Source organism: Pantoea sp. 22096, assembly GCF_052045955.1.
GTDB lineage: Bacteria > Pseudomonadota > Gammaproteobacteria > Enterobacterales > Enterobacteriaceae > Pantoea > Pantoea alfalfae.
In genome coordinates this window covers 114,589-172,259 of the sequence record NZ_JBQEPW010000005.1, presented here as the reverse complement: position 1 = coordinate 172,259, position 57,671 = coordinate 114,589, and the positions used below count along the sequence as shown (strand labels likewise).

Below are 57,671 nucleotides of genomic sequence, written 5' to 3'. Positions count from 1 at the left end.
CAACACTTCAATGACCGGTTATCAAGAAATCCTCACTGATCCTTCCTATTCCCGCCAAATCGTCACTCTCACTTATCCCCATATCGGTAATGTCGGTGCTAATGCCGCCGACGAAGAATCCAGCCAGATTCATGCGCAGGGCCTGGTTATTCGTGACCTGCCGCTGATTGCCAGCAACTTCCGTAGCGAAGAGGGCTTATCTGCTTACCTGCAGCGCAACAACATCGTGGCGATTGCCGATATTGATACCCGCAAGCTGACGCGCCTGCTGCGTGAGAAAGGGGCGCAGAACGGCTGCATCATTGCGGGCGATAATCCGGATGCTGCGCTGGCGCTGCAAAAAGCCCAGGCGTTTCCGGGACTGAAAGGAATGGATCTGGCGAAAGAGGTCTGCACTACGGAGACTTACAGCTGGCAGCAGGGCAGCTGGACGCTGGACGCGGGTCTGCCAGAGCAGGCTACTGCGGAGTCGCTGCCTTATCATGTAGTGGCTTACGATTACGGCGCTAAGCGCAACATCCTGCGCATGCTAGTCGATCGCGGCTGTCGTCTGACCGTGGTTCCGGCACAGACACCTGCCGAAGAGGTTCTGAAGCTGAGTCCTGACGGCATTTTCCTCTCCAACGGTCCCGGTGACCCGGAGCCGTGCGACTACGCGATCAGCGCGATTCAGTCCTTCCTGAAGACAGAGATTCCGGTATTCGGTATCTGCCTGGGGCATCAGCTGCTGGCGCTGGCCAGCGGGGCTAAGACCGTGAAGATGAAGCTCGGCCACCACGGCGGCAACCATCCGGTGAAAGATCTCGAAAAAAACCGCGTGATGATTACCGCGCAGAACCACGGTTTTGCGGTCGATGAGAACAATCTGCCTGCGAACCTGCGTGTCACCCACATTTCGTTGTTCGATAAAACGGTGCAGGGCATTCATCGCACTGATAAGCCTGCATTCAGCTTCCAGGGACACCCGGAAGCCAGCCCGGGTCCGGGTGATGCCGCACCGCTGTTTGACCACTTTATTGAATTGATTGACGCATTCCGTCTGCAAGCGAAGTAATCAGGAGCTAATACATGCCAAAACGTACAGACCTAAAATCCATCCTGATTCTTGGTGCCGGTCCGATTGTGATCGGCCAGGCCTGCGAATTTGACTATTCCGGTGCGCAGGCGTGTAAAGCGCTGCGTGAAGAGGGTTACCGCGTCATTCTGGTAAACTCGAACCCGGCGACGATCATGACCGACCCGGAAATGGCCGATGCGACCTACATTGAGCCGATTCACTGGGAAGTGGTGCGCAAAATCATCGAAAAAGAGCGCCCGGATGCGGTATTGCCAACGATGGGCGGACAGACAGCGCTGAACTGTGCGCTGGAGCTGGAGCGTCATGGCGTGCTGGAAGAGTTTGGCGTCACGATGATTGGCGCGACGGCTGATGCGATCGACAAAGCGGAAGATCGTCGTCGCTTCGACGTGGCGATGAAAAGCATCGGTCTGGATACCGCGCGCTCCGGCATTGCGCACACCATGGAAGAAGCGCTGGCCGTGGCAGAAGATGTTGGCTTCCCGTGCATTATCCGTCCCTCATTTACTATGGGCGGAACCGGTGGCGGCATCGCCTACAACCGCGAAGAGTTTGAAGAGATTTGCGAACGTGGTCTCGACCTCTCACCAACCAATGAGCTGCTGATTGATGAGTCGCTGATTGGCTGGAAAGAGTATGAGATGGAAGTAGTGCGCGATAAAAACGACAACTGCATCATCGTCTGCTCAATTGAAAACTTCGATGCGATGGGGATCCACACCGGTGACTCCATCACGGTGGCGCCTGCCCAGACGCTGACCGACAAAGAGTATCAGATCATGCGTAACGCCTCGCTGGCGGTACTGCGTGAAATCGGTGTTGAGACCGGTGGCTCCAACGTGCAGTTCTCGGTTAACCCGAAAGATGGCCGCCTGATTGTCATTGAGATGAACCCACGCGTGTCGCGCTCTTCGGCGCTGGCGTCAAAAGCGACTGGCTTCCCGATTGCTAAAGTGGCGGCCAAACTGGCAGTCGGCTACACCCTCGACGAGCTGATGAACGATATCACTGGCGGTTTAACACCAGCCTCGTTTGAACCGTCAATCGACTACGTCGTCACCAAGATCCCGCGTTTCAACTTTGAGAAATTTGCCGGTGCCAACGATCGCCTGACCACGCAGATGAAATCGGTGGGTGAAGTGATGGCGATTGGCCGTACTTTCCAGGAGTCCATGCAGAAAGCGCTGCGCGGCCTGGAAGTCGGCGCTAACGGTTTTGACCCGAAAGTGCACCTTGATGACCCGGAAGCGTTAACCCGCATCCGCCGCGAGCTGAAAGATGCCGGTTCAGACCGCATCTGGTACATCGCTGATGCATTCCGTGCCGGTATGTCAGTAGATGGCGTGTTCAATCTGACCAACATTGACCGCTGGTTCCTGGTGCAGATTGAAGAGCTGGTACGGCTGGAAGATCAGGTGGCAAGCGAAGGGGTGAATAGCCTGGATGCCACGTTCCTGCGTACTCTGAAGCGTAAAGGCTTTGCCGATGCGCGGCTGGCGACGCTGGCAGGTGTGGCTGAGAGCGAAATCCGCAAGCTGCGTCAGCAGTTTAACCTGCATCCGGTTTATAAGCGGGTGGATACCTGTGCCGCCGAGTTCGCGACGAATACGGCCTATATGTACTCCACCTATGAGGAGGAGTGCGAAGCCAACCCGAGTCCGGATCGTGAAAAAATCATGATTCTGGGGGGGGGGCCAAACCGTATCGGTCAGGGTATCGAATTCGACTACTGCTGCGTTCATGCCGCTCTGGCGCTGCGTGAAGATGGTTACCAGACCATTATGGTGAACTGTAACCCGGAAACGGTCTCGACCGATTACGACACCTCTGACCGCCTCTACTTTGAGCCGGTCACGCTGGAAGATGTGCTGGAGATTGTGCGCATCGAGCAGCCAAAAGGCGTCATCGTACAGTATGGCGGTCAGACCCCGCTGAAACTGGCGCGTGCGCTGGAAGCCGCAGGCGTACCGGTTATCGGCACCAGCCCGGATTCTATTGACCGTGCGGAAGACCGTGAACGTTTCCAGCAGGCGGTTGATCGCCTGAAACTGAAGCAACCAGCTAACGCCACGGTAGCGACGCTGGAGCAGGCAGTCGAGAAAGCGGCTGGCCTGGGTTATCCGCTGGTGGTGCGTCCTTCTTATGTACTGGGTGGCCGTGCCATGGAGATCGTCTACGACGAGATCGACCTCAGACGTTACTTCCAGACGGCAGTCTCGGTTTCCAATGATGCGCCGGTACTGCTGGATCGCTTCCTGGATGATGCTGTCGAAGTGGATGTGGATGCGATTTGCGACGGTGAGCGGGTGCTGATTGGCGGCATTATGGAACACATTGAGCAGGCTGGTGTTCACTCCGGTGACTCCGCCTGTTCACTGCCGGCCTACACGCTGAATCAGGAGATTCAGAATGTGATGCGCCAGCAGGTTGAGAAACTGGCGTTTGAGCTGAACGTTCGTGGCCTGATGAACGTTCAGTTCGCGGTGAAAGACAACGAAGTCTATCTGATCGAAGTGAACCCACGTGCGGCGCGTACCGTTCCGTTCGTTTCTAAAGCGACCGGTGTACCGCTGGCGAAAGTGGCTGCGCGCGTGATGGCAGGTAAAACACTGGCAGAGCAGGGCGTGACGGAAGAGGTGATCCCGCCTTACTACTCGGTCAAAGAAGTGGTGCTGCCGTTCAACAAGTTCCAGGGCGTTGACCCGATTCTGGGTCCAGAAATGCGCTCAACTGGTGAAGTCATGGGTGTGGGCCGCACGTTCGCTGAGGCGTTCTCCAAAGCGATGCTGGGTGCCCAGAGCAATATGAAGAAGTCAGGCCGTGCGCTGCTGTCTGTGCGTGAAGGCGACAAGAAACGTATCGTCGACCTGGCCGCGAAGCTGCAGAAGTTTGGTTTCGAACTGGATGCGACTCACGGCACCGCGGTGGTGCTGGGCGAAGCGGGCATCAACCCGCGCCTGGTCAACAAGGTGCATGAAGGACGTCCGCACATTCAGGACCGCCTGAAGAATGGCGAGTATAGCTACATCGTCAATACAACGGCGGGTCGTCAGGCGATTGAAGATTCGAAGCTGATTCGCCGCAGCGCACTGCAGTATAAAGTGCATTACGACACCACGCTGAACGGCGGCTTCGCCACCGCGATGGCGCTGAATGCAGACCCGACGGAACAGGTTATCTCCGTTCAGGAAATGCATGCCCAGATAAAGGCGATGTAAGGTAATGTAATGTGAAAAACGGCTCCTTCGGGAGCCGTTTTTTTTGCCACTTCTCTAGCGATAATCCGAAATTGAGGTCCAGGAAGAGTCTGGAGTTTGCGTTAAAGTAACTGATTTGGCTTAATTTTTTAGCTATAGGTGCGAATAACGCCGGTTCGCACAAATTTATAAGATAAACACTTCCTGTGCGGATTTTTCGCCAGTACTATGCCTGCCGCTCATCACTGGAGCGTATCAGGACATAAATAAAAAATGAAAATGCGTACTTTTTCTCTGAGTGCAGTGGCTGCACTGATGGCTATTCTTCCTTTCGCCAGCCAGGCGGAAATTACCCTGTTGAAACAGGATCCGCAGGCGGGCGATCCACTTAGCCGCCTTACGCTGAATGTTGGCGGCAGCATCCGTGCTCAGGTCAATCATCAGACCGGCGTGGATGACAAATCCTACAAGCGCGACGGTTTCGATGGTGGCACCCGTTTCCGTTTTGGCGCTGACTATTACCTGTTTGATGACGTGAGCTGGATCAGCTACTACGAGCTGGGTGTTAACGTTCCGGCGGTGTTCAGCTGGGATCGTCACTATGCCGATGGTGCCAATAACACCACGCGTCGCCAGCTCTACACCGGTCTGAAAAGTAAAACCTGGGGTCAGCTTACCTTTGGTCAGCAGAACAGCGTCTATTATGACACCGTGGGCGCCAAAACGGATATCTGGGATTACGACATGATCGGCCAGGCACCGGGCAACGGAATCAACGGCGACTATGATGGATCTTACCGTTCACGTAAGCAGCTGAAGTACAAAAACAGCTTCGGCGACGCGGATATCTACGCTTCTTATCTGTTCGAAGATAACGAGTATCTGCCAGGCAACGGCCTGCGCTATAAGCGCAAAGGCGGCGGCTCACTGGGCGTGGATTACCACATCACTGAGGATCTGAGCTGGGGCACGGCGTGGAACTACACTCGCGCGGCGATGCGTAATCCGAACAACGGCGACAGCCGCGATTACGACCAGAACATCTACGGCACCGCACTGAGCTGGACACCAGGCAACTGGACGCTGTCAGCCGGTGGCGGCTGGTATCAGAACTTCATGACCACCAAACGCAAAGATGTGCATGACTACTTTGCTGGCGATGCGTGGGGCATTGAATATTTCGCCGGTTACAAGATCCCGGTGGCGCAGTACGGTCTGAAAGCCATCCAGCCTTATGTCATGGGTGACCGCATCGAGTATGCGACTGGCCGTGATTACCAGCGCATCGACAACGGTCTGGGTGTGACGCTGTTCCTCGACTACGGTTTCCGTGTTGATTACGAACATGTCTTTACCTCCAGCACCGATAACCTGGGTGATATGAATCTGGTGCGTCTGCGCTACGACTTCTGATAACCCTGACGGCTCCTGCGGGAGCCGTTTTCTTTTGCGCACGCTTTTTGTGCCAGCCTGAGGCCAGTCGCTGGCGCGCTGCGGCAAACTGACGCGATTACGCGGTGAAAAACGCTGCACAGGCCGCGAAAAACGGCATCATGAAAAGCTTTACGCAAATAGACCTTTCCCCCTATCGACGAAAGTTTCACCTTTACGTATCATGGCGCCAATTTTTTTCAGTGAGTGGTTAACATGATTAGTCTTATCGCGGCATTAGCAGCAGATCGCATTATTGGAATGGAGAACGCCATGCCGTGGGACCTGCCTGCAGATCTGGCGTGGTTCAAGTGCAATACGCTGAAGAAACCGGTGATTATGGGGCGATTGACCTTTGAATCCATTGGCCGTCCGTTACCTGGACGACTGAACATTGTTGTCAGCAGTAAGCCAGGCACCACAGAAGGCGTGACCTGGGTTACGTCGCTGGATGAGGCGTTACAGGCAGCCGGAGACGCTGAGGAGATCATGGTGATTGGCGGTGGCCGCGTCTATGAGCAGATGCTGAAGCGTGCCGATCGTCTTTATCTGACGCACATTGATGCGGAAGTAGAAGGTGATACGCAGTTCCCGGATTACGAGCCGGACGAATGGCAGTCCACTTTCAGCGAATTCCACGACGCTGATGAGCAGAACTCTCACAGCTACTGTTTTGAGATCCTCGACCGTCGCCGTTAATCCTCTTTCCGCCTGGCTGTAACCTGGCTGTCATCTCTGTTCATTAGCATTGCTTCTTTTCTGGGATCGTCATAAAGGAAGCAATCAATAATGAAAACCGAACTCTCCGCATTAAGCACTGACCGCCTTCGTGATCCACATCGTCGTAAATTTCTTGCCGGTTCCGGCGCGATAGGGCTGACCGGCTTTCTCAGCGGCAGCCTCACGCTTTCAGGAAACGTACTGGCGCAGACAAAGCCTGCCGGCAGCCCACTGCTGGGCTTTCAGGCGATTGCCGCATCTACGGCCGATGAGGTTGTGGTCGCACCGGGCTATCGTGCTGACGTGCTGATCTCCTGGGGTGATCCGCTGGTGAATGGCGCGGTCGCGTTTGACCCGCACGGCAACAATAGCGCAGAAGATCAGGAAAAGCAGTTCGGTGACAACAACGATGGGATGAGCTTCTTCGCGATTAATGACCAGCGTGGCGTGATGGCGATTAACAATGAATACGTGAACGAGCCGACGCTATTTGCCCACGGCGGCAGTAAAGCGACCAGCCTGGAAGATGTCAAAAAGTCGCAGGCGGCGCACGGTATCTCCATCGTTGAAGTCAAACGGGGTGAGGACAATCGCTGGCAGGTGGTACGTCCTTCTGACTATAACCGCCGCATTACCGCCAATACCCCGATGCGCTTCTCCGGTCCGGCCGCAGGGGATAAAGCGCTGCAGACTGCGGCCGATCCGCAGGGAATGAATGTCCTGGGCACCTTTGGTAACTGCGCCAACGGCAAAACGCCGTGGGGCACCTATCTCACCTGTGAAGAGAACTACGATACCTACTTTGGTACCCATCAGGCCGACTTTACCCCGACCCCACAGCAGAAGCGCTATACCCTGAATGCCGCCGAGCCGGAGCGCAACTGGTCTGACTTTGATCCCCGCTTCGATATCGCTAAGAATCCCAACGAATTCAACCGTCACGGCTGGATCGTCGAAATCGATCCTTTCGATCCTCACTCCGTGCCGGTAAAGCGGACCGCGCTGGGCCGCTTTAAGCACGAGAATGCCGCCGTGACGGTCGCGAAAACCGGCCAGCTGGTGGTTTATATGGGCGACGACGAGCGCGGCGAATATATCTATAAATATGTCTCCGACGACAAGGTCATCCCGGATGATGCTAAAGCCAATCACGGACTGCTGGATAAGGGCACGCTCTATGTGGCGCAGTTCAACGGTGATGCGCAGGGCACACCGCTGAAAGGCACCGGGCGCTGGCTGGCGCTGAAGTGGGGCGAAAATGGACTCACTGCTGAAAAGGGATTCAATAGCCAGGCAGATGTTTTGATCAATGCGCGTGCGGCGGCCGATGTCGTTAACGCCACGCGGATGGACCGGCCCGAGTGGATTGCCGTTAACCCACACGATGGTCGTGCCTACTGCACGCTGACCAACAACAACAAGCGCGGGAATGAAGGCATGCCGGTCAATGCAGCGAATCCGCGGCCAAAAAATATTTACGGTCAGATTATCCGCTGGGATGAGAAGGGCGATGCTACTGCACAGACCTTTGAGTGGGATATCTATGCCTTGTGCGGCAACCCGATAGCACATCCTGAAGGGGTTTATCGCGGCACACCTAACATCACGGCGGAGAACACCTTCAACAGCCCGGATGGCCTGGGATTTGATGCGCAGGGGCGCTTGTGGATCCTGACCGACGGCAAGTACAGTAACAAAGAGGATTATCAGGGGCAGGGGAATAATCAGATGCTGGTGGGAGATCCTGACAGTGGAGAGATCCGCCGGTTTATGGTCGGCCCCAAATCGTGCGAGCTTACCGGTATTACCTTCACGCCCGACTACAAAACGCTGTTCGTGAATGTGCAGCATCCCGGTGAAGAGGGTGACTCACACTTTCCCAATAACAGCCCGCGTCCACGTTCGTCGGTGATCATGATCACCCGCGAAGATGGCGGCATTATCGGTGCATAAAACAGGATGCTGGCCTGACTGACCAGCATCGCCGTTATAACGCAGGCGGTGCGAGACTGTCGCTGGAGGCCAGCGCTTGTTCGCGATTGGAAGGCTGCACGACATAACGCTGATCTTCCCAGTGCAGCAGGGTCAGCGTTCCGCCCCAGCAGCAGCCGGTATCCAGACCGATAATGCCGTCTGGTGTCCCTTTGCCTTCCAGTGATGCCCAGTGACCAAACACGATGGTGTAGTCACGTGCAACCGGCCCCTCGATGTTAAACCAGGGTTTCAGCGGCGGAAGGGCGGATTCAGGGGCATCTTTGCAGATCATGTCCAGCTGACCGTTGGGGAAGCAGTAACGCATGCGCGTCAGGGCGTTGGTGCTAAAGCGCAGACGCGCCAGGCCGGTCAAATCCTCACTCCAGTTGTTCGGCATATCGCCATACATGGCATCCAGGAACAGCGGATAACTGTCGCTGGCGAGAACCGCTTCCACTTCACGCGCACACTTTTTCGCGGTTTCGATATCCCACTGCGGTGTGATACCGGCGTGGCCCATCACCAGTTTTTTCTCTTCATCAACCTGTAATAGCGGCTGACGACGTAGCCAGTTGATCAGCTCATCTGCATCGTCCGCTTCGAGCAGGGGGGTCAGGCGATCTTTAGGCTTGTTACGGCTGATCCCGGCGTAAACCGCCAGCAGATGCAAATCGTGATTGCCCAGCACCAGACGTACCGCGTCACCCAGCGATTTCACGTAGCGCAGGACGTCAAGGGAGCCTGGACCGCGTGCCACCAGGTCGCCGGTCAGCCACAGCGTATCCTGCTCAGGATTGAAATCGACCTGTTGCAGCAACGCACGTAATTCATCGTAGCAACCGTGAACATCGCCAATCAGGTATGTGCTCATAACGTTTTATCCATCAGGAAGGTGCCCGATTTAACGGGCAAAAAGCGTGTAAATCAATGAATGTGGGTCTGAATGGCGAGGCGGAACACCGGGATCTCGACGTGGAAGGTATCACCCTGTTCGTCGACCATCACGTAATGTCCCTGCATGGTGCCCATCGGCGTTTCGATCACCGCACCGCTGGTGTACTGAAATTCATTACCAGGCGCAATACATGGCTGTTCACCGACCACGCCTTCACCCTGAACCTCCGTTTCGCGGCCGTTACCATTGGTAATCAGCCAGTAACGTCCCAGCAGTTGCACAGCGGAACGGCCCAGATTGCGTATCGTAATGGTATAGGCGAAGACGTAGCGATCGTCATCCGGTGAGGATTGTGAGGCGACGTACTGGCTTTGCACATGGACGGAGACGCGGGCCGTTTCACTCATGACTTACTCCTGCGATTTTCCCTGATGATTGGCCAGCCAGTTCGCCAGCTGACAATATTGCGCGACGGAGACGTTCTCGGCACGCAGGGTTGGATCTATGGATAACTCTTCCAGCGCACCGGCAGCCACCATGTGGCTCAGGCTGTTGCGCAGCGTTTTACGTCGCTGGCCGAACGCTTCAGTGGTAATGCGGCTCAGAATACGCACATCGCTGACCGGATATGGTGGCTCGGCATACGGCACCAGACGCACCACGGCAGAGTCTACTTTCGGTGGCGGTGTAAAAGAGTGCGGAGGCACTTCCAGCACCGGAATGACCTGGCAGTAATATTGCGCCATCACCGTCAGACGACCGTAGGTCTTACTACCCGGACCGGCGACCAGACGATTGACCACTTCTTTCTGCAGCATGAAGTGCATATCTTTGATCGAACCAGTATAGCTGAAAAGGTGGAACATCAGCGGGGTCGAAATATTGTACGGCAGGTTACCAAATACCCGCAGCGGCTGGCCTCTCTCCTGCGCCAGCGCGGCGAAGTCGAAGGTCATGGCATCCTGCTGGAAGATAGTCAGTTTAGGGCCAAGGAACGGATGCGTTTCCAGACGCGCAGCGAGGTCGCGGTCCAGCTCTATCACCGTTAATTTATCGAGGCGTTCGCCGACCGGTTCGGTCAGGGCACCCAGGCCCGGACCGATCTCTACCAGCGCTTCATCGCGCTGTGGATGGATGGCGGAGACAATGCTGTCGATAATGTACTGATCGTTCAGGAAGTTCTGCCCGAAACGTTTACGGGCATAGTGCCCCTGATGGACGCGATTATTCATTACTGCTCTTGATCATAGTGATGGCGAGGTTAAGCGCCGTGATGAAGCTGCCCGGTTCAGCCTGACCCAGACCGGCGAGTTCAAGCGCAGTGCCATGGTCAACTGAAGTCCGGATAAAGGGCAGGCCCAGGGTGATATTCACCGCCCGGCCAAACCCCTGGAATTTGAGTACCGGCAGGCCCTGGTCGTGATACATCGCCAGCACCGCATCGGCATATTGCAGATATTTAGGCTGAAAAAGGGTATCCGCAGGCAGCGGGCCGGTCAGGTTAATGCCCTGCTGACGCAGTTCATTGAGTGCCGGCGTGATGGTCTCGATCTCTTCCCGACCCATGTGGCCGCTTTCGCCCGCATGAGGATTAAGACCACAGACGTAAATATGCGGCTCGGCAATGGCAAACTTCTGCTGCAGATCACGATGCAGAATCGTAATCACTTCATGCAGACAGTCGCGGGTTACCGCAGCGGGGACATCTTTCAGCGGCAGATGGGTAGTTGCCAGTGCGACGCGCAGCTCTTCTGTCGCCAGCATCATCACGACACGATGGCCGCCCGCGCGATCGGCGAAGAATTCGGTATGGCCGGTAAAGGCGATGCCGGCATCATTGATGACGCCTTTGTGCACCGGGCCGGTAATCAGGGCAGTGAACTCACCATCGAGACAACCGTCACAGGCGCGCGCCAGGGTGGCCAGCACATAGTCGCTGTTGGCGACGCAAAGCTCGCCGGGCGTGACTGGCGCTGCCGTTTCGATGGGCAGGATAGTCAGCGTACCCGCCTGCTGCGGCAATGCTGCCATGCCAGGCTGATAGGGACGCAGGGTCAGCGGCAAACCGAGTTGTGCCGCACGCTGCTGCAACAGGGCAGGTGAGGCGCAGACTACCAGTTCAACCGGCCACGACTGCTGGGCCAGCTGAACAGTAAGATCGGGACCAATCCCGGCAGGTTCGCCGGGGGTGATCACTACACGGGCATTACTGCGCATTGCCATCCAGAATCTTCACGTAGGCACTGGCGCGTTGTTCCTGCATCCAGGTCTGTGCTTCTTCTGCGAACTTACGGTTAAACAGCATACGGTAAGCACGCTCTTTCTGGGCTGCATCGGTTTTATCCACCTGACGGGTATCCAGCAACTGAATCAGATGCCAGCCGAAAGAGGAGTGAACTGGCTGACTCGTCTGACCTTTTTTCAGGCGCAGCAGTGCGTCACGAAACGCCGGATCAAAGACTTCCGGAGAGGTCCAGCCGAGATCGCCGCCCTGGTTCGCCGAACCCGGGTCATCAGAGTACTGTTTGGCCGCCGCGGCGAAAGTGGTTTTGCCACTGCGGATGTCAGCCGCGATCTGTTCCAGCTGCGCGCGTGCCTGTTCATCTGTGAGAATCGGCGATGGCTTCAGCAGAATGTGACGCGAATGCACTTCGGTGACAGAGACATTTTTGCTCTCGCCACGCAGGTCATTCACTTTCAGGATATGGAAGCCGACACCTGAGCGAACGGGTCCGACGATATCGCCTTTTTTCGCGGTCGCCAGCGCCTGCGCAAACAGGGTTGGTAACTCTTCGATTTTGCCCCAGCCCATGTTGCCGCCTTTCAGCGCCTGAGAGTCAGCAGAGTAGGTTACGGCCATCTTGCCGAAGTCCGCGCCATTTTTCAGTTCGCCAACCAGCTGTTTCGCCAGTGTTTCCTGCTCATCAACCTGCTGCTGCGTCGGGTTTTCCGGCAGCGGCAGCAGAATATGGCTGACGTTCAGTTCTGTCCCCTGACTGTTCTGAGAACCGATCTGGTTAGCCAGCGTATCGACTTCCTGCGGCAGAATGGTGACGCGACGACGCACTTCGTTATTGCGCACTTCAGCAATGGTCATCTCTTTACGGATCTGAGAACGATAAACGCTGTAATTCATGCCGTCATAAGCCAGACGACTGCGCAACTGATCAAGGCTCATCCTGTTCTGCGCAGCGATGTTCTGAATCGCCTGGTCCAGTTGCTCGTCGCTGATCTGGATCCCCGCTTTTTCACCCATCTGCAGAATGATGTTGTCCATGATCTGACGTTCCAGAATCTGATGGCGCAACGTTTTATCATCCGGCAACTGCTGACCTGCCTGCTGGGCCTGAGATTTAACCGTGCCCATCATGCCGTCCACGTCACTCTCAAGAACCACGCCGTTATTGACCACGGCTGCAACTTTATCAACGACTTGTGGTGCTGCGAACGCGGTGTTAGCACTGATTGCCACACCAAGAATCAGCATTCTCCAGTTCTTCATACTTTATCCATTGTTGGTTCCGCACTGCGGGATTGCCTGTCAAACATCACAACATCAGAAAGCGGGCTGGTAAGGGATAATGCCCTGACGCAGCATATCGTTGGTGCCTAAGCCATAGTTAGAACTCAGACCACGCAGCTCAATGTTGAATGAGATTTGGTTGTCATATTTACTGTCGTTGTTTTCCCAGCCGTTAATTTTGCGTTCGTAACCGACCCGGATCGCGTAACAGCATGAACTGTATTGCAGTCCAACCAGCTGCGACGCCGGACGCGTGTTGCGAGTATCGTAGTAGTAAGCGCCTACCACGGACCATGCATCCGCAATCGGCCAGCTGGCCGTAGTGCCCACCTGTGAAATCCCGTTTTTAAAGATAGGATTTGTCACCAGCGCACTGTTGTTCAGCGCCGTTGCCACATATTCCGGGCTGCTGTAACGGTAGCTCAGTTGCACCATACGGTCGGCATCACGACGGTATTCCAGTACGGTATTGCCCTGGGAGACGTTGTCGAGTTTGGTGTCATATTGCAGCCCACCTCTGACGCCCCAGCGATCGCTGATTTTCCAGTATGTATCACCAGCCCAAATCAGGCTGCCGGTATCATCTTCTTTACTGGTTTGATTCACACCAGTACGAGAAGGGGTAAACGAGTAGATTTGACCCACAGAAACGTTAAAACGTTCAACCAGATCGGTATCATAAATACGCGAGGTGACACCGGTAGCCACTTCATTGGCTGACGCGATGCGATCCAGCCCGCTATAAGTACGGTCGCGGAACAGACCGGTGTAGTCGGTTTGCAGCAATGTTGAGTCGTAGGGATAGATATTGCTTTGATTGCGGTACGGGATATAGAGGTACTGTACGCGCGGTTCCAGCGTCTGGGTATAGCCCGCAGCCGAGTTCATATCGCGGTCAAACACCAGCCGTCCATCCACTTTAAACTGCGGCAGGGTACGGTTGACCGACTCATCCAGCTCGCCGCTCTGATCACCCCTGAGGCCATTGGCCGCATTATTATAGTAATCAACGTCAGTCTGCTGATAGTGGGTCGCCAGGAACTTCGCTTCGGTATCCAGACTGGCCCAGCCGTTTGACAGCGGCAGGTTCAGCGTCGGCTCAATGTGCAAACGGGTTGCTTCAGGGTAGTGATCGCTGACGTTGGTAAATTTCACCGCCTGAGCATAGATCCGGCCATCAAACGGGCCAATATCGTTCTGATAGAGATTAACGTCCAGCTGCGGCATCGCGCGGTAAACGTTATCGCTGCTGCTATTGCCGAATACCTGGAAATCTTTAGTGGAGAGCGTCGCGTCCCAGTTAGTGTCGGCATAGCCTATGCTGAATTTCTGCGTGGCGTAGTTATCAGTCGAGCTGTAGTACTTCGAGTCGAGATCATTGAAGTAATATTTGTCGCTGACCTTAGTGTAGTCCGCGTTGAAACGCCAGTGCTGGTCATAAACACCCGCATGACGCCAGTAGAACAGCCAGCGATCGGAGCTGTCATCGTCGGCGATGCCGCGCAGCGCTTTGTCGTTGTCATACTGTTTATCGGAGCCGAGGTAGTCAAATTCCATCAGACCGGCACCCAGCGTGGTCAGATAACGGAATTCATTTTCAAACTTCATGCCGCGCTTACTGATGTAGTGCGGCGTGATGGTCGCATCGGCCTGCGGCGCGATGTTCCAGTAATAGGGCAGAATGAACTCGAAGCCATTATTGCTGCCATATTTTGCGTTCGGGATCAGGAAACCGGACCGGCGACGATCGCCAATCGGTAACTGCAGATAGGGGCTGTAGAACACCGGAACGGAACCGAGCTTAAAGCGGGCGTTCCAGATCTCCGCCACTTCCTCTTCGCGATCCTGGATCACTTCTGAACCCACTACGCTCCAGCTGTTGGAGCCAGGCAGACAGGACGTAAATGTACCGTTTTCCAGGATGGTATAGCGGTTATCGCCGCGCAGCTTCATCTGGTCTGCAGTCCCGCGTCCCTGACGATCCACCATCTGGTATTGGCCATTCCAGACGTTGGTATCTTTGCTGTTGAGGTTTGACCAGGCTTTCGGACCTTTCAGGATGACCTGATTGTCATCGTAGTGCACATTACCCAGGGCATCGACGGTACGCACTGGCGCGGTCTGGCCTTCCTGCTGACGCTGATGAAGCTGAACTTCATCCGCCTGCATACGGCTGTTGCCCTGCTCAATGTTTACATTGCCGGTGAAGACCGCATCATCGGGATAGTTCCCTTTCGCGGCATCAGAGTGAATGGTGACAGGCAGCTGGTTCGTATTACCGTTCACCAGCGGGCGGTTATAACTCGGCACGCCTAACATACACTGCGACATCAAATCGTCGGCAAAGGCTTGCTGGCTAATGGCTGCGCCGATCAGTGTGGCCAGCAGGGTAGGTATATGTTTTTTCATACGCGGTATCGAGAATTCCATGAAAACTGGCATCATGCCGACAATCGGGTCAGAGACTAACTTACTGCCCGGCGTTGTGCCAGTGTTAATCCTGGTCTGTCAGCGTTGCCGTTAGGCGCTGAGATAAATGACAGGTATGATAATGCAATTTTCAGCCGCAAGCATGGCGAATTGAGGAGTTTATGCGCTACTGGGGAAAAGTTATGGGTCTGGCGGTGGGATTACTTTCCGGCGCAGGCTTTTGGGGTATTGTGATTGGCTTGATCATTGGCCATATGATTGACAAAGTACGCGGTGCGCAAGGCAAGGCTTACTTCTCAAATAATCAGACCCGACAGACGCTGTTTTTCAGCACCACCTTTCAGGTGATGGGCCATCTGACCAAGTCAAAAGGGCGCGTCACGGAAGCGGATATTCAGATTGCTTCGCTGCTAATGGAACGGATGCAGCTGCATGGTGACTCCCGCAGTGCAGCCCAGCGCGCGTTCCGCGAAGGCAAGCAGGCGGATTACCCGTTACGCAGTAAATTGCGTGAACTGCGCAGCGCCTGTTTTGGCCGGTTCGATCTGATCCGGATGTTCCTGGAGATCCAGATTCAGGCCGCCTTTGCCGACGGCTCACTGCATCCCAACGAGCGTCAGGTGCTCTATGTGATTGCTGAAGAGCTGGGCATTTCGCGTGTCCAGTTCGATCAGTTTCTGCGCATGATGGAGGGTGGCCAGCAGTTTGGCGGTGGTCAGCGCAGTTCGGGCGGTTTCCAGCAGGCGCAACGCGGCCCAACGCTGGAAGATGCCTGTAGCGTGCTAGGTGTGAAGAGCAGCGATGACGCCACCACGATTAAACGCGCGTACCGTAAACTCATGAGCGAGCATCATCCTGACAAGCTGGTGGCGAAAGGGCTGCCGCCAGAGATGATGGAGATGGCGAAGCAGAAAGCGCAGGAAATTCAGGCAGCGTACGATCTGATTCGCAAAGAGAAAGGCTTTAAGTAATCACTATGTCTCCTGGCCTCTTCTGCAACAGAGGAGGCCACGGTGACAGGCAGTAGATTTCAAAAATCGGCGGGCTGGCGAAACGTCATGGCATTACCAAATGCCGGATGGGTAATGGTCAGTGACTCTGCATGCAGCAGCAAACGGGCTGCCATCGCTTTAGCCTCCGGATGCGCATAGAAGTTATCCCCCAGAATCGGATGGCCCAGCGCCAGCATATGCACCCGCAGCTGGTGTGAACGGCCGGTAATCGGCTTCAGCAACAGGCGCGCACAGTTATCCGCACGATATTCCAGCACCTGATACTCCGTCTGCGCGGCTTTGCCGGTCTCGAAGCAAACCATCTGCTTTGGACGATTTGGCCAGTCACAAATCAGCGGCAGATCAACCAGTCCTTCTTCCTTCTCCGGATGCCCCCAGATGCAGGCCACGTAGGTTTTGGAAGGCTCGCGCTCACGGAACTGGCGCTTCAGCTCGCGTTCAGCCGCTTTGGTCAGCGCCACCACCATTACGCCGCTGGTCGCCATATCGAGCCGGTGAACGGATTCTGCTTGCGGGAAATCACGCTGTATCCGCGTCATCACGCTATCTTTGTGCTCATCCAGACGACCGGGTACCGAGAGCAGACCGCTGGGTTTGTTCACGACCATGATGTGTGCATCCTGATAAAGGATGTGCAGCCAGGGTTCACGCGGTGGGTTGTAAGGTTCCATGGGGCTTTCCAAAAATAAGGGGCCAGTGGCCCCTGAGCTTACTGGTGCGTCACCACAATCAGGCGCAGCGCGTCGAGACGCCAGTTAGCCTGATCGAGACTTTCCAGCACCTGTTCGCGATTGCTTTCCAGTGCCTCGACTTCATCGTCGCGGATGTTCGGGTTGACGGCTTTCAGCGCGTTAAGACGCGAAAGCTCGGCACCCAGCTTCTCGTTCGCTTCAGCACGTGCCGCATCGATCACCGCGCGCGCTTCGCTGACCACACTCTCTTCGGCCTGCGTCAGAATCGCATGCACATCCTGCTGCACCGCATTCACCAGTTTACTGGCGGTATGACGGTTAACGGCATTCAGCTGACGGTTAAAGCTTTCGAACTCCACTTTTCCCGCCAGGTTGGTGCCTTTGGTATCCATCAGCAGACGGATTGGCGTCGGTGGCAGGAAACGGGTCAGTTGCAGATGCTTCGGTGCCTGCGCTTCAACGACATAGATCAGCTCAACCAGCAGGGTCCCCACCGGCAGCGCCTTGTTCTTAAGCAGTGACAGTGCGCTGCTGCCGGTATCACCTGACAGGATCAGATCCAGTCCGTTACGAATCAGCGGGTGTTCCCAGGTAATAAACTGGGTATCCTCGCGCGACAGCGCCTGATCGCGGTTAAAGGTGATGGTGCAGCCATCTTCCGGCAAACCAGGGAAATCAGGCACCAGCATGTGGTCGGAAGGGGTCAGCACAATCAGATTATCGCTGCGATCTTCCTGATTGATGCCGACGATATCAAAGAGGTTGAGCGCGAAGTTCACCAGGCCGGTGTCGTTATCCTGCTCGCTGATGGCATTGGCCAGCAACTGCGCCGATTCACCCCCGTTAGAGTTCAGCTCCAGCAGGCGATCACGACCCTGTTCCAGCTGCGATTTCAGCGTGTCGTGCTGTTTACGGCAGTCAGTGATAAACGCATCGAAGCCTTCATTGTTTTCCGGCGCGGCCAGATAGCCGATCAGCTGTGAATGAACGCTGTCATAGATGGTGCGGCCGGTCGGGCAGGTGTGTTCAAACGCGTCCAGTCCTTCGTGGTACCAGCGCAGCAGCACCGCCTGTGCGGTCTGCTCCAGCCACGGTACCAGAACCTGAATGTCGTGCGCCTGACCGATACGATCCAGACGACCGATACGCTGTTCCAGCAGGTCCGGGTTAAACGGCAGGTCGAACATCACCAGACGGCTGGCAAACTGGAAGTTGCGGCCCTCTGAACCGATCTCAGAGCAAAGCAGCACCTGAGCGCCGTTCTCTTCTGAGGCAAACCAGGCCGCGGCGCGGTCGCGCTCAATGATCGACAGCCCCTCGTGGAACACCGCGGCGCGGATACCTTCGCGCTCGCGCAGTACCTGCTCCAGCTGCAGCGCGGTGGCCGCTTTGGCACAGATCACCAGCACCTTCTCTTTACGGTTAGTGGTGAGATAGCCCATCAGCCATTCCACGCGCGGATCGAAGTTCCACCAGGTGCCGCTGTCACCTTCAAATTCCTGATAAATCTGTTCCGGGTAGAGCAGGTCACGCGCCCGCTCTTCTGCGCTTTTGCGCGCGCCCATGATGCCGGAAACTTTAATCGCCGTCTGATACTGCGCTGGCAGCGGCAGGCGGATCTGATGCAGTTCGCGTTTCGGGAAGCCTTTAACCCCATTACGGGTGTTTCGGAACAGTACGCGACTGGTGCCGTGGCGGTCCATCAGCATGGATATCAGCTCCTGACGCGCTTCCAGCTTGCCGTCACGATCGCTGTTGGCGACCTGTAGCAGCGGCTCAATGTCCTGCTCGCCGACCAGATCGTTGATTCGGTTCATCTCCTCCTGGGAGATTGCTTTGTCTGCCAGCAGTGCTGTGACAGCATCGGCAATCGGGCGGAAATGCTGCTGCTCTTCAACAAAGGCGGCAAAGTCATGGAAACGGTCCGGGTCGAGCAGGCGCAGACGGGCGAAGTGGCTCTCCATACCCAGCTGTTCTGGTGTTGCAGTCAGCAGCAGAACGCCAGCAGTTTTCTCCGCCAGCTTTTCGATAACCTGATATTCGCGGCTTGGCTCGCCTTCTGACCAGGCCAGATGGTGCGCTTCATCCACCACCAGCAGATCCCATTCGGCATCGGCCAGCATCTCAAGGCGCTGTTTGTTACGGCGCACAAAGTCCAGCGAGCAGATAATCAGCTGCTCCGTTTCAAACGGGTTGTCACTGTCGTGCTGCGCTTCGGTATAGCGATCGTCATCAAACAGCGCAAAGCGCAGGTTGAAGCGGCGCAGCATTTCGACCAGCCACTGGTGCTGTAAGGTTTCAGGCACCACGATCAGGACACGCTCAGCACGACCCGCCAGCAGCTGCTGCTGGATGATCATCCCGGCTTCAATGGTTTTACCCAGGCCAACTTCATCGGCCAGCAGCACGCGCGGCGCATGGCGGCGACCCACATCATGGGCGATATGCAACTGGTGAGGGATCAGGTTGGTGCGCATACCGCGTAAGCCGCTGATAGGCAGACGATATTGCTCGCTCTGGTATTTACGGGCGCGGAAGCGGAGGGCGAAACGATCCATCCGGTCAAGCTGGCCGGCAAACAGGCGATCCTGCGGCTTACTGAACACCAGCTTGCTGTCGAGCATGACTTCGCGCAGCATCACGTCGCTTTCTTCGGTGTCCAGCCGGGTACCGATATAGGTCATCAGGTCATTTTCGTTGCGTACTTCATCGACGCGCATCTGCCAGCCTTCGTGACTGGTGATGGTATCACCCGGATTAAAGATGACGCGGGTAACCGGCGAATCGTTGCGGGCGTAGAGGCGGTTTTCCCCCGTGGCCGGAAACAGCAGGGTAATCATGCGGGTATCGATCGCCACCACGGTGCCCAGTCCCAGTTCACTTTCCGTATCACTAATCCAGCGCTGACCTAATGTAAAAACCATATTTTTTTGCTCAAATTTTAACGTTTTTAGAGGTGTTCCCAAAGCTCAGGCAATAGCGCTACCGCCAGACAAACGAGATCTGGAGCGGGAGTAAGAGCGGTGAGTTTCAGGAAGGGCGCTATGGTACTGGATGGCAGGGCGTTCGTCACCTGTCAAAAAAGCCCCAGTTGCCCTGTAATCAGTGTAGCAAAATCCCCTTCAACAAAGGGCAGAATCCCCTCTGCGATCGGCTGAAGTTGCTTCGTCACGTAGTGGTCATAGTCCAGTGGCGTGCGGCGCGCTTCCAGTGGTTCCGGACCTGCCGTCGCCATAACGTAACGAATACGGCCTCCCTTCTGGTACTGCAATGGCCGGTTTAATTTACGATTCTGCTCATCGGCCAGCCGGGCGGCACGCACATGCGGGGGCACGTTTCGTTCATATTCATTCAGCGGCCGCCGCAGACGCTTTTTGTAGATCAGCTGATCGTCGAGTTCACCGGCCAGCAACTGCGCTACGGTCGTGCGGATGTAGTCCTGCCACGGCTCACGGTGAAAAATGCGATGGTAGAGCTGCTGCTGAAACTGTTTGGCCAGCGGCGTCCAGTCGGTTCGTACCGATTCCAGCCCCTTGAAGACCATGCGCTCACCGGCAGCGTCACGAATCAGTCCGGCGTAGCGTTTCTTGCTGCCCTGTTCCGCGCCGCGAATGGTTGGCATCAGGAAGCGGCAGAAGTGGCTTTCATACTCCAGTTCCAGTGCGCTGGTCAGCCCCTGGGTTTGCTGCAGGTGGGCTCGCCACCAGGCATTCACTTTCTGCACCAGCTGCTGACCAATCGCGGCGGCCTGCTCTTCGCTGTGGGCGGACTTCAGCCAGACAAACGTGGAGTCGGTGTCGCCATAGATAACGTCGTAGCCTTCCGCCTCAATCAGTGCGCGGGTCTGCTGCATGATGGCGTGACCGCGCAGGGTAATTGAGGAGGCGAGACGCGGATCAAAGAAGCGGCAGGCGCTGGTGCCCAGCACGCCGTAAAAGGCATTCATGATGATCTTCAGTGCCTGAGACAGCGGCTGGTTGTTCTGCTTTTTCGCCGCTTCACGACCCAGCCAGATCTGCTCAACAATCGCGGGCAGACAGTGGGTATGCCGTGAGAAACGCGCTTCGCGGAAACCTTCGACTGAATCGGCATCATCAGGATGGGCCAGTCCCTCTACCAGACCCACCGGGTCGATCAGGAAGGTGCGGATAATCGACGGATAGAGGCTTTTGTAATCCAGCACCAGCACCGAGTCATACAGGCCGGGGCGCGAATCCATCACATAGCCGCCCGGACTCGCTTCCGGGGCGACATCACCCATGTTCGGGGCGACAAATCCGGCGCGATGCATCCGCGGAATATAAAGATGACCAAAGGCCGCCACCGAACCGCCGTGGCGATCGACCGCAAGGCCATTCACCGCCGCGCGTTCCAGCAGAAACGGCATAATCGCGGTTTTGTGAAAAATGCGCGTCACCAGCTCGCAGTCTTTCAGGTTATAGCGTGCCAGCGCCGGTTTATCGTTGGCAAAGCGCCAGTTGATCTCCTCCATTCGCTGCCAGGGATTATCAATCGCTTTCCCTTCACCCAGCAGCTGTTGCGACACCGACTCCAGGCTGAACGACGGGAAATCCCAGAACGCCGATTTCAGTGCGTCGATGCCATCGATAATTAACCGACCGCTGGCCTGAGCGAAAAAAACGCCGGGCTTGAAGCCATGTTCACGCCACTCCAGCGCGGCCTGCTGGCGGCCAAGACGCAACGGAATACCATAGCGATCGGCATGCTTTTGCAGCACCCGCAGGTCAAACTGCACCACGTTCCAGCCAATCAACACGTCCGGGTCATGCTCTGCAAACCACTGGTTTAGTGCTTCAAGCAGTTGCGGGCGGCTGTCGAGATAGATCAGCTCAAAATCCAGCATGCTGGCATCACCGTTTGGCGGGCCGAGCATAAAGACCTGGCGCTGACCGCACCCCTCCAGCCCGATGCAGTAAAGCTCGCCGTGCTGCGTGGTTTCAATGTCCAGCGAGACCCATTTCAGCGGCGGGCGATAGTCGGGATGAGGTTTGAGCCGCGCATTAATCATGCTGTCGCCGTGCTGCTCGCCGTCAAACCAGACCGGGGCGGTAATAAAACGCTCCATCAGGTAGCGCTCCGGCGGACGGATATCCGCCTCATAGACCGGAATGCCCTGTTCACGCAGCCGTTTTTCGATGCGCTGTAGCTGACGATTCTGCGGGCAATAGAGACCAAAAACCGGACGGCGGCGGAAATCTTTCAGCGCTAGCGACTGAATCCGAAACTGACGTTCATCTTTAAGTAATTCGCTGACCTGCGCCTGAAATTCTTCAGGAATAAACGCGACAGACTCCTGCACCGGCAGCACCACGCGCTGCGCGCCGGCATCGGTGGCAAGCCAGAGGATAATTTCGCTGCCATGCGGGCTGTCGCGCCAGTGGCGGGTGAGCAGAAAACCTGCGCGGGGCATATTCAGATGGTCTCCGGACTCAGCAATTCAGGGGTGAGAAAACCGCTTAAGTATACCATGGATATTTATACAGTTCCCGTTACTGAGTTTTGTCAACATTGTCCTACAATTCTTGCCTTGACGCTGTGTGGCTGGCTCTGGACAATCCAGCCTTCTGCTTTTACTAAGGATGATTATGGAAGCCTGGATTCAACAACTGATTACGCAGTCTCTGGAGTGGGCGCTGTTTGCCGTTGCGCTGGTGACATTTCTGGAGTCGCTGGCGCTGGTCGGGCTGTTGCTGCCAGGTACGGTAATGATGGCCAGTCTGGGCGCGCTGGTCGGCAGTGGCGAACTTGGCCTTTACCCTGCCTGGGCTGCGGGCTTTGCCGGCTGTCTGATTGGTGATTGGGTCTCTTACGGCATCGGCTGGAAATTCCAGGGGCCGCTGCATCGCTGGAAGTATCTGCAAAAATATAAAGGCCTGCTGGATAAAACCGAGCACGCCCTGCATCAGCACAGCATGTTTACGATTCTGGTCGGTCGATTTGTAGGCCCTACGCGTCCGCTGATCCCGCTGGCGGCCGGTATGCTGGAGCTGCCGGTGCGTAAATTTCTGCCGCCAAACATTATTGGCTGCATTCTCTGGCCGCCGCTCTATCTGCTGCCCGGTATTCTGGCGGGGGTAGCGATCGATGTGCCCAAAGCCGCGCAGGGGAGCAGCTTTAAATGGCTGTTACTCGGCGCAGCACTGCTGATCTGGCTGGGTGGCTGGTTATGCTGGCGCTGGTGGCGCAGCGGCAAGAGCCGCGACTGGGCCACGGCCTGGCTGCCGCCTGAGCGTTTGCGCTGGGCAGGACCGCTGGGTCTGGTGGTCGCCGTCTCGGCGTTCGTCGGCATTCAGTTCCATCCGATGATGCCGGTTTTCCGGCATCTGCTGTGGCAGGTTTTCTTCGCCTGATGCTTAACGATGCGGGATACCGAGTACCTCGGCCTCCCGCGTCTCGCCCGACAGCAGCTGTCGGGTTTCGCCATCCCAGTACACCCGTCCATCCACAATCACCACGCTGCGCGGCGCAATCTGCTGGGCATCTTCCAGACTGTGCGACACCATCAGCAGCGTGATGCTGCGCGCTTCACACACCGAACGTACCAGTTGCAGCATCTCTCCGCGCAGCGCCGGGTCCAGCGCAGAAAAAGGCTCATCCAGCAGTAATACCGGACGATCACGCAACAGGCAGCGTGCCAGCGCCACGCGCTGTCGCTGTCCGCCCGACAGTTCGCCCGGCAGACGGGTAAGCAGATCGCCTAATCCCACCTGATCGGCCAGCGCAGCCAATTGCTGACGCTGCTCAGTGCTGAGTTTTAATCCCGGATGCAGCCCCAGCGCCATATTCTGCTGCACGCTGAGGTGCGGAAACAGGTTGTTCTCCTGAAACAGCATCGACACGGGCCGTCTGGCCGGCACGCTGTGGGTGTGCTCCTGGCCGTCAATCATCAGGGTGCCCTGTTTCACCGGCAGGAAACCGGCAATCAGGCTCAGCAGCGTGCTTTTACCGGCCCCGCTGGGGCCGAGGATCGCGATGCGCTCGCCGCGAGTGGCGTTGAGACTAAAGCGCATCGGCAGATGCTGATAAAGGTACGTGAGGTTATTCAGTGTCAGCATGGCGGTCTGGTAATTTTTCCATCAGGGTGAACAGCAACAAACAGAGCAGCAGCAGCAGCAGGGCAGTGACCGCGCCATCTGCGCCGCGATAGGCGCCGATCTGCTGATAAAGGTAGAATGGCAGCGTGCGGAAGTCGGCGCTGCCAAACAGCGCCACCACGCCAAAATCACCAATTGACAGCACGCAGGCAAAGGCCAGTGCCTGAGCCAGCGGACGCTTCAGCGCCCGCAGCTCAATCAGCCGCAGCCGGTTCCAGCCGTGGATATCCAGAGAATCGCAGAGTCTGCCATAGCGCTCTGCGACATCCCGCATCGGGTTTTCCAGCACTTTAAGCGCATAGGGAATGGCGATCAGCGCATTGGTAAAGATCACCAGCCCGTCGGCCGACTCGGGCAGGCCGATGGTGGCGTTGAACAACAGGAAAAAGCCGGTGGCGAGCACGATGCCTGGCATCGCCAGAATCAGCATGCCGCTGGTGTCGATAAGGGTTGCCGCCGCCGGGCGCTGACGCAGGCGCAGCTCGCGGCTGCTCCACAGCAGCATCATGGTCAGCACCACACAGAGCAGACCGGCGCCGGTGGCGATGCGCAATGAAGTCAACGTGGCCTGCCACAGTGCAGGCTGTGCCAGCGCGCCTCGCACTCCGCCGTGCAGACCATCGACGATGACCGCCGCCAGTGGAGGCAGCAGCAGGATCAGCGCCAGCAGGATCAGCAGCGCATCAACCAGCTGCGCCCCGCGCGAATCCTGCGGATCGCGCCAGCCGTTCAACTGACTGGTTCCGGCGGGAATCGCCTTGCTGAAGCGCTGGCTGAGCAGCACCAGCGTTACGCAGCAGCCAAGCTGGATCAGCGCCAGCAGTGCAGCGCGTCCGGGATCGTAGTCATAACTCAGCGCCTGGAATATCGCCAGCTCAATGGTCGTCGCCTGCGGGCCGCCGCCCAGCGAGAGCACGGTAGCAAAGCTGGCGAAACAGAGCATGAAGATCAGCGCGCCGGTCGGCAGCAGCTGACGCCGCAGCCATGGCCACTCCAGCAGACGAAAATGGTGCCAGCCGCGCAGGTCGAGCTGTGCCGCCAGCTGACGCTGTTCCGCCGGAATGCTCTCGAGCGCCTGCAGCATCAGGCGGGTCGCCAGCGGCAGGTTAAAGAAGACGTGCGCCAGCAAAATGCCCGATAAACCGTAGGGAGAGAAGTGGTAATCGATCCCTGCCAGCTGGCACAGCTGCGCCAGCCAGCCATTGCTACCGTAGACGGTTAGCAGCCCAAATACCGCCACCAGTACTGGCAGCACCAGCGTCATGGCGCACAAGCGCAGCAGCAGCTGGCGGCCTGGGAAACGACGTCGATAGAGCGCCCGCGCCAGCGGCACCGCAGGGAGCAGCGACAGCAGGGCGGAGAGCAGCGCCTGAGCAAACGAGAATGCGATAACGTGATGCAGATAGTCATCCTGCAGCACGCCGTGTAAGTCCGTGTCCGGCGCGGCGCGCCAGAGTGCACCGAAGGCCAGAAACGCCACAAGTGTCAGTAATGCTGTGGCGAGGGAACCGGGAATCAGCCAGCGCGGCATCAGCGGCTGACGGCGCGTTGCCACTGGCTAATCCAGCCCGAACGCTGGCTGGCAACCTCTTCCGGCGAGAACTGCAGGGCGGTGGAAGGCACGTCGAGCGCCGCGAAACCGGCAGGCAGCGGCGTGTCGATCACCGGGTACATCCAGTTGCCGGTGGGTATGGTGCGCTGGAAGTCAGGCGAGACCATAAACTTCATGAACTGCTGCGCCAGCGCTGGCTGTTTGCTGCTGGCTAACTGCGCGGCAACTTCAACCTGCAGATAGTGGCCCTCTGCAAACGGCGCGGCGGCATAGTTCTCTTTCTTCTCTTCGATGATGTGGTAAGCCGGAGAGGTGGTGTAGCTCAGCACCAGATCACCTTCGCCCTTGAGGAACAGGCCATAGGCTTCACTCCAGCCTTTGGTGACCGTCACTGTCTTCTGTGCCAGCTTTTGCCATGCCTGCGGTGCCTGATCGCCATAGACTTTCTGCATCCACAGCAATAGACCTAATCCGGGCGTGCTGGTGCGGGGATCTTCGTAGATCACGCGCCACTTCTCCGGGCTGTCGACCAGCTCTTTCAGGCTTTTTGGCGGATTCTTCAGCCGGGTTTTGTCATAGACAAACGCGAAGTAGCCATAATCAAACGGCACGAAGGTGGTGTTGTGCCAGCCATCGGGCAGTTTCAATGTCGAGGTGTCGACCTGACTTTCGGCAAACAGGCCGGTTTTCTGCGCCGACTGCACCAGATTGTTATCCAGCCCAAGCACCACATCCGCTTTACTGTTTTTGCCTTCCATGCGCACGCGGTTCAGCAGCGAGACGCCATCTTCCAGCGTGACGAATTTCAGCTCGCAATTGCACTGGGCTTCAAAGGCTTTTTTAACCGCCGGGCCAGGGCCCCAGTCGGCGGAGAAGGCGTCGTAGGTGTAGACCGTGAGAACCGGCTTGGCCGCCAGAACGGGGGCGGAGAGTAACAGCAGCACCGGCAGAACTTTGTTTAACACTTTGCGCTCCTTCAGGAGAATAGGGGATGAGTCGCAAAGGATCTGAGCACAGAGGCCTCTCAAATCCCTACGTCGGTATTAACCGAATCAGGTTCGACGGGTCTCTCTCAGCTGCTTGCTTGTGGCAGGCCGCACCCCGTTGAGAACGTCACATTCTAGTCATTTCAGCGCCAGGGCGAAAGCGTCACAGCGCCGGTGGCGCGAACCAGGCCGATTTAAAATCAAACCAGCCCAGGGTATTCATCCGCACACCGCGCATGCTGCGCTGGCCTTCCAGCAGCAGCCAGTGGTGAAACAGCGGATGCAGACCGGCTTCTTCGACCAGCTGTTTGCTCCATTCGGCCAGCGGCAGTGTTTTTTCGCGCCAGCGGGCCGCATCGCCGTGCCAGTCGATCGGCAGACAGTGATGCAGTAGCGGAATCTCATAAAGCTGCGCGAACAGCGAATAATTCAGCGGCAGGGTGAAGTTCACGCTGCCCAGCCAGATATCACTTTCCGCGTCGCCCTGATACCAGCTTTCGTAGCTAATCTCACGGGTCTCCAGCGTGACGCCATGCGCTGCCAGCAGCGGACGCAGCGCATTAGCGATGCCTTCATGCTCCACGTGCTGGCTGTACCAGGTCAGCGTCAGGTGCGTTAAGCCAGGCGGTTTTTCCACTGGCGTCAGGTCACGCCGGTGATGCCAGCGCGGCAGCAGGCCATACGCCGGAAACCAGTAACGCTGATAACCGACACCGGCATGATTGAGCAGGGCGATGGGGTTAAAGAGGTAACTGACCCAGCGGCGGACCGCCTCGTTGCGACCCTGCTCTGAACGCTGATCGAACAGCAGATAGTAGCAGCCCTCTTCAAGGCGGCTCTCCTCCTGAATCTCATCAATGCTGTCACCCTGCAGACGGACACCGGCATAGACCAGTTCATCGCTGATGTCGGGCAGTACCCAGATAGAGACATCATCAATCAGGGCGCGAAAACCGAAGTAGTCATCAAACGCTTCGATTTTCAGCTGGCTCTCCTGATTGCGTATCACCCGGTAAGGACCTGTGCCAACCGGCTGGCGGGCAAAATCACGCAGCGTCGGCCATTCGCGCGGCAGGATCATCGCACTGACGCTGCCCAGCAGCCAGGGCAAACCCTCGTCGGGCTGGCTTAAACGAATGTCCAGCGTCCAGGGGGCAGGTAAGTCAATCTGCTCTATATGGGAAAAGAGGGGATGGGTGCGCTGACGCTCCAGCGTGGCGAGCACATCCTCCATCTCCAGTTCTCTGCCGTGATGGAAGCGAATCGCCGGACGCACAAAGAAGCGCCAGTGAAGCGGAGAGGTCTGCTGCCAGTGGTGTGCAATATCAGGTTCAATTTCCCCGTTTTCCTCATTTATGCGCGTCAGGCCGTTGAAAATCTGTCGGGCAATATGCGTTTCCGAGCGCCGCAGCGCCGAACCGGGCAGCAGGTTAAGCAGCGGACGATAGTAGAGCACCCGCAGGATATGCTTGCCCTGCCGGAAACTGCGCCCCAGGTGTGCCCCAATCATCTGCCGCACCTGATTCTTATCGCCCACTAACTGGACCAGTTGATCGATGCGATCCTGTTCCAGCAAATCCTCGGCACGCTGCTGTTGTAAAGCCAGTCCGGTATAGCAGAAGGAGAGCTGTGAACGCTTGCCGCGTCCGGCTTCCGCCTGCCAGATCAGCCAGCCCGCGGCCTGCATCCGGTTGAGCAGATTGCGCATATGGCGGCGCGAGCAGTGCAGCAGGTCAGCCAGTTCGCTGAGGGTAATCTCCTGCGTTTGCCCCTGGCAGCTCTGCCACAGGCGAATGAACTGCTGCTTCAGACGTGATGAGGACATAAAAGGGGAACTCCCGGTGAAAAGCGCTCTGTTTTTTCTGCCCCATTTTAAGAGCAAACTTTGCGCTATGGGAAGAGCGGGAGGCATTCAGCACTGAATGGCGTTCGACCCTCACTTCGCTGTTCAGTGGAGTGCTTTTCTGAGTAGGGTGCATTTACACCGCCAGCAGATGATCTCTGCTGGCTTTTTTCATGTTGCGCGGTATCGTCTACCCTTCTTTTTCCCCTCTGTTTGTTCTGAAAGGGATTTCGCTATGAAATCGCTGTTAACGCGGCAGCGCCGCATCAATCCGGTTTACCTCGCTTTTATGGTCGCCTCGTTCATGCTGGGCATCGCAGGCGCACTACAGGCACCAACACTTAGCCTGTTTCTGACGCGCGAGGTACAGGCGCGGCCCTTCTGGGTCGGGCTGTTTTTCACCATCAATGCGGTGGCCGGTATCGTGGTGAGTATGCTGGTGGCTAAGCGCTCAGACAGTGTTGGCGATCGTCGGCATATTATTCTTTTTTGTTGCCTGATGGCGCTGGTGAATGCGCTGCTGTTTGCCTTTACCCGCCATTATCTGACCCTGCTGACGCTGGGTGTGCTGCTGTCGGCGCTGGCCAGCGTCTCTATGCCTCAGCTGTTTGCGCTGGCGCGGGAGTATGCCGATCAGTCGGCGCGTGAAGCGGTGATGTTCAGTTCGGTGATGCGTGCCCAGCTGTCGCTGGCATGGGTAATCGGGCCACCGTTGTCGTTCGCGCTGGCGCTGAACTACGGTTTTGTGACGCTGTTTATGGTGGCTGCCGCGCTGTTTCTGATCTGTATCCTGCTGGTCTGGTTTACGCTGCCGTCTGTGCCACGCACGCAGCCGCTGATGCAAAGCGGCGGGCTGCCGATAAGCGGCTGGCGCGATCGGGATGTGCGGTTGCTGTTCATCGCTTCCGTTGTGATGTGGACCTGCAACACGATGTATATCATCGATATGCCGCTCTATATCAGCACAACGCTGGGACTGCCGGAGAAGCTGGCCGGTCTGCTGATGGGGACGGCGGCCGGGCTGGAGATTCCGGTGATGCTGCTGGCGGGACATTACGCGCGTCGCATCGGTAAGCGCAGGTTAATGCTGATTGCGGTGGCGGCTGGCGTCCTGTTTTATCTGGGGCTGGTGCTGTTCAACTCCCGCACCTCGCTGATGGTGTTGCAGCTGTTCAACGCGGTGTTTGTCGGAATTATTGCGGGTATCGGGATGCTGTGGTTCCAGGATCTGATGCCCGGGCGGCCCGGTGCGGCGACAACAATGTTTACTAACTCGATCTCGACCGGCATGATTCTGGCAGGGGTGATTCAGGGAACGCTGAGTGAGCGGCTGGGGCATGAGGCGGTTTACTGGCTGGCATTCGGGCTGGCGATTGTGGCGCTGGTGATGTCGGCGCGGGTGCGCGACGTATAAAAGAGAAAGGCGACAGGATGTCACTCCTGGATTTCTGACAAACTCCGATTCGAGGGAGTCTGACCGCAACAACACGCTTTACACGAAGGCAACACGGGCAGAGGAGGAAAGCGTCCCGCGCCATGGACGGCGCGGGACGAGCGGCCAGGGAAGGTTTAAGCGACTTTCCGATCTGACCGTGTTGCCTTCGCAGGCTCGATCTCATAGCGGGCCAGAACCGAGATTGCCTGCAACCTCAGGCGACGGGATGTCGCCCTGTTTTAACTCAATCAGCGCAGGAAAGCGGGCTGATTCTGCTCGTACTGAGAAATCGAGGCTTCGTGCTGCAGCGTCAGGCCGATGCTGTCGAGGCCGTTAATCATGCAGTGGCGGCGGAAGCTGTCGAGCTCAAACGGATAGACTTTATCACCTGCGGTGACCGTCTGCGCTTCCAGATCAACCGTGAAGCTGATGCCCGGCTGGGCCGCAACCAGTCTGAACAGCTCATCCACTTCCTCTTCGCTTAATTTCACTGGCAGCAGCTGGTTGTTAAAGCTGTTGCCGTAAAAGATATCGGCGAAGCTCGGCGCAATCACCACGTGAAAACCGAAATCGGTCAGCGCCCAGGGGGCATGCTCACGTGATGAGCCGCAGCCAAAGTTCTCGCGTGCCAGCAGGATGCTGGTGCCTTTGAACGCCGGCTTGTTCAGCACAAAGCCGGGCGTTGGCACGGTGCCCGCGTCATCTTCAAAGCGCCAGTCGTGGAACAGGTGCTGACCGAAACCGGTACGGGTCACCTTCTGTAAAAACTGCTTGGGAATGATGGCATCCGTATCGACGTTCGCGGCGTCCAGCGGCGCAACAATGCCGGTGTGCTGAGTAAATTTATTCGCCATGACTTAAGCTCCTGTCGTCAGTTCACGGATGTCGGCAAAGTGGCCGGTCACGGCAGCCGCCGCGGCCATCGCCGGGCTGACCAGATGGGTACGTCCACCACGGCCCTGGCGACCTTCAAAGTTACGGTTGCTGGTAGATGCGCAACGCTCGCCCGGATTCAAACGGTCATTGTTCATCGCCAGGCACATTGAGCAGCCAGGCAGACGCCATTCAAAGCCCGCTTCCAGGAAGATTTTATCCAGACCTTCCGCTTCAGCCTGCGCTTTTACCGGGCCGGAACCTGGCACCACCATGGCGACCACGCCAGGCGCGACTTTGCGGCCTTTAGCGATGGCGGCGGCGGCACGCAGATCTTCAATACGCGAGTTGGTGCAGGAGCCGATAAAGACTTTATCAATCGCGACATCGGTCAGTCTGATGCCCGGCTGCAGGTTCATGTAGGCCAGCGCTTTTTCCGCGGAGGCACGCTCAACCGGATCGGCGAATGAGGCCGGGTTCGGGATCAGCTGATCAACGGCAATCACCTGACCCGGGTTGGTGCCCCAGGTGACCTGCGGTGCGATCTCTTCAGCATGCAGCGTCACTACCGCATCATACTTCGCGCCTTCATCAGATTTCAGGGTGCGCCAGTATTCAACGGCCTGCTCCCATTTCTCACCCTGGGGTGAGAACTGACGACCTTTCAGGTAGTTGAAGGTAGTGTCATCCGGTGCCACCAGGCCCGCTTTCGCGCCCATCTCAATCGCCATATTGCACAGGGTCATACGACCTTCCATGCTCAGCGCCTGAATAGCCGGGCCGCAGAATTCAACCACATAGCCGGTGCCGCCTGCGCTGCCGGTTTTGCCGATGATCGCCAGCACGATATCTTTTGCTGTAATGCCGGTTGACGCCTGGCCCAGCACTTCAATCTTCATGGTTTTCGCGCGACCCTGTTTCAGGGTCTGAGTGGCAAACACATGCTCCACTTCAGAGGTGCCGATACCAAAGGCCAGCGAGCCGAACGCGCCGTGCGTCGCGGTGTGCGAGTCGCCGCAGACAATCGTCATGCCCGGCAACGTCATGCCCTGCTCAGGGCCGATAACGTGGACGATGCCCTGGAATGGGTGATTCAGGTCATACAGCTGTACGCCAAATTCTTCGCAGTTCTTCATCAGCTCCTGCATCTGAATACGCGCCATCTCGCCCGACGCATTGATATCTTTGGTCTGTGTCGAAACGTTGTGATCCATGGTGGCGAAGGTTTTACCTGGCTGACGGACTTTGCGTCCGTGCGCACGCAGACCATCAAAGGCCTGTGGCGAGGTCACTTCATGAATCAGGTGACGATCGATGTAGAGTAACGGCGTTTCGTTCGGCGCTTCGTGGACGACATGTGCATCAAATAACTTCTGGTATAAGGTTTTCATTTTTTTATTTTTCCTCGGCGATAAAGCGGGCAATGATGCTGCCCATCTCATCTGTGCTGACTGCAGGGCCATCACCGGCTAAATCTTTGGTGCGGTAACCCTGTTCCAGCGCACGGCTGATGGCGCGTTCGATGCTGTCGGCAGCGGCATCGGCATTCAGGCTGTAACGCAGCAGCAGCGACAGCGACAGGATCTGAGCGACCGGGTTGGCAATATTCTGACCGGCGATGTCAGGGGCTGAACCACCCGCGGGTTCAAACAGGCCAAAGCCCGCTTCATTCAGGCTGGCGGACGGCAGCATACCCATTGAGCCGGTGATCATGGCGCACTCATCAGACAGAATGTCACCGAACAGGTTAGAGCAGAGCAGCACGTCAAACTGCGACGGGTCTTTGATCAACTGCATAGTCGCGTTGTCGATATAGATGTGGCTCAGCTGCACGTCCGGGTACTCTTTTGCTACTTCGTTGACGATTTCACGCCACATGACTGAGGTCTGCAGCACGTTAGCTTTGTCAACCGAGGTGACTTTGTTACGACGTTTGCGCGCCGATTCAAACGCGATACGGGCGATGCGTTCAATTTCGAAACGGTGGTAGACCTCGGTATCAAAAGCACGCTCTTCCGGGCCGCTGCCTTCGCGTCCTTTAGGCTGACCAAAATAGATACCGCCGGTCAGTTCACGCACGCACAGAATGTCAAAGCCTTTCGCGGCAATGTCGGCGCGCAGTGGGCAGAAGGCTTCCAGTCCGCTGTAGAGCGCCGCCGGACGCAGGTTACTGAACAGCTTAAAATGCTTGCGCAGCGGCAGCAGCGCACCGCGTTCCGGCTGTGATGCCGGGGGTAAATGCTCCCACTTCGGACCGCCAACGGAGCCAAACAGGATCGCGTCGGCCTGCTCGCAGCCTGCAACAGTTGCGGGCGGCAGGGGTTCGCCGTGCTGATCGATAGCAATGCCGCCGACCGCATATTCCTGGGTGGTAATCTGCATATCAAAGCGCTGACGAATGGCATCCAGCACTTTCATTGCCTGGGCCATCACTTCCGGGCCGATACCGTCGCCGGGTAAAACTGCGATATGAGAAGAGGTGGACATGGTTATACGGTTTCCTTCTGATCTTTAAATTTGCGCTGCAATTCTTGTTCAACCTGACGGGCACGCCAGATATTGTTCAGAGCGTTGACCATCGCTTTCGCAGAGGACTCGACGATATCGGTCGCCAGACCAATACCGTGGAATTTACGGCCGTTGTAGCTCACAACGATATCCACCTGTCCCAGCGCGTTTTCGCCGTGGCCTTTCGCGGTCAGCTTGTAGTTAACCAGCTCAGCGTCAAACTGCGTGATGCGGTTAATCGCCTGATAGACCGCGTCAACCGGACCGTTACCGGTAGCGGCATCCGATTTAGCGACATCACCGCAGCCCAGATTTACAGAGGCGGTAGCAGTCATGCTGGAACCGGTCTGGACGTTAAATTCGTGCAGCTGGAAATGCTCCGGCTCTTCATTCTGTTTATTGATGAAGGCCAGCGCTTCCAGGTCGTAATCAAAGACCTGACCTTTTTTGTCGGCCAGCTTCAGGAAGGCGTCATACAGCGTATCCAGATTGTAATCCTGCTCGGCATAGCCCATCTCTTCCATACGATGTTTAACCGCCGCACGGCCTGAACGTGAGGTCAGGTTCAGCTGGATTTTGTGTAAGCCAATTGACTCTGGCGTCAGGATTTCATAGTTCTCGCGATTCTTCAGTACGCCATCCTGATGAATACCGGAGGAGTGGGCGAAGGCGTTGGAGCCGACCACCGCTTTGTTAGCCGGAATCGGCATGTTGCAGATCTGGCTGACCATCTGGCTGGTGCGATAGATTTCCTGATGATTGATAGTGGTGTGAACATTCATGATCTGCTGACGGGTTTTAATCGCCATGATCACCTCTTCCAGCGCACAGTTACCGGCACGTTCACCCAGGCCATTCATCGTGCCTTCAACCTGACGCGCGCCTGCCTGAACGGCAGCCAGTGCGTTACCGGTGGCCATCCCCAGGTCGTCGTGGGTGTGGACAGAGATAATCGCTTTGTCGATATTGGGAACGCGATTCATCAGCTCACTGATGATATGTGCGTACTCGCCTGGCAGGGTGTAGCCAACGGTATCCGGGATGTTGATGGTGGTCGCACCGGCGTTAATCGTCGCTTCAACCATCCGGCACAGGTCATCAATTGGCGTACGGCCGCCATCTTCACAGGAGAACTCAACGTCACTGGTGTAGTTACGTGCACGCTTCACCATATGCACCGCACGCTCAATCACTTCCGGCAGCGTACTGCGCAGTTTTGTAGCGATGTGCATGGGTGACGTCGCGATAAAGGTATGGATACGGAAGGCTTCGGCAACGCGCAGTGATTCGTACGCCGCGTCGATGTCTTTCTCCACACAACGCGCCAGCCCGCAGACCCGGCTATTTTTGATGGTGCGGGCAATGGTCTGTACTGATTCAAAGTCGCCTGGTGAAGAGACCGGGAAACCCACTTCCATCACATCCACGCCCATACGCTCCAGCGCTAAGGCAATCTGCAATTTTTCTTTCACACTCAGGCTGGCCTGTAATGCCTGCTCACCATCGCGCAGAGTGGTATCGAAAATAATGACTTGCTGGCTCATCGTATTCATCCTTTTGCTTTTTCGGGCCTGGCAACGAGCATAAAAAAACCCGCGACAGGCGCGGGTTTTTAACTTTCAGCAGGTTTGAATCAGTGTTTGATTCCGCCCACAAGTCTACCGCGCAAGCTGAGTGCGTTTAGTAGTAGACCGAGAAGGCGAACAGAACGAAACATGGATTCAAACCTTATAAAATGTTGTGCTGTACATATTGGTACTGGAATCGCTCAGGGATGTCAACCTTCAATGCAGGGGTATTATCCGGGACGATGAAGAAAGATATTCTGTTATTTAACGGTCCGGCAGCGTAATGAACAGCGCATCAGTTGCGGCGGAAGCGAACATTGTCGGAATGCACTCTTTTACGGGCTGGTTGATGATTTATTTAATTGAAAGTAAAAGGTTTTATTGGTCTTTTGTCCAGCGGCGTCACAGGATTTATCACCTGCCGGTTAGCATAATCGAATGCGCTTGCGTGATTTACTGGTTAATTACGCCAGAAAAGAAAAGTGTCAGGCGATTGTGGGCTATTGCAGGCGGTAATAAGTTTTCGTTATTTCTTATATCACGCTGAAAATAATTTCTTACTTAGCATTTTCGTCTGCGGTTCTGCGACGTAATTAGTTTAATCCGCGCAGCCAATTCTTATCAGGCAGAGCCTTTACGTCCCGGCCTTTTAATTTACGCGGGTTTGTGGTTTGCCTGCCCGGTTAACTGCGGTTATGGTAATTGACCTACTCTCATAACAATGAACTCAACAGATTTCTCTGTAACAGGACAGCGGCACATGTTTTCGCTGTCGTGCATAAACATAAGATTTTGATTGGCAAAGCAGGCACCAGGGCAACGTGTTACGCACCAACGGGCGTAGTAACCGGGCCGGGTCCTCAAGCCTGGAGGCAGAAGATGGAGATGTTGTCAGGAGCCGAAATGGTCGTCCGTTCGTTAATCGATCAGGGCGTTAAGCAGGTATTCGGTTATCCGGGTGGCGCAGTCCTGGATATCTATGATGCGCTGCAAACCGTCGGGGGTATCGATCATATTCTGGTGCGCCATGAGCAGGGCGCAGTGCATATGGCTGACGGCCTGGCACGCGCCACTGGCGAAGTCGGCGTGGTGCTGGTTACCTCAGGACCGGGTGCAACCAATGCGATTACCGGTATCGCTACCGCCTATATGGACTCGATTCCGCTGGTGATTCTGTCGGGTCAGGTTCCTTCGTCGCTGATTGGCTATGACGCCTTTCAGGAGTGCGACATGGTCGGCATCTCTCGTCCGGTGGTGAAGCACAGCTTCCTGGTGAAAAGCACCGAAGAGATCCCAACCGTGCTGAAAAAGGCGTTCTGGCTGGCCTCCAGCGGACGTCCGGGACCGGTGGTGATCGACCTGCCAAAAGATATTCTGAACCCGGCCAATAAACTGCCTTATCACTGGCCAGAGTCAGTGAGCATGCGCTCTTATAACCCGACTATTCAGGGTCACAAAGGGCAGATTAAGCGTGCGCTGACGACGCTGCTGGCTGCGAAAAAGCCGGTGATCTACGCGGGTGGCGGTGCCATTACCGCAGGCTGCGAAGCGGAACTGTTACAGCTGGCTGAGAGCCTGAATATTCCGGTAACGACCTCGCTGATGGGCCTGGGCGCGTTTCCGGGTACCCATCGTCAGTGCGTTGGTATGCTGGGTATGCACGGTACCTATGAAGCCAACATGACGATGCACAATACCGACCTGATTTTTGGTATTGGTGTTCGCTTCGATGACCGCACCACCAACAATCTGGCGAAATATTGTCCCAACGCCACGGTGATGCATATCGATATCGACCCGACCTCTATCTCCAAGACGGTATCGGCGGATGTCCCGATTGTGGGTGATGCAAAACAGGTGCTGCAGCAGATGCTGGAGTTGCTGGCGCAAAGCGGCACTCCATCGCGCGCTGAGAGCCTGCACGAGTGGTGGCAGGCAATTGAGGGCTGGCGCAGTCGTCACTGTCTGGCGTTTGATCGCACCAGCGACAAAATCAAGCCGCAGGCCGTGATTGAAACTATCAGCCGTCTGACCAAAGGCGATGCGTACGTCACGTCGGATGTGGGACAGCATCAGATGTTTGCGGCGCTCTATTATCCTTTCGACAAACCGCGCCGCTGGATCAACTCTGGCGGTCTCGGCACCATGGGCTTCGGTCTGCCCGCAGCACTTGGCGTGAAGATGGCGCTGCCAGAAGAGACCGTCATCTGTGTAACGGGCGATGGCAGTATCCAGATGAACATTCAGGAGCTCTCTACCGCGCTGCAGTACGATCTGCCGGTGCTGGTGCTGAACCTGAATAACCGGGTGCTGGGCATGGTGAAGCAGTGGCAGGATATGATCTATTCCGGTCGTCACTCCCAGTCTTATATGGAATCGCTGCCTGACTTCGTGCGTCTGGCGGAAGCTTATGGACATGTCGGCATCGCGATTGAGCACCCGGCTGAGCTGGAAAAGAAACTGACGCTGGCGCTGGAAACGCTGGCGAAAGGACGTCTGGTGTTTGTGGATGTCACCGTTGACGGTAGCGAGCACGTTTACCCGATGCAGATTCGCGGTGGCAGCATGGATGAGATGTGGTTAAGCAAAACGGAGAGGACATAATTATGCGTCGCATTTTATCAGTTCTGCTGGAGAACGAATCCGGCGCATTATCCCGTGTCGTCGGTCTGTTTTCGCAGCGCGGCTATAACATTGAAAGCCTGACCGTGGCACCGACCGACGATCCGACACTGTCGCGGATGACCATTCAGACAGTGGGCGATCAGAAGGTGCTGGAGCAGATTGAAAAGCAGCTGCACAAGCTGGTGGATGTGTTGCGTGTCACCGAACTGGGGCAGGGCGCCTATGTTGAGCGCGAAATCATGCTGGTGAAGATTCAGGCCAGCGGTTATGGCCGTGAAGAGGTGAAGCGTAACGCCGAGATCTTCCGCGGTCAGATTATCGACGTGACGCCGACGCTGTACACGGTTCAGCTGGCAGGCACCAGTGACAAACTGGACGCCTTCCTGAATAGCGTTCGCGAGGTTGCCGAAATTGTTGAAGTGGCACGCTCCGGTATCGTGGGCGTTTCACGTGGCGATCGCATCATGCGTTAATCACGCTGCGTCACCATCGATCCTCACCTAACCCGGCGAAATGCCGGGTTTTTTTATTTTTTATGCGCCAGGCGGGTTACATTCAGAAAAGCGGTTGCTCCGCGCACTTTTCTGCTGTTAGATGATAGTCATAAGTTATCCATAGCTTAACTGCGGCTATTTTTGCCGTTAAAGCGGATTTGATGGTGGGGTTATCGTGAAACTGGATGAAATTGCGCGTCTGGCAGGCGTATCGCGCACCACGGCCAGTTATGTGATCAATGGCAAAGCGCGGCAGTATCGTGTCAGCGACAAAACCGTTGAGAAAGTCATGGCGGTGGTACGTGAGCATAATTATCACCCTAATGCGGTGGCTGCCGGGCTGCGCGCCGGGCGAACGCGCTCTATTGGGTTAGTCATTCCCGATCTGGAAAATACCAGCTATACCCGTATTGCGAACTATCTGGAGCGACAGGCGCGTCAGCGCGGCTATCAGCTGCTGATTGCCTGTTCTGAAGATCAGCCTGATAACGAAATGCGCTGCATTGAACATCTGTTACAGCGGCAGGTCGATGCGATAATCGTCTCTACCTCGTTACCGCCAGAGCATCCCTTTTATCAGCGGTGGATCAACGATCCCCTGCCGATTATCGCGTTAGACCGCGCGCTGGATCGTGAACATTTCACCAGCGTAGTGGGTGCCGATCAGGATGATGCACAGACGCTGGCCGCTGAATTGCGTCAGCTTGAGGTTAAAAATGTGCTGTTCCTTGGCGCGTTACCTGAGCTCTCAGTGAGTTTTCTGCGGGAGATGGGGTTCCGCGATGCCTGGAAAGACGATCCCCGCCCGATTGACTATATCTACTGCAACAGCTTCGAACGTACAGCCGCTGCGGCGCTGTTTGAAAAATACCTGGAAGATCACCCGATGCCGGAGGCGCTGTTTACCACCTCATTTGGTCTGCTGCAGGGTGTCATGGATGTGACGCTGAAACGTGACGGAAGACTGCCGACCGAGCTGGCCATTGCCACGTTTGGCGACCACGAATTACTGGACTTTCTTGAGTGTCCGGTCCTGGCGGTAGGGCAGCGTCATCGTGACGTAGCAGAGCGCGTACTGGAATTAGTTTTAGCCTCTTTAGATGAACCCAGAAAACCGAAACCGGGTTTAACCCGCATTCGTCGTAATTTATACCGTCGCGGACAATTAAGCAGAAAAGTTAAATGAGTAACGGGCAGTATTACGCTGCCCGCCCATTTTATTTCCGTAATGTACTGATTAAATAAACAGGTCGACGTAAAAAAGCGTAAATTCTGCTCATCAAATCTAACAAAGTCGAAAGGCTTATTTTTATTATCTGCTTACAACTTCAACAAACTTCCTGCCCCGTCTGGCCTGAAGCTGCTGTGCTTCCTTTCGGAAATCCCCTAAAATGCCGCCGCTGTCTCAGAAACTACGATAAATATTCAGCGCTTCACATTGTTTCATTTTTAGTCATTTTTGCCCGGATCCTTATTTTTATTCAGGTATTCATTGGCTTAATTTTTATATTCCTTTTTTATTCGTTTATATCGTCGCCAGAAATTAATTTTGCGCTCTGTAAAGAGTGTTATTCAACTACCGCTCCGGCTTGACAAGGATTTCATGGGATCCTTAAACTCGTTTCGTGGTAAAAAGTGGGATAAAGTGGCGTAAATGGGTGACCAGGAGGAGAGACTGGCATGTTCCGCGGAGCAACGTTAGTCAATCTCGACAGCAAAGGGCGGCTCGCCGTACCCACGCGATATCGCGATTTGCTGATTGGGGAGTCTCAGGGGCAGATGGTCTGTACCATCGACCTCCACCAGCCATGCCTGTTGCTTTATACCCTGCCCGAATGGGAAATCATTGAAAAAAAGCTGGCACGCCTTTCCAGTATGAATCCACTTGAGCGTCGCGTGCAGCGTTTGCTGCTGGGACATGCCAGTGAATGTCAGATGGACAATGCAGGCCGCCTGCTGCTGGCAAATACGCTTCGGCAGCATGCAAAATTAACCAAAGAAGTGATGCTGGTTGGACAGTTCAACAAGTTTGAGCTGTGGGATGAACAGACCTGGTATCAACAAGTCAGGGACGATATTGACGCAGAACAGTCGGCTCAGGAGCCTTTATCTGAGCGGTTGCAGGACTTGTCGCTATAGCTATGCAGGAAAATTTTAAACATACCACCGTACTGTTGGATGAGGCGGTTAACGGCCTCAATATCAGGGAAGACGGTATTTACATCGACGGTACTTTTGGCCGTGGTGGTCACTCACGCCTGATTCTTTCGCAACTGGGAGAGAAGGGAAGGCTGATCGCTATCGATCGCGATCCGCAAGCTATCGCCGCTGCTGCGGAGATCACCGACCCGCGTTTTTCAATTATTCATGGCCCTTTTTCCGCACTGGCAGAGTATGCCGCTGAACGGGATTTAGTCGGAAAAATTGACGGCATTTTACTCGATCTGGGGGTTTCATCACCGCAGCTGGATGATGCCGAACGCGGCTTCTCCTTTATGCGTGACGGACCGCTGGATATGCGCATGGATCCTTCGCGCGGTCACTCCGCCGCAGAATGGTTGCTGCACGCGGAAGAAGCGGATATCGCTTTCGTCCTGAAGACCTACGGTGAAGAACGATTCTCTAAACGTATTGCCCGGGCCATTGTCGAGCGCAATCGTGAACAGCCGATGACTCGCACCCGTGAGCTGGCTGAAGTCATCTCTGTCGCCATGCCCGTGAAAGATAAGTTTAAGCATCCGGCTACACGCAGCTTCCAGGCAATTCGTATCTGGATTAACAGCGAACTGGAAGAGATCGATATTGCGCTGAAAGGGGCGGTTGAGGTGCTGGCACCACAAGGTCGCCTCTCTGTCATCAGCTTCCATTCACTGGAAGATCGACTGGTGAAGCGCTTCATGCGCGATCAGAGTCGCGGGCCACAGGTGCCTGCAGGGATACCGATGACTGAACAGCAGCTGCGAGCCCTGGGCGGGCGTGAACTGAAGCTGCTTGGCAAGATGTCGCCAGGTGACGCTGAAGTCTCTGAAAATCCACGTGCGCGCAGTTCGGTATTACGTATCGCGGAGAAAACCGACGCATGATCGGCAATGAGCGCCACAGTCTGCCCGCCGTCATCGGCGGGGATTTGCTGCGAAAAGGCAAGATTCCGGTGCTGTTACTGATCGCTGTGGTGGTGTCTGCCGTGCTGGTGGTCACCACCACCCATAAAACACGCCTGCTTACCGCGCAGCGCGAACAGCTGGTGCTGGAGCGTGATGCGCTGGATATTGAGTGGCGCAACCTGATTCTGGAAGAGAATGCGCTGGGCGACCATAGCCGGGTTGAACGCATCGCCACCGAGAAGCTGCAGCTGCAGCACGTTGATCCTTCACAAGAAAATATCGTGGTGCAGAAATAAGGATTTCAGATAGCGAATGAGCGGCACAGGCAGAACGCTGAAGTTAAAGAAACCGGAAGATAAAGCCAGCTTTGTAAGCTGGCGTTTTGCGTTGCTGTGCGGCTGTATTTTACTGGCGCTGGGCGGTTTGCTGTCGCGTGTGGCCTGGCTGCAGGTGATCAATCCGGGCAAGCTGGTGAAAGAGGGCGATCTGCGCTCGCTGCGTGTTCAGGCCGTGCCGACTTCACGCGGGATGATCAGCGATCGCGCTGGCCGCCCATTGGCAGTCAGTGTACCGGTTAATGCCATCTGGGCTGATCCAAAAGAGCTGCATGCCGGTGGTGGCGTAACGCTGGACAGCCGCTGGAAAGCGCTGTCTGATGCGCTCTCTATTCCGCTTGATCAACTGGCGGCCCGCGTCAATGCCAATCCTAAAGGCCGCTTTGTCTATCTGGCGCGCCAGGTCAATCCGGCCATCGGTGAATACGTCAAAAAACTCAAACTTCCCGGTATTCATCTGCGCGAAGAGTCGCGTCGTTACTACCCTGCCGGGCAGGTGACCTCCCATCTGATTGGCTTTACCAATATCGACGGCCAGGGCATTGAAGGCATTGAAAAGAGCTTTGATAAATGGCTGACCGGTGCGCCGGGCGAGCGGACGGTACGCAAAGACCGTTATGGTCGCGTTATTGAAGATATCTCGTCAGTGGACAGCCGCGCCGCCCATAACCTGACTCTGAGTATTGATGAGCGCTTACAGGCGCTGGTCTACCGGGAACTGAATAATGCGGTGGCCTTTAACAAAGCGGAATCGGGCACCGCGGTGCTGGTGGATGTGAATACCGGTGAAGTGCTGGCGATGGCCAACAGTCCGGCTTACAACCCAAATAATCTCACCAACACGCCTAAAGATCTGATGCGTAACCGCGCAATTACCGACATCTTCGAGCCGGGTTCTACCGTGAAGCCGATGGTGGTGATGACCGCGCTGCAGCGCGGCGTGGTCAGAGAGAATAGCGTCCTGAATACCGTGCCGTACCGGGTCAATGGTCATGAGATCAAAGATGTGGCGCGCTACAACGAATTGACCCTGACAGGGGTTTTACAGAAGTCGAGTAACGTCGGTGTTTCACGTCTGGCGTTAGCGATGCCTTCCTCAGCGCTGGTAGAAACTTACGCGCGCTTTGGACTGGGCAAACCGACCAATTTGGGGCTGGTCGGGGAAAGCAGTGGCTTATACCCTAAAAAACAACGGTGGTCTGACATAGAGAGGGCCACCTTCTCTTTCGGCTACGGGCTAATGGTAACGCCGTTACAGTTAGCGCGAGTCTACGCAACGATTGGCAGCTATGGCATTAATCGCCCGCTGTCGATTACCAAAGTGGATCCGCCCGTCGCGGGACAACGCGTTTTCGATGAGTCACTGGTGAAAACCGTGATGCACATGATGGAAAGCGTGGCGCTGCCCGGTGGCGGTGGCGTTAAAGCGGCAATCAAGGGTTATCGCATTGCGATAAAAACCGGTACGGCGAAAAAAGTCGGGCCGGATGGACGCTACGTCAATAAATATATTGCTTATACCGCAGGCGTGGCGCCTGCCAGTCATCCCCGATTCGCGCTGGTGGTGGTGATCAACGATCCCCAGGCCGGCAAGTATTACGGCGGTGCGGTTTCTGCACCGGTGTTTGGTGCCATCATGGGCGGCGTACTGCGCACCATGAACATCGAGCCGGACGCATTACCGACGACCAATGACAGGAATGAGTTGGTGACTAACAGAAGTGAGGAATCAAGTGACAGATCGTAACCTGCGCGACTTACTCGGCCCCTGGGTGCCAGGTGCGCCGGCGCGCCCACTGCGCGACATGACCCTGGATAGCCGCATGGCGGCGTCTGGCGATCTGTTTGTCGCGGTTGCAGGCCATCAGGTCGATGGACGCCGTTTCATTCCGCAGGCGATTGCGCAGGGCGTCGCCGCCGTAGTGGCTGAAGCTGAGGATGAAGCGACCGACGGCGAAATCCGTGAGATGCACGGCGTACCGGTTATCTATCTGGCGCAGTTGAATCAGCGCCTTTCAGCCTTAGCAGGCCGCTTTTACCAGCAGCCGGGCGAGAAGCAGACGCTGATTGGCGTCACCGGCACCAACGGTAAAACCACGACTACCCAACTGCTGGCGCAGTGGGCGACGCTGCTGGGTGAGACCAGTGCGGTGATGGGCACCGTCGGCAACGGGCTGGTGGGGCACTTAGTCGCCGCAGAAAATACGACCGGTTCAGCAGTGGACGTTCAGCATACGCTGCACGAACTCGCTGAAAAAGGAGCGACCCTGACCGCGATGGAAGTCTCGTCACACGGTCTGGTGCAGCATCGCGTTGCAGCACTGCCGTTTGCCGCTGCGGTCTTCACCAACCTCAGTCGCGATCACCTCGATTACCACGGTGACATGCCGGGCTATGAGTCGGCCAAATGGCTGCTGTTTTCTGAGCATCAGGTTGGACAGGCGATTCTTAACGCTGATGATGAAGTTGGTCGTCGCTGGCTGGCGCGCTTACCTGATGCGGTTGCCGTCACCATGGAGGATAACCTTCAGCCGGGCTGCCATGGCCGCTGGCTGAAAGCCGATGCGGTGGAGTATCACGACAACGGTGCGCATATCCGTTTCAGCTCAAGCTGGGGCAACGGTGAAATCGACAGCCCGCTGATGGGCGCGTTCAACGTCAGTAATCTGCTGCTGGCACTGGCGACCCTGCTGTCACTGGATTATCCACTGGCGACGCTGGTCAGTGTTGCACCACGGTTACAGCCGGTTAACGGGCGTATGGAAGTCTTCAGCGCTGCAGGAAAACCGACGGTCGTAGTGGATTATGCCCACACGCCGGATGCGCTGGAAAAAGCGCTGGAAGCGGCACGTCTGCACTGCAAAGGAAAACTCTGGTGCCTGTTTGGCTGCGGCGGGGACCGTGACAAAGGCAAACGCCCGTTAATGGGTGCGATTGCTGAGCAATATGCGGATGTGGTGGTGATCACCGACGACAATCCGCGTAGCGAAGATCCGCAGGCGATAGTAAAAGACATTCTGACTGGTTTGCTCGAACCGGGCCGCGCCCGCGTGGTATCGGGTCGTGCGCAAGCGGTCACTAACGCCATTATGCAGGCACAGCCTGACGATATCGTGCTGGTGGCGGGTAAAGGCCATGAAGATTATCAGATCATCGGCAACCGTCGTCTCGACTACTCCGATCGTGCCACAGTAGCGGCACTGCTTGGAGGCGCAGCATGATTCCGGTTTCATTAAAGACCCTGGCGGAAATTACCGGCGGCACGCTGCACGGCAGCGATTTAACCCTGAATGATGTGACCACCGATACCCGCAAAGTGACGGCGGGCAGCCTGTTTGTCGCGCTGGTGGGCGAACGCTTTGATGCCCATGACTTCGCCGTAGATGCCATTGCTAGTGGCGCACAGGCGCTGCTGGTAAGTAAGCATTTACCTGTCGCCGTGCCTCAGGTGGTGGTTGAGGATACCCGGGTTGCCTTTGGCCGACTGGGTGCCTGGGTTCGTCAGCAGTCGACCGCCCGCGTAGTCGCGCTGACCGGCTCTTCCGGCAAAACCTCGGTTAAAGAGATGACCGCAGCGATTCTGCGTCAGTGTGGCGAGACGCTCTACACCTCGGGCAATCTCAACAACGATTATGGCGTACCGATGACGCTGCTCCGCCTGACCGCAGAACATCAGTACGCGGTTATCGAGCTGGGTGCTAATCATCAGGGCGAAATCGCCTACACCACTGACCTGGTTAAACCGGAAAGTGCACTGGTGAATAATCTGGCCGCGGCACACCTGGAGGGCTTTGGCTCACTGGCCGGTGTCGCTAAAGCGAAAGGTGAGATCTTTCAGGGTCTGCCGGCTCACGGCATTGCAATTCTCAACGAGGAGAGCAACGACTGGCCAAACTGGCAGACCACGCTGCAGGACAAAACCGTGTGGCGCTTCTCGCCGCAGGCGGCTGAGTGTGATTTCTCCGCCCGGGATATCCGCATTGCGCAGGATGGCACCCATTTTGTGATGAACACACCGCGTGGCACAGCTGAGATCGTATTACCGTTGCCGGGTCGTCATAACATCGCTAACGCTCTGGCGGCGGCGGCACTGGCTCTGTCGGTAGATGCCCCGCTTAGCGCCGTTCAGCAGGGACTGAAAAACCTGCAGTCGGTGCCAGGTCGCCTGTTCCCGGTACGTCTCTCTGCGCATCAACTGCTGCTGGATGACAGCTACAACGCTAACGTCGGATCGATGACCGCCGCCGTCCAGGTCCTGTCAGAGATGCCTGGTTACCAGGTGCTGGTCGCGGGTGATATGGCGGAACTGGGTGAAGAGACTGAAAAATGCCACTGCGAAATTGGCGAAGCGGCACGCGAAGCAGGCCTTGACCGCGTACTGACCTGTGGAAAATTCAGCCAATTCATCAGTGAAAGCAGTGGCGTTGGTGAACATTTCAGCGATAAGACGGCGCTGACTGAACGTTTACGAGAATTGTTGTCCCAACACTCAGAAATTACCGTCCTGATAAAAGGTTCACGTAGTGCCGCCATGGAGCAGGTAGTACAGAGCTTAAAGGAGAAAGGAACATGTTAGTTTGGCTGGCCGAGCATCTGGTCGCTTTTTATTCGGGCTTTAACGTCTTTTCCTATCTGACGTTTCGCGCCATTGTCAGCCTGCTGACCGCACTATTTATCTCACTCTGGATGGGGCCGCGCCTGATCGCCTGGCTGCAGAAATTACAGATTGGCCAGGTCGTCCGTAACGATGGCCCGGAATCGCACTTCAGTAAGCGCGGGACGCCTACCATGGGCGGCATCATGATTCTGACCTCCATCACCATTTCGGTGCTGATGTGGGCCTATCCGTCGAACCCCTATGTCTGGTGCGTGCTGTTCGTGCTGGTCGGCTTTGGCATCATCGGCTTTGTCGATGACTACCGTAAAGTGGTGCGCAAAGACACCAAAGGCCTGATCGCCCGCTGGAAATATTTCTGGATGTCGGTGATTTCGCTGGGTGTGGCGTTCGGACTTTATGCGGCGGGCAAAGATACCCCCGCGACTCAACTGGTCGTGCCGTTTTTCAAAGACATCATGCCGCAGCTTGGCCTTTTTTATGTGCTGCTTGCCTACTTTGTGATCGTCGGAACGGGTAACGCGGTCAATCTGACCGATGGCCTGGATGGGCTGGCGATTATGCCAACCGTCTTTGTCGCTGCGGGCTTCGCGCTGGTTGCCTGGGCAACCGGTAACGTGAAGTTTGCTGAATACCTTCATATTCCCTATCTGCGTCACGCCGGTGAGCTGGTGATTGTCTGTACCGCTATCGTCGGGGCAGGGCTGGGCTTCCTGTGGTTCAACACCTATCCGGCTCAGGTCTTTATGGGCGACGTCGGCTCGCTGGCTTTAGGCGGCGCGCTGGGCACTATCGCGGTGTTACTGCGTCAGGAATTTTTACTGGTGATCATGGGCGGCGTATTTGTGGTTGAAACGCTGTCGGTGATCCTGCAGGTGGGATCGTTCAAGTTGCGCGGCCAGCGTATTTTCCGCATGGCGCCGATCCATCACCACTATGAACTTAAGGGCTGGCCGGAACCGCGCGTTATCGTGCGCTTCTGGATTATTTCGCTAATGCTGGTGCTGATTGGCCTGGCCACGCTGAAGGTGCGTTAATCATGGCTGACTATCGGGGTAGAAAAGTCGTCATCATCGGACTGGGCCTTACCGGGCTCTCCTGTGTTGATTTCTTTTTAGCGCAGGGCGTCACGCCTCGCGTGATGGATACCCGTGTCTCGCCGCCGGGACTGGATAAATTACCCGGGCAGGTTGAACGCCATCTGGGCGGCATTAATGGTGACTGGTTACTGGCGGCCGATCTGATTGTTGCCAGCCCAGGCGTCGCGCTGGCGCATCCGATTCTCAGCGAAGCGGTTGAAGCCGGAATTGAAATCGTCGGTGACATTGAGCTGTTCTGCCGCGAGGCGCAGGCACCCATCGTGGCAATTACCGGTTCCAACGGCAAAAGCACCGTGACCACGCTGGTGGGTGAGATGGCGAAAGCCGCAGGCTGGCAGGCCGGCGTCGGCGGCAATATTGGTCTGCCCGCGCTGAGTCTGCTGCAATCACCGGCCCAACTCTATGTACTGGAACTTTCCAGCTTCCAGCTTGAGACTACGCACAGCCTGAAAGCGGCTGCGGCAACCGTGCTTAACGTTACCGAAGATCATATGGATCGCTATCCGCTGGGTATGCAGCAGTATCGTGCTGCCAAGCTGCGGGTCTATGAGAATGCGCAGATCTGCATCGTTAACGCCGATGATGCGCTGACGATGCCAGTACGTGGTGCGGATAAGCGCTGTGTCAGTTTTGGTGTCGATTTCGGCGACTACCACCTCAACAAGCAGCAGGGCAGTATCTGGCTGCGGGTAAAAGGCGAGAAAGTCCTGAACACCGCTGAAATGAAGATGGTGGGACAGCACAACTACACCAACGCGCTGGCGGCGCTGGCGCTGGCTGATGCGGTGGGGCTGCCACGCGCCTCCAGCCTCGCGGCTTTAACGCACTTTAACGGTCTGGCGCATCGCTTCCAGCTGGTCCATGAACACCATGGTGTGCGCTGGATTAATGACTCCAAAGCGACCAACGTCGGCAGCACCGAAGCGGCGCTGAATGGTCTGCAGGTAGAGGGAACGCTATGGCTGCTGATGGGCGGTGATGGTAAGTCAGCCGACTTTACGCCGCTGATCCCCTGGCTGCAGGGCGACAATGTGCGTATCTACTGTTTTGGCCGCGACGGCGATGCGCTGGCAGCGCTGCGTCCTGAGATCGCCGTACGCACGGAGACCATGCGTCAGGCGATGGAGCAGATCGCGCCGCAGGTCAAAGCAGGCGATATGGTTCTGCTGTCGCCGGCCTGCGCCAGCCTTGACCAGTTCCGTAACTTTGAGCAGCGCGGTGAGCAGTTCGCGCAACTGGCGAAGGAGCTGAGCTGATGCGTATTCCTGGCGCCGGACTGGCGGGTTACTTCTCAGGACGCCTGAAAGACTGGGTGATGGGCGCTCGCGAAAGTGATGACTCATCGCTGGTGCTTTATGACCGCACACTGTTATGGCTGACGCTGGGCCTGGCGGTAATTGGTTTTGTGATGGTGACGTCGGCGTCAATGCCGGTAGGTCAGCGTCTGAATGACGATCTTTTCTACTTCGCCAAACGTGATGCGTTTTACATCGTGCTGGCTTTAGGTATGGCGCTGGTCACGCTGCGGGTGCCGATGGATTTCTGGCAGCGCTACAGCAACGTGATGCTGATGGTCACGGTGGCGATGCTGCTGATTGTTCTGGTCGTCGGCAGCTCGGTTAACGGTGCCTCGCGCTGGATCGCGCTCGGGCCGCTGCGTATCCAGCCTGCGGAGCTGTCGAAGCTCTCCCTGTTCTGCTATCTCGCCAGCTACCTGGTGCGCAAAGTGGAAGAGGTGCGAAACAACTTCTGGGGCTTCTGTAAGCCGATGGGCGTGATGGTCGTGCTGGCTGTGTTACTGCTGGCGCAGCCGGACCTGGGTACGGTGGTGGTGCTGTTTGTCACTACGCTGGCGATGCTGTTCCTGGCCGGTGCCAAACTGTGGCAGTTCATGGCGATTATCGGCTCCGGTATTTTTGCGGTAATTCTGCTGATTATTGCCGAACCTTATCGTATGCGTCGTGTGACCTCGTTCTGGAACCCGTGGGAAGATCCGTTTGGTAGCGGCTACCAGCTGACGCAGTCTCTGATGGCATTTGGTCGCGGGGAATTCTGGGGGCAGGGGCTCGGTAACTCGGTGCAAAAGCTGGAATATCTGCCGGAAGCGCATACCGACTTTATTTTCGCCATCATCGGGGAAGAACTCGGCTATGTCGGTGTGGTAATGGCACTTTTAATGGTATTCTTCGTCGCTTTTCGTGCGATGTCGATTGGCCGTCGTGCTCTGGAACTGGATCAGCGTTTTTCCGGGTTTTTAGCCTGTTCAATCGGTGTCTGGTTCAGCTTCCAGGCGCTGGTTAACGTCGGGGCTGCAGCCGGTATGTTACCGACCAAAGGCCTGACCTTACCGCTGATCAGTTACGGTGGTTCGAGTCTGATCATTATGTCGACCGCCATCGTCTTTTTATTACGCATAGATTATGAAACGCGCCTGGCGAAAGCGCAGGCGTTTACCCGAGGTGGTCGATGAGCGGTAAGCGATTGATGGTGATGGCAGGCGGAACCGGTGGACATGTCTTTCCCGGTCTGGCTGTCGCCCATCATCTGATGGAACAGGGCTGGCAGGTTCGCTGGTTAGGCACCGCCGACCGTATGGAAGCCGATCTGGTGCCAAAACATGGCATCGACATCAACTTCATCCGCATCAGCGGGTTACGCGGGAAAGGCATGAAAGCGCTGCTGCTGGCACCGCTGCGCATCTTCAATGCATGGCGTCAGGCGCGTCGCATCATGAAAGCCTGGCAGCCGGATGTGGTGCTGGGCATGGGCGGCTACGTTTCTGGTCCTGGCGGCTTAGCGGCGTGGAGCTGTGGTATTCCGGTGGTGCTGCATGAGCAGAATGGGATCGCCGGGCTGACCAACAAATGGCTGGCGAAAATCGCCACCAAAGTTTTGCAGGCGTTTCCGGGCGCGTTTCCCGCCGCCGATGTGGTGGGAAATCCGGTTCGTACTGATGTTCTGGCTCTGCCTTTGCCCGCGCAACGTCTGGCGGATCGTCATGGCCCGATTCGGGTACTGGTGATTGGCGGCAGTCAGGGTGCGCGGATTCTGAACCAGACGCTACCGCAGGTTGCGGCGCTGGTGGGTGATGAGATCACCCTGTGGCATCAGACGGGTAAAGGGGCACAGCCCGAAACAGAGAAAGCGTATCAGCAGGTCGGACAGACGCAGCATAAGGTCACTGAGTTTATTGATGACATGGCTGCCGCCTACGCCTGGGCTGATGTGGTGGTATGTCGCTCCGGCGCATTAACCGTGAGCGAAGTCGCTGCCGCCGGATTACCGGCGATTTTCGTGCCGTTTCAGCACAAAGATCGCCAGCAGTACTGGAACGCGCTGCCGCTGGAGAAAGCGGGCGCCGCCAGAATTTTTGAGCAGCCGCAGTTTACTGCGGAGGCTGTAGCGGATCTGCTACGCCACTGGGATCGCGTAACACTGCTGACGATGGCTGAGCAGGCCCGTCAGGTGGCGATTCCCGATGCGACTGAACGAGTCGCTCAGGAAGTGGCTCGCGCCGCAAAGTAATCATTCCGGTCAGCGTGTCTGACCTGTACCCCGAGTGGGTACAAACTGAAATAGCAGGTAACTGAGAGCGATGAATACACAACAATTGGCAAAACTGCGTTCTATCGTGCCTGAGATGCGTCGCGTCCGGCACATCCACTTTGTCGGCATCGGTGGTGCTGGCATGGGCGGTATTGCCGAAGTGTTAGCAAATGAAGGCTACCATATCAGCGGTTCAGATCTGGCCCCTAACCCGGTGACACAGAACCTGATTGCGCTGGGTGCCACCATTTATTTTAACCATCGCCCCGAAAATGTGACCGATGCCAGCGTCGTAGTCGTCTCCAGCGCCGTATCGCAGGATAATCCGGAACTGGTGGCAGCACGTGAGCAGCGTATCCCGGTGATCCGTCGCGCGGAGATGCTGGCTGAACTGATGCGTTTCCGTCACGGCATCGCCGTTGCGGGTACGCATGGCAAAACGACCACCACGGCGATGGTGTCGAGTATTTATGCGGAAGCGGGTCTTGATCCAACCTTCGTTAACGGCGGTCTGGTTAAAGCAGCGGGTACTCATGCGCGTCTGGGTCACAGCCGCTATCTGATTGCCGAAGCAGATGAGAGCGATGCGTCGTTCCTCCATCTGCAGCCGATGGTGGCGATTGTGACCAACATCGAAGCTGACCATATGGACACCTATCAGGGCGATTTTGAGAACCTGAAGCAGACGTTTATTAACTTCCTGCATAACCTGCCGTTTTACGGTCGTGCGGTGATGTGTGTGGACGATGCGGTCATCCGTGATCTGATACCGCGTGTGGGACGTCATATCACCACGTACGGTTTCAGTGACGATGCTGACCTGCGCATTGAAAATTATGAGCAGAGTGGCGCGCAGGGGCATTTCACCCTGATCCGTCAGGACAAGGCGCCGCTGCAGATTACGCTGAACGCGCCGGGTCGCCATAACGCCCTGAACGCGGCGGCAGCGGTCGCCGTCGCCACTGAAGAGGGCATTGAAGACAATGCCATACTGGCTGCGCTGGAGAGCTTCCAGGGTACGGGGCGTCGCTTTGATCTGCTGGGTGAATTCCCGACAGAGCCGGTCAATGGACAGCCGGGCAGCGCGATGCTGGTAGATGATTACGGTCATCATCCCACCGAAGTGGACGCGACGATTAAAGCCGCGCGCGCAGGCTGGCCGGATAAAAAACTGGTGATGGTGTTTCAGCCGCACCGTTACAGCCGCACCCGCGATCTGTTTGATGATTTCGCCAACGTGCTGTCGCATGTCGATGTGTTGCTGATGCTGGATGTGTACTCCGCCGGTGAAACCGCGATTCCGGGTGCCGACAGCCGTTCGCTGTGCCGTGCCATTCGTAACCGGGGCAAGGTTGATCCGATTCTGGTGCCGGAACATGACGCGCTGCCGGAGATGCTGGCACCGCTGCTGTCAGGCAATGACCTGATTCTGGTACAGGGCGCCGGTAACGTCGGCAAGGTTGCCCGCAAGCTGGCGGAGACTAAGCTTCAGCCGGAACGTAAAGCGGAGGATCGTCATGGCGGATAAAGTTGCCGTATTAATGGGCGGCACCTCAGCAGAGCGTGAGGTTTCGCTGAACTCGGGTCAGGCCGTCGTCGCCGGACTGCGTGAAATGGGCATCGATGCGCATGGCATTGATACCCGCGATGTGTCGGTGCTGACGCTGAAAGAGCAGGGCTTTACCAAAGCCTTTATCGCGCTGCATGGCCGGGGCGGAGAAGATGGCACAATGCAGGCCGTACTGGAGTTTCTGCAACTGCCTTATACTGGCAGCGGCGTAATGGCATCGGCTGTGACCATGGATAAGCTGCGCACCAAACTGCTGTGGCAGGGTCGCGGATTACCGTCAGGAAAATTTGTCTGGCTGACGCGTCAGCAGTTCGATGCCGGGCTGGATGCCGAGAGCAACGCGGCGATTACAGCGCTGGGTCTGCCACTGTTTGTTAAGCCAGCCTGTGAAGGCTCCAGCGTGGGTATCAGCCGGGTTAACGAGCTGAGCGCGCTGTCTGCCGCACTGGAAATGGCGTTTAAGTACGACAATGACGTACTGGTCGAGGCGTTTCTCAGCGGCGCGGAGTATACCGTCGCGATTGTGGGCGATCATATTCTGCCCTCAATTGAAATAAAGAGCGCCAGTGAGTTCTATGACTATGAAGCTAAATACATTTCTGACGATACTCAGTACGTCTGTCCGGCCGGGTTAAGCGCTGAACGTGAAGCTGAATTACAGCAGCTGGTGCTGGCGGCCTGGCGTGCACTGGGCTGTCGTGGCTGGGGACGGGTTGATGTGATGACGGATGGGGCAGGGAATTTCCAGCTACTGGAAGCCAATACCTCGCCGGGCATGACCAGTCACAGTCTGGTTCCTATGGCAGCGAAACAGGCGGGCATGAGTTTCCCGCAGCTGGTTGCCCATATTCTGGAGCTGGCCGACTGATATGTCACAGGCGGCGATGAGAGTTCGAAACCGTGAACCGCAGGAGCGTATTCGCACCGGGCGCAGTAACGGAGCCCGACTGTTCGGCATTGTTTTTCTGCTGATCGTTATCGGGATTATGGTTGCTGGCGGGCTGGTAGTGTTGAAGTGGATGAACGATGCGTCCCGGCTGCCGCTTTCAAAGCTGGTGGTCACAGGACAGACGCACTACACGACTCACGACGATATCCGTCAGGCGATTCTATCGCTGGGTCCGCCTGGCACGTTTATGTCTCAGGATGTGGATATCCTGCAGCAGCAGATTGAGCGACTGCCGTGGATTAAGCAGGTCAGCGTACGTAAGCAGTGGCCAGACGAACTGAAAATCCATCTGGTGGAGTATACGCCAGTGGCGCGCTGGAACGATTTGCATATGGTGGATGCTGAAGGTGTCTCCTTCAGCGTACCCGCCAGTCATGCCGGCAAAGAGACAATGCCGATGTTGTATGGGCCTGAAGGGAGTGAGAAAGAGGTCCTGGCGGGCTATCACAGCATGGATGATGTGCTGAAAGCCCGGAAGTTTACTCTGAAGGTGGCGTCGATGACGGCCCGTCGTTCATGGCAGCTGGTTACCAGTGATGATGTACGCATCGAACTGGGGCGCAGCGACACTATGAAACGACTGAATCGCTTTATTGAGCTCTACCCGGTGCTGCAACAGCAAGGTCAGAACGAGAGCAAACGTATCAGCTACGTGGATTTGCGATATGACTCTGGCGCTTCTGTTGGCTGGACACCGGTCGTGATGGAGCCACAGGACAGTAATCAGCAACAGAACCAGGCACAGGCTAAACAACAATGATCAAGGCAACGGACAGAAAACTGGTAGTTGGACTCGAAATCGGCACTGCAAAGGTTGCCGCCCTGGTTGGGGAAGTTCTGCCCGATGGTATGGTCAACATTATTGGGGTGGGCAGTTGCCCTTCCCGCGGTATGGATAAAGGTGGCGTAAACGACCTTGAGTCGGTGGTGAAATGCGTTCAGCGCGCCATCGATCAGGCTGAGCTGATGGCAGATTGCCAGATCTCCTCCGTCTACCTTGCTTTATCGGGCAAACATATCAGTTGTCAGAACGAAATCGGGATGGTTCCGATTTCGGAAGAGGAAGTGACTCAGGATGATGTAGAGAACGTTGTACATACTGCCAAATCGGTAAGAGTACGTGACGAGCACCGCATCCTGCACGTGATTCCTCAGGAATACGCAATTGATTATCAGGAAGGGATTAAGAATCCGGTCGGACTGTCCGGCGTGCGCATGCAGGCAAAAGTGCACCTGATCACCTGCCACAACGATATGGCGAAGAACATCGTTAAAGCCGTTGAGCGTTGCGGACTGAAAGTGGATCAGCTGATTTTTGCCGGCCTCGCCTCCAGTTTTGCGGTTCTGACTGAAGACGAACGTGAGCTGGGCGTCTGTGTTGTCGATATTGGTGGCGGTACAATGGACATAGCCGTATATACCGGCGGCGCTTTACGGCACACTAAGGTGATTCCGTATGCAGGCAACGTTGTCACCAGCGATATCGCGTATGCGTTTGGTACACCACCAACGGATGCTGAGGCGATTAAAGTGCGCCATGGTTGCGCGCTGGGCTCGATTGTCGGCAAAGATGAGAACGTTGAAGTGCCGAGCGTAGGCGGACGTCCACCGCGCAGCCTGCAACGTCAGACGCTGGCGGAGGTGATTGAGCCGCGTTATACCGAACTTTTGAATCTGGTCAATGACGAGATTCTGCAGTTACAGGAACAACTGCGTCAGCAGGGCGTGAAACATCATCTGGCCGCAGGCATTGTCCTGACCGGTGGTGCAGCGCAAATCGAAGGACTGGCGGCCTGTGCGCAACGCGTATTCCATACGCAGGTGCGTATCGGACAGCCGCTGAATATTACCGGCCTGACTGACTATGCGCAGGAATCGTACTACTCCACCGCCGTGGGACTGTTGCATTACGGCAAAGAGTCGCACATGAACGGTGATGCAGAGACCGAAAAACGGGTTTCAGTAGGTAACTGGTTCAAGCGTATTAACAGTTGGTTAAAAAAAGAGTTTTAATTTTTGTGAAAGGGGATCATGCTGTTTTCTTTAGTGATCTCCAGGCGACAGGCACATAACGGAGAGAAATCATGTTTGAACCTATGGAATTAACCAACGACGCGGTGATTAAAGTCATCGGCGTCGGTGGCGGCGGCGGTAACGCCGTAGAGCACATGGTACGCGAACGTATCGAAGGTGTGGAATTCTTTGCTGTGAATACCGACGCGCAAGCGCTGCGTAAAACAGCTGTCGGCCAGACCATCCAGATCGGTAATAACATTACCAAAGGTCTGGGTGCGGGTGCGAACCCGGAAGTGGGCCGTAACTCTGCAGAAGAAGATCGCGAAGCACTGCGGGCTGCGCTGGAAGGGGCAGACATGGTCTTCATCGCAGCAGGCATGGGCGGCGGCACCGGTACCGGTGCAGCGCCTGTGGTCGCTGAAGTGGCCAAGGATCTCGGTATCCTGACGGTGGCAGTTGTCACCAAGCCATTCAACTTCGAAGGCAAGAAACGCATGGCGTTTGCCGAGCAGGGGATCGCTGAACTCTCCAAGCATGTCGATTCACTGATCACCATTCCAAACGACAAGCTGCTGAAAGTGCTGGGTCGTGGCATTTCCCTGCTGGATGCGTTTGGCGCGGCCAATGACGTGCTGAAAGGCGCAGTACAGGGTATCGCCGAACTGATCACCCGTCCGGGCCTGATGAACGTCGACTTTGCTGACGTGCGTACAGTGATGTCCGAAATGGGCTATGCAATGATGGGTTCAGGCGTGGCGTGCGGTGAAGATCGTGCGGAAGAAGCGGCTGAAATGGCGATCTCCAGCCCGCTGCTGGAAGATATCGACCTGTCAGGTGCCCGTGGCGTGCTGGTCAACATTACTGCGGGCTTCGACCTGCGTCTGGATGAGTTCGAAACCGTGGGTAACACTATCCGCGCCTTCGCTTCTGACAACGCGACCGTGGTAATCGGTACGTCGCTGGATCCGGAAATGAACGATGAACTGCGCGTTACCGTGGTGGCAACCGGTATCGGTATGGACAAGCGTCCGGAAATCACCCTGGTGACGAACAAGCCAGCCAGTCAGCCTGTGATGGATCATCGCTATCAGCAGCACGGTATGTCACCGCTGCCGCAGGAGCAGAAGCCTGCTGCCAAAGTCGTTAACGACCAGGCTGCGCAGTCGAATAAAGAGCCAGACTATCTTGATATTCCGGCCTTTTTACGTAAACAGGCCGACTAGGATTAACCCTATAATTGGGATTCTCCGCTCTTTGTGCTAAAGTGTCTGTCCGCTGGTAAAGTATACTGGCGGTCGGAAAGGTGATACTGCGAGATAATGCGATGATCAAACAAAGGACATTAAAACGTATTGTTCAGGCGACTGGTGTCGGTTTACATACCGGCAAAAAAGTCACACTGATATTACGCCCTGCGTCGGCTAATACCGGGGTCATCTATCGTCGCACCGACTTGAATCCACCGGTAGATTTTCCGGCTGATGCAAAATACGTGCGCGACACCATGCTGAGTACCTGCCTGGTGAACGATGAAGGCGTGCGTATTTCAACGGTTGAACACCTTAATGCCGCCCTGGCGGGTCTGGGTATTGACAACATTATTGTTGAAGTCGATGCGCCAGAAATCCCGATCATGGATGGCAGCGCAGCACCGTTTATCTATCTGCTGATGGATGCGGGCATCGAGCAGCTCAACAGCGCGAAGAAATTTGTGCGTGTTAAGCAGACCGTGCGTGTGGAAGAGGGTGACAAATGGGCTGAGATCAAACCGTATAACGGTTTTTCACTCGATTTCACCATCGACTTCAAACACCCGGCTATCGATTCCAGCTCACAGCGCTATGCGATGAACTTCTCTGCTGACGCCTTTGTTCGTCAAATCAGCCGGGCGCGTACATTTGGCTTTATGCGTGAAATCGAATATCTGCAGTCTAAAGGCCTGTGCCTGGGCGGTAGCTTAGATTGTGCGATAGGTCTGGATGATTTCCGCGTACTGAATGAAGAAGGTCTGCGTTTTGAAGATGAGTTTGTCCGTCACAAAATGCTGGACGCGATTGGCGACTTGTTTATGTGTGGTCACAACATCATTGGCGCATTCACTGCGTTCAAATCGGGCCACGCGCTGAACAACAAGCTGCTGCAAGCAGTTCTGGCTAAGCAGGAAGCCTGGGAATGGGCAACCTTCGAAGACGAAGCCGAACTGCCGCTGGCATTCAAAGCACCGAACCTGGTTCTGGCTTAATTACCCCAGAACGTGAAACGGCTGGTTATGCTGACACCCTCTCCGGTCAGTGGCACCAGCCGTTTTTTTATTGCCTTCCATAACACACCTGATAACGGCGACCTCGCCCGCAAAGCGTTGTCTTTTCTGCTGAATTGCTGAACAATTACACGCGTTTTCTCTCGCCGCCTCTTTAATCCCAGGTGTGGATGCCCCACATTAATGTTACTATCTGTGGCGCTTTTACAGGCCGAAATCCGTTG

Annotated in this window: 45 protein-coding genes and 1 riboswitch (1 of these 46 running past the window's edge); of the genes, 27 read left to right on the top strand and 18 right to left on the bottom strand. The window is 56.2% G+C overall.

Annotated features, from left to right (window positions below; all coding sequences use genetic code 11):
• From carA to ACTJKZ_RS16845, 5 genes are all read left to right on the top strand, one after another.
• Window positions 1-1,054 carry the 3' portion of a glutamine-hydrolyzing carbamoyl-phosphate synthase small subunit gene (gene carA, locus ACTJKZ_RS16865; RefSeq protein WP_161731680.1) on the top strand. Its footprint begins 95 nt before the window's first position, so the window shows 1,054 of its 1,149 coding nt (coding positions 96-1,149); its start codon lies beyond the left edge, outside the window; its stop codon occupies window positions 1,052-1,054.
• A gap of 14 nt (window positions 1,055-1,068) precedes the next feature.
• On the top strand, window positions 1,069-4,296 hold the full coding sequence (gene carB / locus ACTJKZ_RS16860; protein WP_161731678.1) for a carbamoyl-phosphate synthase large subunit: 3,228 nt from the start codon (window positions 1,069-1,071) through the stop codon (window positions 4,294-4,296).
• Between the two features lie 252 nt (window positions 4,297-4,548).
• Window positions 4,549-5,688 (top strand): porin, encoded by a 1,140-nt coding sequence (locus ACTJKZ_RS16855; protein WP_161731676.1) that lies wholly within the window; start codon window positions 4,549-4,551, stop codon window positions 5,686-5,688.
• A 234-nt stretch (window positions 5,689-5,922) separates the two neighbouring features.
• Window positions 5,923-6,405, top strand: a complete 483-nt coding sequence (gene folA, locus ACTJKZ_RS16850; RefSeq protein ID WP_161731674.1) for a type 3 dihydrofolate reductase — start codon at window positions 5,923-5,925, stop codon at window positions 6,403-6,405.
• A 90-nt stretch (window positions 6,406-6,495) separates the two neighbouring features.
• On the top strand, window positions 6,496-8,379 hold the full coding sequence (locus ACTJKZ_RS16845; protein ID WP_161731672.1) for a PhoX family protein: 1,884 nt from the start codon (window positions 6,496-6,498) through the stop codon (window positions 8,377-8,379).
• Between the two features lie 34 nt (window positions 8,380-8,413).
• Here ACTJKZ_RS16845 and apaH read toward each other — a convergent pair whose 3' ends face one another.
• From apaH to lptD, 6 genes are read right to left on the bottom strand one after another with little or no spacing between them, the layout of a single operon-like run.
• A complete protein-coding gene (gene apaH / locus ACTJKZ_RS16840; protein WP_161731670.1) occupies window positions 8,414-9,271 on the bottom strand; it encodes a bis(5'-nucleosyl)-tetraphosphatase (symmetrical) ApaH in 858 nt (285 codons plus the stop codon).
• Between the two features lie 53 nt (window positions 9,272-9,324).
• Entirely contained in the window at window positions 9,325-9,702 is a 378-nt protein-coding gene (gene apaG, locus ACTJKZ_RS16835; protein WP_161731668.1) for a Co2+/Mg2+ efflux protein ApaG, read from the bottom strand.
• 3 nt (window positions 9,703-9,705) lie between these two features.
• Complete coding sequence (gene rsmA, locus ACTJKZ_RS16830; RefSeq protein WP_161731666.1) at window positions 9,706-10,527, bottom strand: 16S rRNA (adenine(1518)-N(6)/adenine(1519)-N(6))-dimethyltransferase RsmA; 822 nt, start codon at window positions 10,525-10,527, stop codon at window positions 9,706-9,708.
• Window positions 10,520-11,512 (bottom strand): 4-hydroxythreonine-4-phosphate dehydrogenase PdxA, encoded by a 993-nt coding sequence (gene pdxA, locus ACTJKZ_RS16825; protein WP_161731664.1) that lies wholly within the window; start codon window positions 11,510-11,512, stop codon window positions 10,520-10,522. Before pdxA ends, rsmA begins: the two co-directional genes overlap by 8 nt.
• Entirely contained in the window at window positions 11,502-12,797 is a 1,296-nt protein-coding gene (gene surA, locus ACTJKZ_RS16820; RefSeq protein WP_161731662.1) for a peptidylprolyl isomerase SurA, read from the bottom strand. Before surA ends, pdxA begins: the two co-directional genes overlap by 11 nt.
• Window positions 12,798-12,851: 54 nt before the next feature.
• Complete coding sequence (lptD, locus tag ACTJKZ_RS16815) at window positions 12,852-15,227, bottom strand: LPS assembly protein LptD (RefSeq protein WP_161731660.1); 2,376 nt, start codon at window positions 15,225-15,227, stop codon at window positions 12,852-12,854.
• 182 nt (window positions 15,228-15,409) lie between these two features.
• On the opposite strand from lptD, the gene djlA reads away from it, so the two are divergent.
• On the top strand, window positions 15,410-16,219 hold the full coding sequence (gene djlA / locus ACTJKZ_RS16810; RefSeq protein WP_013356743.1) for a co-chaperone DjlA: 810 nt from the start codon (window positions 15,410-15,412) through the stop codon (window positions 16,217-16,219).
• Window positions 16,220-16,278: 59 nt separating this feature from the next.
• Here djlA and rluA read toward each other — a convergent pair whose 3' ends face one another.
• From rluA to polB, 3 genes are all read right to left on the bottom strand, one after another.
• Window positions 16,279-16,932: a bifunctional tRNA pseudouridine(32) synthase/23S rRNA pseudouridine(746) synthase RluA gene (gene rluA / locus ACTJKZ_RS16805; RefSeq protein ID WP_161731658.1), complete on the bottom strand. Its 654-nt coding sequence runs from the start codon at window positions 16,930-16,932 to the stop codon at window positions 16,279-16,281.
• Window positions 16,933-16,970: 38 nt separating this feature from the next.
• Window positions 16,971-19,877: an RNA polymerase-associated protein RapA gene (gene rapA / locus ACTJKZ_RS16800; RefSeq protein ID WP_161731656.1), complete on the bottom strand. Its 2,907-nt coding sequence runs from the start codon at window positions 19,875-19,877 to the stop codon at window positions 16,971-16,973.
• Between the two features lie 152 nt (window positions 19,878-20,029).
• On the bottom strand, window positions 20,030-22,390 hold the full coding sequence (gene polB / locus ACTJKZ_RS16795; RefSeq protein ID WP_161731741.1) for a DNA polymerase II: 2,361 nt from the start codon (window positions 22,388-22,390) through the stop codon (window positions 20,030-20,032).
• A gap of 169 nt (window positions 22,391-22,559) precedes the next feature.
• Here polB and ACTJKZ_RS16790 point away from each other — a divergent pair, with 169 nt between their 5' ends.
• Window positions 22,560-23,324 carry a DedA family protein gene (locus ACTJKZ_RS16790; RefSeq protein ID WP_161731654.1) on the top strand — a complete coding sequence of 255 codons (765 nt, stop codon included), beginning with the start codon at window positions 22,560-22,562 and terminating at the stop codon, window positions 23,322-23,324.
• A 3-nt stretch (window positions 23,325-23,327) separates the two neighbouring features.
• Here ACTJKZ_RS16790 and thiQ read toward each other — a convergent pair whose 3' ends face one another.
• The 4 genes from thiQ to sgrR all read right to left on the bottom strand — a co-directional run bounded on the left by thiQ (window position 23,328) and on the right by sgrR (window position 28,431).
• A complete protein-coding gene (thiQ, locus tag ACTJKZ_RS16785) occupies window positions 23,328-24,029 on the bottom strand; it encodes a thiamine ABC transporter ATP-binding protein ThiQ (protein WP_161731652.1) in 702 nt (233 codons plus the stop codon).
• Window positions 24,013-25,623, bottom strand: coding sequence for a thiamine/thiamine pyrophosphate ABC transporter permease ThiP (gene thiP / locus ACTJKZ_RS16780; protein WP_440829859.1), 1,611 nt, complete (start codon window positions 25,621-25,623; stop codon window positions 24,013-24,015). Before thiP ends, thiQ begins: the two co-directional genes overlap by 17 nt.
• Complete coding sequence (thiB, locus tag ACTJKZ_RS16775) at window positions 25,599-26,585, bottom strand: thiamine ABC transporter substrate binding subunit (protein ID WP_161731648.1); 987 nt, start codon at window positions 26,583-26,585, stop codon at window positions 25,599-25,601. Before thiB ends, thiP begins: the two co-directional genes overlap by 25 nt.
• A 46-nt stretch (window positions 26,586-26,631) precedes the next feature.
• Window positions 26,632-26,734, bottom strand: a riboswitch (TPP riboswitch).
• A gap of 35 nt (window positions 26,735-26,769) precedes the next feature.
• The gene (gene sgrR, locus ACTJKZ_RS16770) at window positions 26,770-28,431 is read right to left on the bottom strand and encodes an HTH-type transcriptional regulator SgrR (protein ID WP_161731646.1); all 1,662 of its coding nucleotides are present in this window, start codon (window positions 28,429-28,431) and stop codon (window positions 26,770-26,772) included.
• 253 nt (window positions 28,432-28,684) lie between these two features.
• Between sgrR and ACTJKZ_RS16765 the strand changes: the two genes are divergently transcribed.
• Complete coding sequence (locus ACTJKZ_RS16765; protein WP_150010845.1) at window positions 28,685-29,863, top strand: MFS transporter; 1,179 nt, start codon at window positions 28,685-28,687, stop codon at window positions 29,861-29,863.
• 269 nt (window positions 29,864-30,132) lie between these two features.
• Here ACTJKZ_RS16765 and leuD read toward each other — a convergent pair whose 3' ends face one another.
• From leuD to leuL, 5 genes are all read right to left on the bottom strand, one after another.
• Window positions 30,133-30,738, bottom strand: coding sequence for a 3-isopropylmalate dehydratase small subunit (gene leuD, locus ACTJKZ_RS16760; protein WP_161731642.1), 606 nt, complete (start codon window positions 30,736-30,738; stop codon window positions 30,133-30,135).
• 3 nt (window positions 30,739-30,741) lie between these two features.
• Window positions 30,742-32,148, bottom strand: a complete 1,407-nt coding sequence (gene leuC, locus ACTJKZ_RS16755; RefSeq protein ID WP_161731640.1) for a 3-isopropylmalate dehydratase large subunit — start codon at window positions 32,146-32,148, stop codon at window positions 30,742-30,744.
• Between the two features lie 4 nt (window positions 32,149-32,152).
• Entirely contained in the window at window positions 32,153-33,244 is a 1,092-nt protein-coding gene (gene leuB, locus ACTJKZ_RS16750; protein ID WP_098051507.1) for a 3-isopropylmalate dehydrogenase, read from the bottom strand.
• 2 nt (window positions 33,245-33,246) lie between these two features.
• Window positions 33,247-34,809: a 2-isopropylmalate synthase gene (gene leuA / locus ACTJKZ_RS16745; protein ID WP_161731638.1), complete on the bottom strand. Its 1,563-nt coding sequence runs from the start codon at window positions 34,807-34,809 to the stop codon at window positions 33,247-33,249.
• An 89-nt stretch (window positions 34,810-34,898) separates the two neighbouring features.
• On the bottom strand, window positions 34,899-34,982 hold the full coding sequence (gene leuL / locus ACTJKZ_RS16740) for a leu operon leader peptide (protein ID WP_099257765.1): 84 nt from the start codon (window positions 34,980-34,982) through the stop codon (window positions 34,899-34,901).
• A gap of 730 nt (window positions 34,983-35,712) precedes the next feature.
• Here leuL and ilvI point away from each other — a divergent pair.
• From ilvI to lpxC, 19 genes are all read left to right on the top strand, one after another.
• Entirely contained in the window at window positions 35,713-37,437 is a 1,725-nt protein-coding gene (gene ilvI / locus ACTJKZ_RS16735) for an acetolactate synthase 3 large subunit (RefSeq protein WP_440829858.1), read from the top strand.
• A 2-nt stretch (window positions 37,438-37,439) separates the two neighbouring features.
• Complete coding sequence (ilvN, locus tag ACTJKZ_RS16730) at window positions 37,440-37,931, top strand: acetolactate synthase small subunit (RefSeq protein WP_009092152.1); 492 nt, start codon at window positions 37,440-37,442, stop codon at window positions 37,929-37,931.
• A 196-nt stretch (window positions 37,932-38,127) separates the two neighbouring features.
• Complete coding sequence (gene cra / locus ACTJKZ_RS16725; RefSeq protein ID WP_013356758.1) at window positions 38,128-39,138, top strand: catabolite repressor/activator; 1,011 nt, start codon at window positions 38,128-38,130, stop codon at window positions 39,136-39,138.
• A 494-nt stretch (window positions 39,139-39,632) separates the two neighbouring features.
• Window positions 39,633-40,091 (top strand): division/cell wall cluster transcriptional repressor MraZ, encoded by a 459-nt coding sequence (gene mraZ, locus ACTJKZ_RS16720; protein WP_009092149.1) that lies wholly within the window; start codon window positions 39,633-39,635, stop codon window positions 40,089-40,091.
• A 2-nt stretch (window positions 40,092-40,093) separates the two neighbouring features.
• The gene (rsmH, locus tag ACTJKZ_RS16715) at window positions 40,094-41,035 is read left to right on the top strand and encodes a 16S rRNA (cytosine(1402)-N(4))-methyltransferase RsmH (RefSeq protein WP_222924567.1); all 942 of its coding nucleotides are present in this window, start codon (window positions 40,094-40,096) and stop codon (window positions 41,033-41,035) included.
• A complete protein-coding gene (gene ftsL, locus ACTJKZ_RS16710; protein WP_003854764.1) occupies window positions 41,032-41,352 on the top strand; it encodes a cell division protein FtsL in 321 nt (106 codons plus the stop codon). The genes rsmH and ftsL overlap by 4 nt, the downstream gene beginning before the upstream one ends.
• A 16-nt stretch (window positions 41,353-41,368) precedes the next feature.
• Window positions 41,369-43,138, top strand: coding sequence for a peptidoglycan glycosyltransferase FtsI (locus ACTJKZ_RS16705; RefSeq protein WP_013356760.1), 1,770 nt, complete (start codon window positions 41,369-41,371; stop codon window positions 43,136-43,138).
• Entirely contained in the window at window positions 43,125-44,612 is a 1,488-nt protein-coding gene (gene murE, locus ACTJKZ_RS16700; RefSeq protein WP_161731632.1) for a UDP-N-acetylmuramoyl-L-alanyl-D-glutamate--2,6-diaminopimelate ligase, read from the top strand. The genes ACTJKZ_RS16705 and murE overlap by 14 nt, the downstream gene beginning before the upstream one ends.
• Window positions 44,609-45,967 (top strand): UDP-N-acetylmuramoyl-tripeptide--D-alanyl-D-alanine ligase, encoded by a 1,359-nt coding sequence (gene murF / locus ACTJKZ_RS16695; protein WP_440829857.1) that lies wholly within the window; start codon window positions 44,609-44,611, stop codon window positions 45,965-45,967. The genes murE and murF overlap by 4 nt, the downstream gene beginning before the upstream one ends.
• Complete coding sequence (gene mraY, locus ACTJKZ_RS16690; RefSeq protein WP_013356763.1) at window positions 45,961-47,043, top strand: phospho-N-acetylmuramoyl-pentapeptide-transferase; 1,083 nt, start codon at window positions 45,961-45,963, stop codon at window positions 47,041-47,043. Before murF ends, mraY begins: the two co-directional genes overlap by 7 nt.
• A gap of 2 nt (window positions 47,044-47,045) precedes the next feature.
• The gene (gene murD, locus ACTJKZ_RS16685) at window positions 47,046-48,362 is read left to right on the top strand and encodes a UDP-N-acetylmuramoyl-L-alanine--D-glutamate ligase (protein ID WP_285086452.1); all 1,317 of its coding nucleotides are present in this window, start codon (window positions 47,046-47,048) and stop codon (window positions 48,360-48,362) included.
• Window positions 48,362-49,576 (top strand): cell division protein FtsW, encoded by a 1,215-nt coding sequence (ftsW, locus tag ACTJKZ_RS16680; protein ID WP_222924564.1) that lies wholly within the window; start codon window positions 48,362-48,364, stop codon window positions 49,574-49,576. The genes murD and ftsW overlap by 1 nt, the downstream gene beginning before the upstream one ends.
• Complete coding sequence (gene murG, locus ACTJKZ_RS16675; RefSeq protein WP_440829856.1) at window positions 49,573-50,631, top strand: undecaprenyldiphospho-muramoylpentapeptide beta-N-acetylglucosaminyltransferase; 1,059 nt, start codon at window positions 49,573-49,575, stop codon at window positions 50,629-50,631. The genes ftsW and murG overlap by 4 nt, the downstream gene beginning before the upstream one ends.
• Before the next feature lie 70 nt (window positions 50,632-50,701).
• Entirely contained in the window at window positions 50,702-52,180 is a 1,479-nt protein-coding gene (gene murC / locus ACTJKZ_RS16670; protein ID WP_161731622.1) for a UDP-N-acetylmuramate--L-alanine ligase, read from the top strand.
• Window positions 52,170-53,090 (top strand): D-alanine--D-alanine ligase, encoded by a 921-nt coding sequence (locus ACTJKZ_RS16665; RefSeq protein ID WP_161731620.1) that lies wholly within the window; start codon window positions 52,170-52,172, stop codon window positions 53,088-53,090. The genes murC and ACTJKZ_RS16665 overlap by 11 nt, the downstream gene beginning before the upstream one ends.
• 1 nt (window position 53,091) lies before the next feature.
• On the top strand, window positions 53,092-53,931 hold the full coding sequence (gene ftsQ, locus ACTJKZ_RS16660) for a cell division protein FtsQ (RefSeq protein WP_161731618.1): 840 nt from the start codon (window positions 53,092-53,094) through the stop codon (window positions 53,929-53,931).
• Entirely contained in the window at window positions 53,928-55,184 is a 1,257-nt protein-coding gene (gene ftsA, locus ACTJKZ_RS16655; protein ID WP_010253890.1) for a cell division protein FtsA, read from the top strand. Before ftsQ ends, ftsA begins: the two co-directional genes overlap by 4 nt.
• A gap of 71 nt (window positions 55,185-55,255) precedes the next feature.
• Window positions 55,256-56,410: a cell division protein FtsZ gene (ftsZ, locus tag ACTJKZ_RS16650; RefSeq protein ID WP_003854738.1), complete on the top strand. Its 1,155-nt coding sequence runs from the start codon at window positions 55,256-55,258 to the stop codon at window positions 56,408-56,410.
• A gap of 101 nt (window positions 56,411-56,511) precedes the next feature.
• Complete coding sequence (gene lpxC, locus ACTJKZ_RS16645) at window positions 56,512-57,429, top strand: UDP-3-O-acyl-N-acetylglucosamine deacetylase (RefSeq protein WP_440829855.1); 918 nt, start codon at window positions 56,512-56,514, stop codon at window positions 57,427-57,429.
• The last annotated feature ends 242 nt before the right edge of the window (window positions 57,430-57,671 follow it).

Coding starts and splice junctions, on each gene's coding strand:
- ACTJKZ_RS16855 (WP_161731676.1), top strand. CDS start 4,549: ATGAAAATGCGTACTTTTTCTCTGAGTGCAGTGGCTGCACTGATGGCT.
- leuB (WP_098051507.1), bottom strand. CDS start 33,244: ATGTCCACCTCTTCTCATATCGCAGTTTTACCCGGCGACGGTATCGGC.
- ACTJKZ_RS16790 (WP_161731654.1), top strand. CDS start 22,560: ATGGAAGCCTGGATTCAACAACTGATTACGCAGTCTCTGGAGTGGGCG.
- mraY (WP_013356763.1), top strand. CDS start 45,961: ATGTTAGTTTGGCTGGCCGAGCATCTGGTCGCTTTTTATTCGGGCTTT.
- rsmA (WP_161731666.1), bottom strand. CDS start 10,527: ATGAATAATCGCGTCCATCAGGGGCACTATGCCCGTAAACGTTTCGGG.
- thiQ (WP_161731652.1), bottom strand. CDS start 24,029: ATGCTGACACTGAATAACCTCACGTACCTTTATCAGCATCTGCCGATG.
- ilvI (WP_440829858.1), top strand. CDS start 35,713: ATGGAGATGTTGTCAGGAGCCGAAATGGTCGTCCGTTCGTTAATCGAT.
- lpxC (WP_440829855.1), top strand. CDS start 56,512: ATGATCAAACAAAGGACATTAAAACGTATTGTTCAGGCGACTGGTGTC.
- mraZ (WP_009092149.1), top strand. CDS start 39,633: ATGTTCCGCGGAGCAACGTTAGTCAATCTCGACAGCAAAGGGCGGCTC.
- leuD (WP_161731642.1), bottom strand. CDS start 30,738: ATGGCGAATAAATTTACTCAGCACACCGGCATTGTTGCGCCGCTGGAC.
- leuL (WP_099257765.1), bottom strand. CDS start 34,982: ATGTTTCGTTCTGTTCGCCTTCTCGGTCTACTACTAAACGCACTCAGC.
- ACTJKZ_RS16705 (WP_013356760.1), top strand. CDS start 41,369: ATGAGCGGCACAGGCAGAACGCTGAAGTTAAAGAAACCGGAAGATAAA.
- ftsW (WP_222924564.1), top strand. CDS start 48,362: ATGCGTATTCCTGGCGCCGGACTGGCGGGTTACTTCTCAGGACGCCTG.
- sgrR (WP_161731646.1), bottom strand. CDS start 28,431: ATGTCCTCATCACGTCTGAAGCAGCAGTTCATTCGCCTGTGGCAGAGC.
- surA (WP_161731662.1), bottom strand. CDS start 12,797: ATGAAGAACTGGAGAATGCTGATTCTTGGTGTGGCAATCAGTGCTAAC.
- ACTJKZ_RS16845 (WP_161731672.1), top strand. CDS start 6,496: ATGAAAACCGAACTCTCCGCATTAAGCACTGACCGCCTTCGTGATCCA.
- murC (WP_161731622.1), top strand. CDS start 50,702: ATGAATACACAACAATTGGCAAAACTGCGTTCTATCGTGCCTGAGATG.
- murF (WP_440829857.1), top strand. CDS start 44,609: ATGATTCCGGTTTCATTAAAGACCCTGGCGGAAATTACCGGCGGCACG.
- rsmH (WP_222924567.1), top strand. CDS start 40,094: ATGCAGGAAAATTTTAAACATACCACCGTACTGTTGGATGAGGCGGTT.
- leuA (WP_161731638.1), bottom strand. CDS start 34,809: ATGAGCCAGCAAGTCATTATTTTCGATACCACTCTGCGCGATGGTGAG.
- lptD (WP_161731660.1), bottom strand. CDS start 15,227: ATGAAAAAACATATACCTACCCTGCTGGCCACACTGATCGGCGCAGCC.
- ilvN (WP_009092152.1), top strand. CDS start 37,440: ATGCGTCGCATTTTATCAGTTCTGCTGGAGAACGAATCCGGCGCATTA.
- ftsQ (WP_161731618.1), top strand. CDS start 53,092: ATGTCACAGGCGGCGATGAGAGTTCGAAACCGTGAACCGCAGGAGCGT.
- ACTJKZ_RS16665 (WP_161731620.1), top strand. CDS start 52,170: ATGGCGGATAAAGTTGCCGTATTAATGGGCGGCACCTCAGCAGAGCGT.
- carB (WP_161731678.1), top strand. CDS start 1,069: ATGCCAAAACGTACAGACCTAAAATCCATCCTGATTCTTGGTGCCGGT.
- murD (WP_285086452.1), top strand. CDS start 47,046: ATGGCTGACTATCGGGGTAGAAAAGTCGTCATCATCGGACTGGGCCTT.
- ftsZ (WP_003854738.1), top strand. CDS start 55,256: ATGTTTGAACCTATGGAATTAACCAACGACGCGGTGATTAAAGTCATC.
- ftsA (WP_010253890.1), top strand. CDS start 53,928: ATGATCAAGGCAACGGACAGAAAACTGGTAGTTGGACTCGAAATCGGC.
- apaG (WP_161731668.1), bottom strand. CDS start 9,702: ATGAGTGAAACGGCCCGCGTCTCCGTCCATGTGCAAAGCCAGTACGTC.
- apaH (WP_161731670.1), bottom strand. CDS start 9,271: ATGAGCACATACCTGATTGGCGATGTTCACGGTTGCTACGATGAATTA.
- rluA (WP_161731658.1), bottom strand. CDS start 16,932: ATGGAACCTTACAACCCACCGCGTGAACCCTGGCTGCACATCCTTTAT.
- murG (WP_440829856.1), top strand. CDS start 49,573: ATGAGCGGTAAGCGATTGATGGTGATGGCAGGCGGAACCGGTGGACAT.
- folA (WP_161731674.1), top strand. CDS start 5,923: ATGATTAGTCTTATCGCGGCATTAGCAGCAGATCGCATTATTGGAATG.
- leuC (WP_161731640.1), bottom strand. CDS start 32,148: ATGAAAACCTTATACCAGAAGTTATTTGATGCACATGTCGTCCACGAA.
- djlA (WP_013356743.1), top strand. CDS start 15,410: ATGCGCTACTGGGGAAAAGTTATGGGTCTGGCGGTGGGATTACTTTCC.
- pdxA (WP_161731664.1), bottom strand. CDS start 11,512: ATGCGCAGTAATGCCCGTGTAGTGATCACCCCCGGCGAACCTGCCGGG.
- ACTJKZ_RS16765 (WP_150010845.1), top strand. CDS start 28,685: ATGAAATCGCTGTTAACGCGGCAGCGCCGCATCAATCCGGTTTACCTC.
- rapA (WP_161731656.1), bottom strand. CDS start 19,877: ATGGTTTTTACATTAGGTCAGCGCTGGATTAGTGATACGGAAAGTGAA.
- ftsL (WP_003854764.1), top strand. CDS start 41,032: ATGATCGGCAATGAGCGCCACAGTCTGCCCGCCGTCATCGGCGGGGAT.